This is a genomic window from uncultured Acetobacterium sp. (genome assembly GCF_927416815.1).
In the GTDB taxonomy this organism is placed as follows: domain Bacteria; phylum Bacillota; class Clostridia; order Eubacteriales; family Eubacteriaceae; genus Acetobacterium.
Window position 1 is genome coordinate 1 of the sequence record NZ_CAKMJU010000034.1, and the last position, 57671, is coordinate 57671.

Annotated in this window: 58 protein-coding genes, 1 pseudogene and 2 riboswitches (1 of these 61 running past the window's edge); of the genes and pseudogenes, 48 read left to right on the plus strand and 11 right to left on the minus strand. The window is 44.4% G+C overall.

The genetic code is table 11. The features are described from left to right. The first annotated feature begins 92 nt into the window (after positions 1–92). The 6 genes from gcvH (at position 93) to sdaAA (ending at position 7617) form a co-directional block, all read left to right on the plus strand. Positions 93–470, plus strand: coding sequence for a glycine cleavage system protein GcvH (gene gcvH / locus QZ998_RS06675; protein WP_296559203.1), 378 nt, complete (start codon positions 93–95; stop codon positions 468–470). 25 nt (positions 471–495) lie between these two features. Further along, positions 496–3138 carry a glycine cleavage system aminomethyltransferase GcvT gene (gcvT, locus tag QZ998_RS06680; RefSeq protein WP_296559096.1) on the plus strand — a complete coding sequence of 881 codons (2643 nt, stop codon included), beginning with the start codon at positions 496–498 and terminating at the stop codon, positions 3136–3138. Positions 3139–3171: 33 nt separating this feature from the next. Beyond that, positions 3172–4518, plus strand: coding sequence for an aminomethyl-transferring glycine dehydrogenase subunit GcvPA (gene gcvPA, locus QZ998_RS06685; protein ID WP_296559098.1), 1347 nt, complete (start codon positions 3172–3174; stop codon positions 4516–4518). After that, positions 4511–5968 (plus strand): aminomethyl-transferring glycine dehydrogenase subunit GcvPB, encoded by a 1458-nt coding sequence (gene gcvPB, locus QZ998_RS06690; protein ID WP_296559099.1) that lies wholly within the window; start codon positions 4511–4513, stop codon positions 5966–5968. The genes gcvPA and gcvPB overlap by 8 nt, the downstream gene beginning before the upstream one ends. Positions 5969–6070: 102 nt before the next feature. Beyond that, entirely contained in the window at positions 6071–6733 is a 663-nt protein-coding gene (sdaAB, locus tag QZ998_RS06695; protein WP_296559101.1) for an L-serine ammonia-lyase, iron-sulfur-dependent subunit beta, read from the plus strand. An 8-nt stretch (positions 6734–6741) separates the two neighbouring features. Beyond that, on the plus strand, positions 6742–7617 hold the full coding sequence (gene sdaAA / locus QZ998_RS06700) for an L-serine ammonia-lyase, iron-sulfur-dependent, subunit alpha (protein ID WP_296559103.1): 876 nt from the start codon (positions 6742–6744) through the stop codon (positions 7615–7617). A 302-nt stretch (positions 7618–7919) separates the two neighbouring features. Here the strand turns inward: sdaAA and QZ998_RS06705 are convergent. Then, positions 7920–8054: pseudogene (locus QZ998_RS06705) on the minus strand (Lrp/AsnC family transcriptional regulator); the annotation flags it as partial. Between the two features lie 217 nt (positions 8055–8271). On the opposite strand from QZ998_RS06705, the gene QZ998_RS06710 reads away from it, so the two are divergent. From QZ998_RS06710 to QZ998_RS06725, 4 genes are all read left to right on the plus strand, one after another. After that, entirely contained in the window at positions 8272–9186 is a 915-nt protein-coding gene (locus QZ998_RS06710) for a mechanosensitive ion channel domain-containing protein (protein ID WP_296559106.1), read from the plus strand. 116 nt (positions 9187–9302) lie between these two features. Next, on the plus strand, positions 9303–10589 hold the full coding sequence (locus tag QZ998_RS06715; RefSeq protein WP_296559107.1) for a DUF2254 domain-containing protein: 1287 nt from the start codon (positions 9303–9305) through the stop codon (positions 10587–10589). Between the two features lie 58 nt (positions 10590–10647). Next, positions 10648–11277, plus strand: coding sequence for a DUF3786 domain-containing protein (locus tag QZ998_RS06720; protein WP_296559109.1), 630 nt, complete (start codon positions 10648–10650; stop codon positions 11275–11277). 167 nt (positions 11278–11444) lie between these two features. After that, positions 11445–12908 (plus strand): MFS transporter, encoded by a 1464-nt coding sequence (locus QZ998_RS06725; RefSeq protein WP_296559110.1) that lies wholly within the window; start codon positions 11445–11447, stop codon positions 12906–12908. Between the two features lie 237 nt (positions 12909–13145). Here QZ998_RS06725 and QZ998_RS06730 read toward each other — a convergent pair whose 3' ends face one another. Further along, a complete protein-coding gene (locus QZ998_RS06730) occupies positions 13146–14429 on the minus strand; it encodes an ArsB/NhaD family transporter (RefSeq protein ID WP_296559112.1) in 1284 nt (427 codons plus the stop codon). A gap of 255 nt (positions 14430–14684) precedes the next feature. Between QZ998_RS06730 and QZ998_RS06735 the strand changes: the two genes are divergently transcribed. After that, positions 14685–15134: a universal stress protein gene (locus QZ998_RS06735; protein ID WP_296559114.1), complete on the plus strand. Its 450-nt coding sequence runs from the start codon at positions 14685–14687 to the stop codon at positions 15132–15134. Positions 15135–15291: 157 nt separating this feature from the next. Here the strand turns inward: QZ998_RS06735 and mutM are convergent, their stop codons facing one another. Beyond that, positions 15292–16104 carry a DNA-formamidopyrimidine glycosylase gene (gene mutM / locus QZ998_RS06740; protein ID WP_296559115.1) on the minus strand — a complete coding sequence of 271 codons (813 nt, stop codon included), beginning with the start codon at positions 16102–16104 and terminating at the stop codon, positions 15292–15294. A 375-nt stretch (positions 16105–16479) separates the two neighbouring features. Between mutM and QZ998_RS06745 the strand changes: the two genes are divergently transcribed. The 3 genes from QZ998_RS06745 to QZ998_RS06755 all read left to right on the plus strand — a co-directional run bounded on the left by QZ998_RS06745 (position 16480) and on the right by QZ998_RS06755 (position 17861). After that, positions 16480–16842, plus strand: coding sequence for a hypothetical protein (locus tag QZ998_RS06745; RefSeq protein WP_296559117.1), 363 nt, complete (start codon positions 16480–16482; stop codon positions 16840–16842). A 66-nt stretch (positions 16843–16908) separates the two neighbouring features. Then, positions 16909–17415, plus strand: a complete 507-nt coding sequence (locus QZ998_RS06750) for a GNAT family protein (protein WP_296559119.1) — start codon at positions 16909–16911, stop codon at positions 17413–17415. 29 nt (positions 17416–17444) lie between these two features. Then, positions 17445–17861: a secondary thiamine-phosphate synthase enzyme YjbQ gene (locus tag QZ998_RS06755; RefSeq protein ID WP_296559121.1), complete on the plus strand. Its 417-nt coding sequence runs from the start codon at positions 17445–17447 to the stop codon at positions 17859–17861. 101 nt (positions 17862–17962) lie between these two features. Here QZ998_RS06755 and QZ998_RS06760 read toward each other — a convergent pair whose 3' ends face one another. Continuing rightward, positions 17963–18430 carry a hemerythrin domain-containing protein gene (locus QZ998_RS06760; RefSeq protein WP_296559123.1) on the minus strand — a complete coding sequence of 156 codons (468 nt, stop codon included), beginning with the start codon at positions 18428–18430 and terminating at the stop codon, positions 17963–17965. 333 nt (positions 18431–18763) lie between these two features. Between QZ998_RS06760 and QZ998_RS06765 the strand changes: the two genes are divergently transcribed. The 4 genes from QZ998_RS06765 (at position 18764) to QZ998_RS06780 (ending at position 20424) form a co-directional block, all read left to right on the plus strand. Then, positions 18764–18943: a hypothetical protein gene (locus QZ998_RS06765; protein ID WP_296559124.1), complete on the plus strand. Its 180-nt coding sequence runs from the start codon at positions 18764–18766 to the stop codon at positions 18941–18943. Between the two features lie 96 nt (positions 18944–19039). Further along, the gene (locus QZ998_RS06770) at positions 19040–19570 is read left to right on the plus strand and encodes a cysteine hydrolase family protein (protein ID WP_296559126.1); all 531 of its coding nucleotides are present in this window, start codon (positions 19040–19042) and stop codon (positions 19568–19570) included. Between the two features lie 69 nt (positions 19571–19639). Further along, on the plus strand, positions 19640–19975 hold the full coding sequence (locus tag QZ998_RS06775; RefSeq protein WP_296559129.1) for a TfoX/Sxy family protein: 336 nt from the start codon (positions 19640–19642) through the stop codon (positions 19973–19975). Then, positions 19903–20424, plus strand: coding sequence for a hypothetical protein (locus QZ998_RS06780; protein ID WP_296559132.1), 522 nt, complete (start codon positions 19903–19905; stop codon positions 20422–20424). The genes QZ998_RS06775 and QZ998_RS06780 overlap by 73 nt, the downstream gene beginning before the upstream one ends. 62 nt (positions 20425–20486) lie before the next feature. Here the strand turns inward: QZ998_RS06780 and QZ998_RS06785 are convergent, their stop codons facing one another. Then, on the minus strand, positions 20487–21005 hold the full coding sequence (locus QZ998_RS06785) for a heme-binding protein (RefSeq protein ID WP_296559134.1): 519 nt from the start codon (positions 21003–21005) through the stop codon (positions 20487–20489). Positions 21006–21252: 247 nt separating this feature from the next. Further along, positions 21253–21417 carry a DUF6132 family protein gene (locus QZ998_RS06790; protein ID WP_296559135.1) on the minus strand — a complete coding sequence of 55 codons (165 nt, stop codon included), beginning with the start codon at positions 21415–21417 and terminating at the stop codon, positions 21253–21255. Between the two features lie 269 nt (positions 21418–21686). Here QZ998_RS06790 and QZ998_RS06795 point away from each other — a divergent pair, with 269 nt between their 5' ends. The 6 genes from QZ998_RS06795 to QZ998_RS06825 all read left to right on the plus strand — a co-directional run bounded on the left by QZ998_RS06795 (position 21687) and on the right by QZ998_RS06825 (position 27169). Then, positions 21687–22163, plus strand: a complete 477-nt coding sequence (locus tag QZ998_RS06795; RefSeq protein ID WP_296559137.1) for a YbaK/EbsC family protein — start codon at positions 21687–21689, stop codon at positions 22161–22163. A 671-nt stretch (positions 22164–22834) separates the two neighbouring features. After that, positions 22835–23224 (plus strand): hypothetical protein, encoded by a 390-nt coding sequence (locus tag QZ998_RS06805; RefSeq protein ID WP_296559138.1) that lies wholly within the window; start codon positions 22835–22837, stop codon positions 23222–23224. A gap of 406 nt (positions 23225–23630) precedes the next feature. Further along, on the plus strand, positions 23631–24527 hold the full coding sequence (locus QZ998_RS06810; protein ID WP_296559141.1) for a hypothetical protein: 897 nt from the start codon (positions 23631–23633) through the stop codon (positions 24525–24527). Between the two features lie 89 nt (positions 24528–24616). Then, entirely contained in the window at positions 24617–25024 is a 408-nt protein-coding gene (locus QZ998_RS06815) for a hypothetical protein (protein WP_296559143.1), read from the plus strand. Between the two features lie 173 nt (positions 25025–25197). Continuing rightward, positions 25198–25839, plus strand: coding sequence for a hypothetical protein (locus QZ998_RS06820; RefSeq protein ID WP_296559144.1), 642 nt, complete (start codon positions 25198–25200; stop codon positions 25837–25839). 97 nt (positions 25840–25936) lie between these two features. After that, entirely contained in the window at positions 25937–27169 is a 1233-nt protein-coding gene (locus QZ998_RS06825) for a type I restriction enzyme HsdR N-terminal domain-containing protein (protein ID WP_296559146.1), read from the plus strand. Between the two features lie 478 nt (positions 27170–27647). Here QZ998_RS06825 and QZ998_RS06830 read toward each other — a convergent pair whose 3' ends face one another. Both QZ998_RS06830 and QZ998_RS06835 read right to left on the minus strand, forming a co-directional pair. Further along, the gene (locus QZ998_RS06830; protein ID WP_296559147.1) at positions 27648–28646 is read right to left on the minus strand and encodes a GGGtGRT protein; all 999 of its coding nucleotides are present in this window, start codon (positions 28644–28646) and stop codon (positions 27648–27650) included. A gap of 11 nt (positions 28647–28657) precedes the next feature. Next, positions 28658–29350, minus strand: coding sequence for an iron-sulfur cluster assembly scaffold protein (locus QZ998_RS06835; RefSeq protein ID WP_296559149.1), 693 nt, complete (start codon positions 29348–29350; stop codon positions 28658–28660). Positions 29351–29628: 278 nt separating this feature from the next. On the opposite strand from QZ998_RS06835, the gene QZ998_RS06840 reads away from it, so the two are divergent. The 7 genes from QZ998_RS06840 (at position 29629) to QZ998_RS06870 (ending at position 37078) form a co-directional block, all read left to right on the plus strand. After that, complete coding sequence (locus QZ998_RS06840) at positions 29629–31059, plus strand: DUF2284 domain-containing protein (RefSeq protein ID WP_296559152.1); 1431 nt, start codon at positions 29629–29631, stop codon at positions 31057–31059. A 171-nt stretch (positions 31060–31230) separates the two neighbouring features. Continuing rightward, a complete protein-coding gene (gene mtnP, locus QZ998_RS06845; RefSeq protein ID WP_296559154.1) occupies positions 31231–31986 on the plus strand; it encodes an S-methyl-5'-thioadenosine phosphorylase in 756 nt (251 codons plus the stop codon). A 2-nt stretch (positions 31987–31988) separates the two neighbouring features. After that, positions 31989–33020 (plus strand): S-methyl-5-thioribose-1-phosphate isomerase, encoded by a 1032-nt coding sequence (mtnA, locus tag QZ998_RS06850; RefSeq protein WP_296559156.1) that lies wholly within the window; start codon positions 31989–31991, stop codon positions 33018–33020. A 58-nt stretch (positions 33021–33078) separates the two neighbouring features. Beyond that, positions 33079–33828, plus strand: coding sequence for a glycosyltransferase (locus tag QZ998_RS06855; RefSeq protein WP_296559158.1), 750 nt, complete (start codon positions 33079–33081; stop codon positions 33826–33828). Positions 33829–33863: 35 nt separating this feature from the next. Then, entirely contained in the window at positions 33864–34976 is a 1113-nt protein-coding gene (locus QZ998_RS06860; RefSeq protein WP_296559159.1) for a DegT/DnrJ/EryC1/StrS family aminotransferase, read from the plus strand. A gap of 1 nt (position 34977) precedes the next feature. Continuing rightward, a complete protein-coding gene (locus QZ998_RS06865) occupies positions 34978–36117 on the plus strand; it encodes an FAD-dependent oxidoreductase (RefSeq protein ID WP_296559160.1) in 1140 nt (379 codons plus the stop codon). Continuing rightward, entirely contained in the window at positions 36110–37078 is a 969-nt protein-coding gene (locus tag QZ998_RS06870) for a glycosyltransferase (RefSeq protein ID WP_296559161.1), read from the plus strand. Before QZ998_RS06865 ends, QZ998_RS06870 begins: the two co-directional genes overlap by 8 nt. Before the next feature lie 147 nt (positions 37079–37225). Here the strand turns inward: QZ998_RS06870 and QZ998_RS06875 are convergent, their stop codons facing one another. Then, positions 37226–37966, minus strand: a complete 741-nt coding sequence (locus QZ998_RS06875; protein WP_296559162.1) for a hypothetical protein — start codon at positions 37964–37966, stop codon at positions 37226–37228. Positions 37967–38131: 165 nt separating this feature from the next. Between QZ998_RS06875 and QZ998_RS06880 the strand changes: the two genes are divergently transcribed. The 11 genes from QZ998_RS06880 (at position 38132) to cbiT (ending at position 48740) form a co-directional block, all read left to right on the plus strand. Beyond that, on the plus strand, positions 38132–38926 hold the full coding sequence (locus QZ998_RS06880) for a sugar phosphate isomerase/epimerase (protein ID WP_296559163.1): 795 nt from the start codon (positions 38132–38134) through the stop codon (positions 38924–38926). Next, positions 38926–39123, plus strand: a riboswitch (cobalamin riboswitch). It overlaps the preceding gene by 1 nt. Before the next feature lie 104 nt (positions 39124–39227). Then, positions 39228–40184 (plus strand): ABC transporter substrate-binding protein, encoded by a 957-nt coding sequence (locus QZ998_RS06885; protein ID WP_296559165.1) that lies wholly within the window; start codon positions 39228–39230, stop codon positions 40182–40184. A gap of 102 nt (positions 40185–40286) precedes the next feature. Beyond that, positions 40287–41318, plus strand: coding sequence for an iron chelate uptake ABC transporter family permease subunit (locus QZ998_RS06890; protein ID WP_296559166.1), 1032 nt, complete (start codon positions 40287–40289; stop codon positions 41316–41318). Position 41319: 1 nt separating this feature from the next. Continuing rightward, positions 41320–42597 carry a heme ABC transporter ATP-binding protein gene (locus QZ998_RS06895; protein ID WP_296559167.1) on the plus strand — a complete coding sequence of 426 codons (1278 nt, stop codon included), beginning with the start codon at positions 41320–41322 and terminating at the stop codon, positions 42595–42597. 86 nt (positions 42598–42683) lie between these two features. After that, the gene (locus QZ998_RS06900) at positions 42684–44048 is read left to right on the plus strand and encodes a cobyrinate a,c-diamide synthase (RefSeq protein ID WP_296559169.1); all 1365 of its coding nucleotides are present in this window, start codon (positions 42684–42686) and stop codon (positions 44046–44048) included. Further along, positions 44045–44929 (plus strand): GHMP kinase, encoded by an 885-nt coding sequence (locus tag QZ998_RS06905; protein ID WP_296559170.1) that lies wholly within the window; start codon positions 44045–44047, stop codon positions 44927–44929. The genes QZ998_RS06900 and QZ998_RS06905 overlap by 4 nt, the downstream gene beginning before the upstream one ends. A 104-nt stretch (positions 44930–45033) precedes the next feature. Next, complete coding sequence (locus tag QZ998_RS06910) at positions 45034–45663, plus strand: precorrin-8X methylmutase (protein WP_296559172.1); 630 nt, start codon at positions 45034–45036, stop codon at positions 45661–45663. Between the two features lie 2 nt (positions 45664–45665). Further along, complete coding sequence (gene cobI, locus QZ998_RS06915) at positions 45666–46397, plus strand: precorrin-2 C(20)-methyltransferase (RefSeq protein WP_296559174.1); 732 nt, start codon at positions 45666–45668, stop codon at positions 46395–46397. A gap of 12 nt (positions 46398–46409) precedes the next feature. Beyond that, a complete protein-coding gene (cbiD, locus tag QZ998_RS06920) occupies positions 46410–47555 on the plus strand; it encodes a cobalt-precorrin-5B (C(1))-methyltransferase CbiD (protein ID WP_296559177.1) in 1146 nt (381 codons plus the stop codon). Continuing rightward, on the plus strand, positions 47543–48169 hold the full coding sequence (gene cbiE, locus QZ998_RS06925) for a precorrin-6y C5,15-methyltransferase (decarboxylating) subunit CbiE (RefSeq protein WP_296559181.1): 627 nt from the start codon (positions 47543–47545) through the stop codon (positions 48167–48169). Before cbiD ends, cbiE begins: the two co-directional genes overlap by 13 nt. Beyond that, positions 48162–48740: a precorrin-6Y C5,15-methyltransferase (decarboxylating) subunit CbiT gene (cbiT, locus tag QZ998_RS06930; RefSeq protein ID WP_296559183.1), complete on the plus strand. Its 579-nt coding sequence runs from the start codon at positions 48162–48164 to the stop codon at positions 48738–48740. Before cbiE ends, cbiT begins: the two co-directional genes overlap by 8 nt. A 147-nt stretch (positions 48741–48887) precedes the next feature. Continuing rightward, a riboswitch (cobalamin riboswitch) is annotated at positions 48888–49073 on the plus strand. Between the two features lie 451 nt (positions 49074–49524). On the opposite strand, the gene QZ998_RS06935 is transcribed toward cbiT, so the two are convergent. Beyond that, on the minus strand, positions 49525–50406 hold the full coding sequence (locus tag QZ998_RS06935) for an ADP-ribosylglycohydrolase family protein (RefSeq protein WP_296559185.1): 882 nt from the start codon (positions 50404–50406) through the stop codon (positions 49525–49527). A 154-nt stretch (positions 50407–50560) separates the two neighbouring features. Here QZ998_RS06935 and QZ998_RS06940 point away from each other — a divergent pair, with 154 nt between their 5' ends. The 6 genes from QZ998_RS06940 to QZ998_RS06965 all read left to right on the plus strand — a co-directional run bounded on the left by QZ998_RS06940 (position 50561) and on the right by QZ998_RS06965 (position 56714). Beyond that, positions 50561–51274, plus strand: a complete 714-nt coding sequence (locus QZ998_RS06940; protein ID WP_296559187.1) for a type 1 glutamine amidotransferase — start codon at positions 50561–50563, stop codon at positions 51272–51274. Positions 51275–51387: 113 nt separating this feature from the next. Then, positions 51388–52149 carry a creatininase family protein gene (locus tag QZ998_RS06945; RefSeq protein ID WP_296559188.1) on the plus strand — a complete coding sequence of 254 codons (762 nt, stop codon included), beginning with the start codon at positions 51388–51390 and terminating at the stop codon, positions 52147–52149. Beyond that, the gene (locus QZ998_RS06950; RefSeq protein WP_296559189.1) at positions 52149–52823 is read left to right on the plus strand and encodes a response regulator transcription factor; all 675 of its coding nucleotides are present in this window, start codon (positions 52149–52151) and stop codon (positions 52821–52823) included. The genes QZ998_RS06945 and QZ998_RS06950 overlap by 1 nt, the downstream gene beginning before the upstream one ends. Positions 52824–52835: 12 nt before the next feature. Further along, on the plus strand, positions 52836–53846 hold the full coding sequence (locus QZ998_RS06955) for a sensor histidine kinase (RefSeq protein WP_296559190.1): 1011 nt from the start codon (positions 52836–52838) through the stop codon (positions 53844–53846). 122 nt (positions 53847–53968) lie between these two features. Further along, positions 53969–54736, plus strand: a complete 768-nt coding sequence (locus tag QZ998_RS06960) for an ABC transporter ATP-binding protein (RefSeq protein WP_296559191.1) — start codon at positions 53969–53971, stop codon at positions 54734–54736. Then, the gene (locus tag QZ998_RS06965) at positions 54729–56714 is read left to right on the plus strand and encodes an ABC transporter permease (RefSeq protein ID WP_296559193.1); all 1986 of its coding nucleotides are present in this window, start codon (positions 54729–54731) and stop codon (positions 56712–56714) included. The genes QZ998_RS06960 and QZ998_RS06965 overlap by 8 nt, the downstream gene beginning before the upstream one ends. A 202-nt stretch (positions 56715–56916) precedes the next feature. Here the strand turns inward: QZ998_RS06965 and QZ998_RS06970 are convergent, their stop codons facing one another. Next, on the minus strand, positions 56917–57671 hold the 3' end of the coding sequence (locus QZ998_RS06970) for an EAL domain-containing protein (protein ID WP_296559194.1). It continues 1279 nt past the right edge of the window; only the last 755 of its 2034 coding nucleotides appear in the window; its start codon lies beyond the right edge, outside the window; the stop codon is at positions 56917–56919.

Sequence of the window (57671 nt, forward strand, 5' to 3'; positions counted from 1 at the left end):
CTATGGCTATAGAATAATTAGAATGATGCTTAAAGGCAAGATGTTTCACGACGTTTTGTGCCTTGAGCGAAGCGAAAGGAATGGTTATAAAGATGAAAATTGTTGAAGGTTTAAAGTATTCAAAGAATCATGAGTGGGTAAAAGTTGAGGGCAATCTGGCCACTATTGGGATTACCGATTATGCCCAGCATGCCCTGGGTGATATCGTCTTTGTCGAATTGCCAGAGATTGGTGATACAATTGGCAAGGAGGACGCCTTTGGGGTGGTGGAATCGGTAAAAGCGGCTTCAGATATCTACTTACCAGTATCCGGTACCGTTGTTAAAATAAACGAAGCTCTGGTTGATGAACCGGAACTGCTCAATGCCGATGCCTTTGAAAATTGGATGGTTTGTGTCGAAATGGATGATCCGGCGGAGCTGGATGAGCTGATGAGTGCGACAGAATACGAAACCATTTGTCAGGATTAACAGTCAGAAAACAGGAGATTAAGAAATGGGAAATTTAAAACGCACCCTCTTTTACGACAATCATGTCAAAGCCGGAGCAAGCCTGGTCGATTTTGGGGGCTGGGAAATGCCCATCCAGTATCCGGCTGGGATTGTCGATGAACACATTCATACCCGCATTAAATCAGGAATCTTTGATGTCTCCCATATGGGGCGATTCATCGTCTCCGGCAAGGAAGCGATCGCCTTTTTACAACATGTCTTAACCAACAATGTCTTAGCCCTGGATCTGCTTCAGGCTCAATACACGATGATTCAGAACAACGGCGGCGGGGCATTGGACGATGCTTATTTGTACCGCTTTTATGAAGACACCTATCTGCTGGTGGTTAATGCCGCCAATGCTGAAAAAGATTGGCAGCACCTAAATAAAGAAATTACCGCCTTTGATGCCCGAATTGTTGATCAGTCCGCTGAAATTGCGATGATCTCGCTGCAGGGACCAGACTCAAAAACGGTGCTAAAAAAACTGACTGGCAGTGAGAATCTCACCGAACCAATTAAAAATGCTTTGGCAATTTTAGATTATCAAGGTGAAGACTTATTAATTGCCCGAACCGGCTATACCGGCGAACCGCTGGGCTTCGAACTTTTTGCTAAGGCCGATCAGGGTCCGGCAATCTGGGAAAAACTGCTTGACCTGGGTGCCATGGCGATTGGCCTGGGTGCCCGCGATACCTTAAGACTGGAAGCTGGCCTACCTTTATATGGACATGAACTGGGGCTTGATAGTGACGGGAATGAAATCCCGATATTTTCCTGCCCGCTGGCCAAATTTGCAGTCAGCTTTGCGGCGGTTAAAGGCGACTATATCGGCCGGGAAGCCCTGGCGAATCAGTATATTGGCTTTAAAAAAATTATGGAACGGGAGCTTTCAGATCTGTCCCATCTGGCTCGGATTGTCAGGCCGATTGCCATTACCGGCCGCGGCATTGCCCGGGCTGGTTGTAAGGTCTTTAAAGATGGCAAAGAAGTCGGCACGATCACCAGTGCCACCATGGTGCCCTATTTAAAGGCCGAAGGATATGGGCTGGACAGTAAAATCACCGACGAGAAGGCCATGCGGGCTATTGGCCTGGCCCTGATTAACGGTGATGTGGAACTAAATGATAGGGTAGCGGTGGACATCCGCGGTAAGATGGTACCGGCAGTGATTGCCCCCTACCACATGAAAAGTGATGCACCGCCATTTGCCAGACCGATCCTTTATGGGGTTGAAGTGGAGCGTAAATTTGATAGTCCCCCAGATTATGAAACCAAGGCTCTAAACCTGCTGGAAAGAAGCTATGACAATACCATTTTGAGACAACACGAAACCATCAACCTGATCCCCTCTGAGCAGACCCATTCAGCGGCGGTACGGTTATTGTCAGTGATGGATCCTTCCTTCCGTTATGCAGAACACAAAAAAACAAAATCGTTTTATGATTATGATGTGTTTTATTATCAGGGGACTGCCTTTATTGATGAGATTGAGTATCTGTTGATGGAAGAAATGAAAAAATACCTGCGCTGCGCCGAGGTAGAAACCCGGGTGATTAGCGGGCAGATGGCCAATGTCGCGGTCTTCAGTGCGCTGATGGATTATAAAAATCGGGTCAACCGCAAGATTGATGCCAAACGATTGGGTTATGTGATGAATAACCATATTATCCGCGGCGGTCATTTAAGCGCTCAGCCGATGGGTGCCCTCCACGATTACATCGCCGTCGATCCGCTTACGGAAAAAACGGCAGTGGTCAATTTTCCGGTGGAAAAGGACAACCCCTTCAAGATTGATGTAGCAGAAACCAAAAAAGTCATTGAACAATATAAGCCCGAGCTGATTATTTTTGGTAAGAGCATGGTCCTTCACAAAGAGCCCGTCCGGGAAATCCGGGAATTTGTCGATGCACAAAAGCTCAGTTCGATCATCATGTACGATATGGCCCATGTCCTTGGTCTGGTCGGAGATCATTTCCAGGACCCCTTTGCTGAAGGAGCGGAACTGGTCACCGGTTCAACCCATAAAACCTTCTTTGGCAGCCAACGGGGCGTCATCGCTGGAAATTATGACAAGGACGATTATAAGTATGGCCTTTGGGAAACCATCGAAACCCGAGCCTTCCCCGGCAGCGTCAGCAATCACCATTTAGGAACAATGCTGGGTCTGCTCATGGCGAGCTATGAAATGAACTGTTTTAAGGATCTTTATCAGAAAAATGTCATTGACAATGCCAAGTATTTTGCCAAATGTCTGGCAGATGAAGGTTTGGAAGTGGCAGGAGACCCGGCCATTTCCTATACGGAGACCCATCAGGTGGTGGTGCGAGTGGGTTATGGCAGCGGTCCCGAAGTGGCCAATCGCCTGGAAAATAATAATATTATCATTAATTATCAGGCTACCCCGGAAGAAGAAGGTTTTACCGCTTCTGGCGCGATCCGCATCGGGGTCGCTGAAATGACCCGGTTTGGTTTTAGCAAAGAAGCCTTTGCCGAAACCGCGTCTTTGATGGCGGATGTAATTTTAAGAAATAAAGATGTCAAAGAAGATGTCAAGCGGCTCAGAGGCCAGTTTACGAGTCTTAAATATTGCTTCGATGATGAAGACATTGCAGCACAGCTGGAAAAACTAAAAAATACGTTTTAAATAAAAAAATAAGTTTATAAGGGGGAAAAAAGCGTGTCATCCTATTTATCCCATACCAAAGAAGAACAACAAGCCATGCTCAAAGCGATGGGAATCGCTTCGATAGAAGAACTTTTTGCCGACATTCCAAAACACGTGCGTTTAAACCGCGAGCTTCAATTACCACCAGCCCTATCAGAGATGGAGCTGACCAGTTATATGCAAAAGCTGTCACAGCAAAATGCCAACCTGGATGCCTATAGCTGTTTTCTGGGAGCTGGCGCCTATGATCATTACATTCCCAGCGTGGTCGGTAATCTGACTGCCCGACAGGAGTTTTACACGGCCTATACTCCCTATCAGCCAGAAATCAGCCAGGGCACCCTGCAGGCGATCTTCGAGTTTCAATCGATGATCTGCGAGCTTACCGGGATGGATATTGCCAATGCCTCAATGTATGACGGTGCCACCGCCCTGGCTGAGGCGGTCGCGATGGCCTGTAGCCATACCAGAAGAAATGAGGTGCTCATTGCCAGCACCCTTCATCCGGAGAGTCGCGAAGTCATCAAAACCTATGCCCGATACAAGGGCATTGAGGTCAAAGAGATTGACTACGACAATGGTAGTATCGATTTCGGCCGTCTGGAAGCCGCCTTATCAGATCAAACCGCGGCGGTGATTGTCCAGAATCCCAATTTTTTCGGCATCATCGAAGATCTGGGTCAGGCCGCCCAACTAGCCCACCACCATAAGGCACTGCTGATTGCCAGTGTCGACCCGATTTCGCTGGCAATCTTAAAATCGCCAGGTCAATTGGCGGCTGATATTGTCGTTGGGGATGGCCAATGTCTGGGTAATCCGATTAGTTTTGGCGGCCCCGGTCTTGGTTTTATGGCCACCTCTAAGGCATTGATGCGGAAGCTGCCGGGTCGAGTCGTTGGTCAGACCACCGATCTTGATGGCAAGCGGGCCTTTGTGCTGACCCTCCAGACCAGAGAGCAGCACATCCGTCGGGACAAGGCTACCTCTAACATTTGCTCCAACCAAGCGCTCAATGCCCTGGCTGCGACGATTTATATGACAGTTCTCGGTAAGGAGGGTTTAAAAGAAGTGGCCAAGCTATGCTTTAATAAAGCCCACTATCTCCATGACCAGCTGGTCCAATCAGGAAAATTTACGCCCGCCTTTTCGGCTCCCTTTTTCAAGGAATTTGTCGTGAGCAGCGCCTGTGAGGTAGAAGCACTGAACAATGCGTTACTCTCAGATCAGATTATCGGCGGCTATGGGCTGGAGAAATCCTACCCTGAGCTAAAAAACGGCTGGTTGCTGGCGGTGACTGAAAAACGGACCCGAACCGAGATCGATAGTTTAGTAGAAAAGGCGGTGAATTATTGTGATTAAGAGCGAAGCACTGATTTTTGAAAAATCTGTTCCAGGCCGAAAAACCAACCTCTTACCAGCCTGTGATGTTCCCGAATTGGATCTAAGTAGCACCATCCCGGCCGGCTTTTTAAGGGCCCAGTTGCCGGAACTTCCAGAGGTCAGCGAAGTCGATACGGTTCGCCATTTTACGGCCTTATCGAAGATGAATCATGGGGTCGATTCCGGCTTTTATCCACTGGGTTCCTGTACCATGAAGTATAACCCCAAAGTCAACGAGGATGTCGCCAAATATAGCGGCTTTGCCCGGATGCACCCCTACCAAGCCGAAAAAACGGCTCAGGGTTGCCTGGCGGTTTTATACCAAACCGACATCATGCTGGCAGAAATCACTGGAATGGAGCGGGTATCGCTGCAACCGGCGGCCGGTGCTCATGGCGAGATGGCCGGACTGATGATTATCAAAGCCTATCATCAGAACCGCGGTGACAGCAAACGACAAAAAATTGTCGTACCGGATTCATCCCATGGCACTAACCCGGCTTCAGCGGCGGTGGTTGGTTTTGATGTGATTGAAGTAAAATCCAATGCATTTGGTGGTGTTGATATCCCATCACTAAAGGCGGTGATGAATGATGAAATTGCCGGACTGATGCTTACCAACCCCAGTACATTGGGCTTATTTGAAGAAAATATTGCAGAGATAGCCCAGATTGTCCATCAGGCGGGCGGCCTGCTCTATTACGACGGTGCCAATATGAATGCCATCATGGGCAAGACCCGGCCTGGCGACATGGGCTTTGATGTGGTTCATCTTAATTTGCACAAAACCTTCAGCACCCCCCATGGTGGCGGCGGCCCCGGTTCAGGTCCGGTGGGCGTCAAAAAAGACTTGGTTCCATTTTTGCCTGGTCCGATGGTGGAACGGGCTGAGGATTGCTATTATCTGGATGATAACCGGCCCTTATCGATTGGCCGGGTTAAATCTTTCTATGGCAATTTTGGGGTGGTCGTCAAAGCCTTTGCCTACATCCGCTCTTTGGGGGCTACGGGTCTTCGGGAGGCATCTGAGATTGCCGTCCTTAATGCCAATTATATCCGCGCCAGACTAGAGGATGATTACGAATTGCCCTTTGGCAAAATCTGTATGCATGAGGTGGTTTTCTCGGCCCAGAAGCAAATGAAGTTTGGGGTTTCGGCCCTCGATATTGCCAAACGGCTGATTGATTTTGGCTATCATCCGCCGACGATTTATTTTCCCTTAATTGTCAAAGAAGCGATGATGATTGAACCGACCGAGACCGAAAGTAAGGAAACCCTGGATCAATTTATCGCGGCGATGCAGCAAATTGCCAGCGAAGCACAGACGAATCCCGAGCTTCTAAAGGAAGCACCTCATGATAGCATGGTAAAACGGCTCGATGAGGTCGCAGCAGTGCGAAAACCGCTGCTGCGGTATAATAAAGTCTAGTGGTGGATAATCCGATACAAATCGGGTATCAATAGCACGAGGATCAAAGCAGAATCAAATAGTGGTGCCTGAAAAAGTGGTTGCCCCAAAGTGGAGGTTGGCATGAATGTATTTGATATTATCGGACCGATTATGGTCGGCCCGTCCAGTTCCCATACCGCCGGCGCGGTGCGCATCGGTCAAATCGCCCGAGTGGTCGCAGGCGGACAACCGGTTGCGGTGACCATTGAGCTCTATGGTTCCTTTGCCCAAACTTATAAGGGGCACGGCACCGATAAAGCGATTATTGCTGGCCTGCTGGGTATGGCACCGGACGATGAGCGGATTAAAGACAGCCTGGCGCTGGCCGGCCAGGCGGGGATGAGTTTTAAATTTAGAAAGTCCAGTAATCAAGCGGTTCACCCCAACACGGCCTTGATTTCAGCGGTTGATCAATTGGGCAAAAAAACAATTGTCCAGGGCTCATCAGTCGGCGGCGGCAGAATTGTCGTTAACCGGATCAATGAGATCAATGTCAAATTTAAGGGCGACTATTATACCCTGCTGATCCCCCACACTGATACCCCTGGGGTGATTGCGGCGGTAACCAAACTGCTGGCGGATCATGGGATTAACATTGCCGAGCTCAATATGTACCGTTCCCATCGCGGCGGTGAGGCGATGATGGTGATTGAAACCGATCAGGCGGTCAAAGCTGAAGTGGTCAGTTTAATCGAAGCGGTCAAGACGGTAAAAAAGGCGGTATTAATTGAACCAATCTATTAGGAGCGAAGATGATTACTTATGATTCGATACAGGAATTGGCAGATAAGGCCAGAAAAAAGGGGAAGCGAATTTCGGAGCTGGTGCTTGAGGATCAGGCCCTGCATATGGAACAGTCAAAAGATGAACTCCTTGAGCTGATGCGTAAAAGCCTTCACGTGATGGCGGCCGCTGCCAAAAGTGGACTCGCGTCACAGAGTCTATCGGCAAGCGGTTTAAGTGGTGGCGATGCCAATAAAATGAAACAGGTGGTTGATGGCGGCAGGTCGCTGAGCGGCAAGGTGCTGAGTGAAACCCTGGCAAAGGCCTTGGCGATTGCTGAAGTCAATGCCTGTATGGGCAGAATTGTCGCAGCACCGACGGCCGGTTCCTGCGGGATTATTCCCGCCCTCTTGCTGACCCTAAAAGAAGAACACCATTTAGCTGAGGATCAGGTGGTGATGAGCCTTTTTACCGCCGCGGGACTGGGCATGGTGATTGCCAAAAAGGCCAGCATTTCCGGCGCGGAAGGCGGCTGCCAGGCAGAATGCGGCAGTGCTGCGGCGATGGCTGCGGCGGCGGCGGTTGAATTAATGGGGGGTAGCCCGCAAATGAGTGCCCATGCCTGTGCGTTCGCCTTAAAAAGTGTGCTGGGTTTGGTCTGTGATCCGGTTGCCGGTCTGGTCGAGGTGCCGTGTATCAAGCGTAATGCCAGCGGTGCAGCCAATGCCCTGGTTGCGGCTGAGATGGCTCTAGCCGGGATTGAGAGCACCATTCCGGTCGATGAGGTGATTGGCGCCATGAAAGCCATTGGCGATGCGATGCCAAAAGCATTAAAAGAAACAGCCGAAGGCGGTCTGGCCGACACCCCCACCGCAAAGAAAATTGCCCGCGAGATCTTACGTTAAATACAGGGTGGGATAATCAGGTATTAACGGACTAGCAGGCAAAGCTGCGATTAGAAAGACCGGCAGGATTGATTCTTAATAAATAACCTTTAGGAATAATTGGAAATAAATTACACTGATTTTCATCTTTCTTTAACATATGCTTAAGTATGTGTAACTTTACAGAGAAAGTTAAGCTTAACACGCTAGAATTTGTCAAGTGATAAAGTTTCGACATCTTTTTCACTTCACGACTAGAGGCAGCGGTTCATCAACCCGCTGCCTTTTCCATTTTTTGACTCATCGCTTTTACTTGAGCAGCTTTACTCTAGTGAAAACTGGATCCCCCGGTGTTCCACAGAAGTCGAGAAAACAATCAGCGTTTTAGTCCGGCCAAATCGTTGCAATTCTCCGATAAAGCTGTCCAGTTCATTGGTGCTGGATATCTTTGCTAATAGCAGCGGCGTGATTGTTTCTTGTTTTGATTGGTGCAGAATATTCAGATCTTAACCTGGAATCGCGATCAGGTAAATAAAACCTTAAAAAAGACTATGTCAGCGGTTTTTTTTCCAATTTTGAAAAGTCGAAATAAATACAGTAATTCCGCAATGATAAATGCTATAATAAAAATCATGATAGGGCAGATGAAACAGTCAAAAATTGAGGAGGATTTCCATGGAAGAATATCTCAACATTGCGATGCAAAATCCTCGCCTTCTGCAACTGATTCTGGTTGTAGTAGGCGTGATCGTAATTTTGACGGTGAAAAACTTAATTCGGTCTCGCATGAGCAGACATATCAAAGATCATAACAATTCCTATCGGAGCAGAAAGGCCATTAACCTGGTTGGGTATTTTATCATTCTACTGTTGCTCTCAATCATTTATCGAGAGAGTCTGGGATCGTTAACAATTTTTTTCGGGATAGCCGGAGCTGGGATTGCTTTTGCCCTGCAGGAAGTCATTACAAGCATCGCTGGATGGATCGCGATTTTGGCTAGTGATATTTATAAGTCAGGAGATCGGGTATTGATGGGAGGCATCAAAGGTGACGTTATTGATGTCGGCGTCTTACGAACCACCATCATGGAAATAGGCGAATGGGTGGAAGGAGACTTATATAATGGAAGAATTGTAAGAATCTCTAACAGCTTTGTCTTTAAGGAGCCCGTATATAACTACTCTGCGGATTTTCCTTTTCTATGGGATGAGATTAAGATTCCGGTTCAATACGGAAGTAATTACACCCTGGCAAGAGAAATCCTCTATGATGTTGCTCAAGAAGTTGTCAGTGACTATTCTGATGAAGCAGAGAAGCATTGGGAGATCATGGTACAAAAGTTTTTGATTGAAAACGCCTCGACCCATCCCATGGTGAATATTATTGCCAATGATAACTGGGTCGAGTTTACCCTTCGGTATGTGGTCGACTATAAAATGCGCGTGGTTATAAAGGATCAGCTGTTCACAAAAATCCTTGAGAGAGTAGAGAGCACTTCCGGTCAGGTTGAGCTGGCCTCGGCAACATTCGCGTTGACGAGAATGCCTCCCATTGAGATAAAAACCAAAAATAAGATTAATCTCCCATAGGTGGTGTTAGTTTTTGATGAGAATCAAAGCAATGGTAAAAACCTTGTTGTCGGTAGCGGCATCGTTATTACCCGTGAAAGCAGTAATGCTTTAAAAAAATGAAGGGGAATGATTAGATGAATAAAATATTTAATAGGATTCGCAATAGTATCTGGTTGTATCCAACGATTTATAGTTTTCTTGCATTAATACTCTCGATCAGTATTATAATCATTGATAAGGTCTATGCTGAGGAATCGTTATATTATGTAAATGCGATATTCTATACAACAACAGCTTTAGCGCAAGCAGTATTAGGCATTGTTGCGGGGGCGTTCATCACAATTTCGACATTTACTTTTTCAACAACAATGCTGGTATTGACAATGTATTCGTCACAATTTACGCCACGAGTTGTAGAAAATTTTTTAAACAATAAGACGACAATGAAGTCTTTTGGTATTTTTCTGAGTGGCTTTATCTATGCGATAACATCATTGCTATTTATTAATACAAACAAAGATGGCAACCTTGTCATTGCAGCCAGTGTAGGTGTTGTTTATATTATCGTCGGCCTAGTATACTTCCTAATATTTATCCATAATGTTTCAACCCATATTCAAGCCAGTGATTTAATATTTAGGCTTCATGAAGAAGCGATCAGAGAAATCGAACAGTATACTAATTTCGCAAAAGAATCAGAGATTATTTCAGAAGTCAAATTGAATGAAATAATCGCTAACAAAAATTTCATAAAAGTCTTTGCTCCGGCCGATGGTTATATTCAAGAAATAGATTATCAAAGATTAAAAAACTTTGCTCAAAAATATAAGTGCATCGTTTGCTTTGAAAAAGTTGTCGGGCAATTCGTTTCAACTGAAACAAAGATTTTAAGAATATATTTCGAAGGTTATGAAGTATTCACGGAGACAGTTTTAAATGAGCTTTATCTATGTATTTTGATAGGGAATAAAAAAACTCAGAACCAAGACTTTAGTTTTACGATTCAAAAGATAGTTGAAATAGCTTTAAAGGCACTTTCGCCAGGGATAAATGATCCAAATACAGCAATCCATTGTCTCAAGATCATTGGTGTTTTATTAAGAGACTTAGCAAATATTGAAAAGGGTTATATTTTATTAAAAGAGCACGATCAATGGGGGTTTATAATTTATGAAGCTTTTGATTTTGAAATGCTGTTGTTTGATGCGTATAATCAAATTATGTTTTATGGGCAAAAAGATGTATCAGTTGTGGTGGCAGGATTAAAATCTTTGCGATTTATAAAAGCCAGGGCAAGCCAAGATAATCTTGAAATAATTGATAATTATGCAAAACATGTATTTAATAAACCGGAAAACAAAGCTTTTGGTAATTTAGAATTTAGCAAAATTGAAAAAGAATATGTCGATTTGATTAGTTGACACTAGACACATCGCTACATTAAATTGTACAGTGTTAAGTTAAGAAAGAGAGAAGAAAATGGAAATTAATAATTACAAAAAAGTATGTGAATATTGGCGTCTGAAAGCGCTGGAGTTTGACTACCAAGAACGCTATGCAGCGCTTGGCCTACCCGGATATAATGAAAATAATTTACCGATAACTTACTTTGGCGTTGACTACGAAATTAACCGTACGGATGCCAGCATTAGCGAGGTTAAAAGGCCGGAAGAAGAGGTCGACTTTTATACCCAATCGGCCATTTACCATTTGTTTTATTTCTCAAAAGAAGCACCGAGAAATGCTAATAATTTTATTCCCCTCCATGAACTCAGAGGAGCGGCACCATTTAGTCCGGCGTTTAAAAAATCAACCTTGATTCCTTTTGCCAAAGCCTTTGAAGGTAAAACTGGCCAATTGATTGATGCCGCCGAAAAACTGGGCTTTGAACGATTGCCAAATTCTGACGCCGGATTTCAGGCGATGGCCTTTACCTGCATGCCAATCCGGTTTTTATTCTGGGATGGCGATGATGAACTTCCCGCCCAGGCAACCATCCTGTTTGATCAAAAGATTACCGAGTTTACCCATGAGGAAACTGTCATTGGCATCGGCATGGATCTGGTCAACCGCCTTTTGGATGCCGCCGGTTTCAAGCGATTGGCATAGCCAATAACAGCGATGGTCAAAAAGTTTCAAAAGTAACCAGAGGATCTCGGAGCAGTGACCAAAAAAGATGATTCAAGGGTGGTTTCTTGTTAGTGGCTCAGCTCATTATTTGGAAAAAGCGAGGCTTTCAGCTTTTGGTAGCTGCGACTTGAGGAAGAAGGACGTAAATGGAAAAAAACGATGACAAAAACAAATGGCCAATTCTACTCATTGTGGTCATGTCGACCTTTATGGCAACTCTGGATAGCAGTATCGTCAATGTCGCTCTACCTCAAATGGCTCGGGCGATGGATGTTGATACATCGCAAATCCAGCTGGTGGTAACCAGTTATCTGATTGTCATTGTGGGAATTATCCTCATTTTTGGAAAACTGGGGGATATGTTGGGTAAGGCCAAGATCTATACCATCGGCATTGCGCTGTTTACCATCGGATCGCTGCTTTGCGGCAGCACCAGTGCTTTTCCGGTACTGATCGGGGCTCGGATTGTTCAGGCGGTTGGTGCCGCTGCAACCATGGCCAACAATCAGGGGATCATCACCCAGGTTTTTCCGGCAGCTGAGCGCGGCAGGGCATTGGGTTTTGTCGGCACCGCCGTGGCATTGGGATCACTAGTTGGTCCCGGGCTGGGTGGGATCATTGTCGGAACCTCCAGTTGGGAATATATTTTTCTAATCAATGTTCCGGTGGGCGTGATGGTACTAATTTTTGCCATCAAGTTACTGCCAAGAAGCAATCAAAAAGCAAAGGGTAAGCTTGATATGCTGGGAGCGGGGCTGTTTATGCTCAGCATCGTGCCATTATTTGTGGCAGTGGGCCAGCTACAAGGTCTGGGTTTTGCCAATCCGCTGATATTGACCAGCTTTAGTCTATCAATGGTATCCTTTATCGCCTTTATCCGGGTTGAACAAAAAGGTAAAAACCCCTTGATCCCCTTGGATATTTTTAAAAATAAATTATTTTCGTTGAGTATATTTTGCGCCTTTATTACCTTTGTGGGGCTTTTCTGCAACAATATTATTCAACCATTCTACCTTCAGGATGTGATGACCTACAAACCCGAGCAGGCGGGTTTGATTATGATGATTTTTCCATTGATTTTAACCGTGGTGTCACCGGTTAGCGGCCATTTATCCGATAAAATCGGATCGGAATGGTTAACTTTTATTGGTCTGCTGCTGATCAGTTTGGGTTTGTTTTTGATGTCAACCCTTTCTGAACAGTCGACACTGATGACCATGATAATCTTTATTGTTGTCTTATCGGTAGGCATGGGCTTGTTTCAATCCCCCAACAATTCACTGGTCATGTCAACCGTGGCAAGAGATCAGCTGGGGATTGCAGGGAGCATCAATGCCCTGGCCCGAAATATGGGCATGGTTTCAGGGATTGCCTTGGCTACCACCCTGCTTTACGGCAGTATGAGCGGAGAGCTGGGCTATCGAGTGACGGATTATGTCGCCGGTCAAAACGGCGCCTTTATTAACGGGATGAGAATCGTCTATATAACGGCGGCTATGATCTGTCTGATTGGGGCGGGGCTGACATTTTTTCGGCTCTTAGGAAAAAAGTCAAAAGTGATCGATCAAGCCGTGACGAGCCAAAAGGATATAAACACCGGACCGGAATAAGCAAACCGGAAAACAGCAGCTTGCAAAAGAATAAAGCTGTCAGTACGTTAGCCAGCTTGTTTTCTAGTTAAGATCACGTGGCGGTTGGATGTGGATATAAAAATCAATCGATAAAACAATAATCACCAACCAAATCCGGGTAACCCATATTTGTGTTGGTGATTATTTTTTTTGCTTTTTTTCACCGCCTCATCGGGGTGCTGAAAATGTCTTAAAATTTGGCGGTGGTCGGCTTGATCAGAATGCCAAATAACGAAAGATCATATAGACTGTTGCGATAATAATGGTCAGGATCATAAAAGGGAAGGCGACCCTGAAAAAGTGGCCAAAGGTAATCCGGTAGCCTTGTGCCTCGGCAATCCCGATCGCGACGACGTTGGCACTGGCCCCAATAATCGTACCATTGCCACCCAGACAGGCGCCTAGCGACAGTGCCCACCACAGCGGGTAGATGTCGATGCCAGAGAGCTGCCCCATTTCCGTGATCATCGGAATCATCGTGGCGACAAAAGGGATATTATCGATAAAAGCTGAGGCAATCGCAGAAACCCATAAAATCGATAGGGTCGTCATAAAAACATCACCATGGGTGAGCAAGAGTACATCCTTGGCCAATATTTCGATCACCCCGGTAGCTTCAATGCCACCGACCAGGATAAAGAGACCAATGAAAAAAAAGATAGTTTTCCATTCGACCTCATGAAGGATTTCTTCCGAGCTGATCCCTGAGAGAAAAATGAGGATAATTGCTCCCGTCAAGGCAATCGTCGGTGATTCAATGTGAAGTACGCTGTTGAAGATAAAACCAAGAATAACAAGGCTAAAGACAATCATCGATTTGAGGAGTAGTGGCCCATCCGTAATCGCATCTTTTTCATTAACCGCTAAAACCTTAGCTTTGACTGATTCATCAGCGATTAAAACCTTTTTATATAAAAGTGCAAATAATATCGAAGTCAGTAAAAGAATCGGCAGCGCGATGATCGAATTATTGATCAAAAAGTCATTGAAAGTAAAGCCGACCTGGCTACCAATCATAATATTTGGCGGATCACCAATAAGCGTCGCCGTACCGCCGATATTTGAAGCAAATATTTCAGCAATAATAAAGGGAATTGGATCAAGCTTTAAGTCTTTGGCAACGCTGAGGGTGACTGGGATAATCAGCAAAATGGTGGTTACATTATCAAGTAGCCCCGACAATACGCCGGTAATCAGGGAAAGCAGAATAATCAGACGCTGGGGATCAGCCTTAGAAATTTTTAGCACCTTGATCGCCAGATATTCAAAAACTCCGGTGCGGCGCATGACCATGACTATCATCATCATCCCGATTAAAAGGGTCACCGTATCAAAATCGACCGCTTCAATGGCAGACTCCTGATTAAGAATTTGCAGAATAATCATCAGCATTCCGCCGCCTAGAGCGACTAGGGTTCGGTCGAACTTATCCCAGATAATCAGGATATAAACAGCTATAAAAATAACAATCGACACAAAAAAATAAGAACTTTCGGTCATTTAACTTTTCCTCAACTTTCGATGTGAAGCAGCCAACCGATCCGAACATCAATTAATCGTCTGAATGCCATTTCCTATTATGGTGTTAACGGGGTGATTTGTCAATCGAATTCTTGTTTTTTTGAAGTGTATTATAATAAGAAGAAAGTTTATCGTTTGTAGCTAGCGATGATGAAGAGCGTTTATGAAATAGTGATTGCATTTTTATCTAAAAATCGGTATCATGAAGATAATCAATAATTCAGGGAGGCTCATATGAAAAAATTACTTGTTCCCATTGATGGCTCACCCATATCGATAAAAGCGGTAATGGAAGCAAAAAAACTGGCAGAAGCGCTCGGCTCTGATGTCGTTTTGTTGACGGTTGCCAACATCACTACCCCTAGCGGAACCGATGAGTCCAATCTACTAATCCAATCCGGCCTGGAAGTTCAAGCCTATGTGTCGCAGTTTAAACTCAACGCAGAACGTCACCTTGCCGAAGCAAGGGAAATGCTAAAAGACCTGACCGTCAATGTCGAAACCGTTTTGCTGTATGGCGATCCGGCTGATCAAATCGCCGGATATCTCGATGAAAATGAGGTGGAAATGGTCATCATGGGCTCTCAGGGCGTTGGCATTTCACGCTTGCGTCAGGTGTTCATTGGTAGTGTCACCTCAAAAATAGTCCGTCATTCCAAGCAACCAGTTCTGGTCGTGAAATAAAAGACAAGAACAAAACGAAGTCGGTAATGATTGCAGATTATGATTATTGTCGATACAAAGCTGATGTGGCTAAGCATTGGCTTTGTGTTTTTTTTGGCTGGTTTTTGCTGTCATAAAAATCAGCCTAAGGTAAGCCATGAACTTAAACCAGAAAAGCTTAGCCTTTCTTTTTCTGGCAGGCCTGGCAATAATAAGTGCCTCGGCCACGAACCATTTCTTTGGTGATTGCCCCATCGCAAACCGGACAAACCTTTTGCATATGCACCTTTAACTGTACCTGAAACAAACCAGCAATGCCGTTGGCGTCAAAGGAATGAATGGTTGTTCCGCCCTGGGCAATGGCCTGCTCCAAGATTTCTTTTGAAATGGCGATTAATTCGGTTATCCGCTTTTTGCTGACCCGTTTGCCGGGGGTGGTGGGATTTATGCTCATGCTAAAACAGATTTCATTTGCATAGATATTGCCGATCCCGGTCATAATCCGTTGATCAAGCAGCAAGGTCTTAATTGGCAGACTGCTCCGATGGATTTTTTGGTAGATCGCTTCCGGATCGGCCTCCCATGGCTCTGGACCAAGTTTGGATAGCGGTAAATCATAAGGATAGGTTTCTTTACTGACCAGTTCTAAACGGCCAAACTTTCGGGTGTCCTGATAACGTAATGCGGTGCCATCACTAAAGATAAAGCTGAGGTGTTGATGCTTGTTGAGTGGCGCTGCAGCATCAACGAGATGATACTTACCTTCCATCCGTAAATGCGAAATAAAGGCATCACGATCTAAAATGAAGATTAAATACTTGCCCACCCGATCGATATCTCGGATGGTTTGTCCGGTTAAGGTTGAGACAAAACGATTGCTATCGCCAACAATGATTTTATCGTAATGAACCTGGATTGCCTTAATCTCTTTTCCAATAACAAAATTCTTTAACGTTCTGCGAACCGTTTCAACTTCTGGTAATTCTGGCATAGTTTTTCACCTGCTTAATTGAGATTGTTTTTTTAAATGTTTTAAATTTTTTAAAAAGTTTCTAAAGTGCCGAAACTAAAATATTTCTCACAGCTACCCTAGAAAGCAAATTTCAAAGGCTTATAGTGGTAGCTAGTCTGAGTATACACCAACTGAAAAAGGGCTGCAAATAAAAAAGCGATATTAAGCGGCTAAAAGATAGACCGCTTTGCAATCAACACGCTTCAAAAACAGGGATATTTCGGGCGAATAGAGACGTTTTATTTGTCATGCTTGCAACAACGTGATACAATTAAAAAATCGGATGGTCTGTCGTATGATGGCGGGCGATCACTAATAAAACCGGTGTAATATAAAAAATAAAAATTGGAGGGAATGATGAAGGATTTATTGCTGATCAGCGGGTCGATCATGATTGTTGTTGCTTTGAGCATTTTATCAAGAACAACAAAAAAACTTGAACCATCAATCAGATTGTCAAATGCCTTTGTGGCTCTGGCGAGCCTTTTAATTTGCTGCTCACATTTGAGTTATGCGAATCTTATCATTCTGCCCTGGGCAAGAATCAATCTCAATGCTGTGTTTTTCAATTTTGGATTGGTCGCTTTCCTGGTAGGGCTATTCATTATGTTTATCGAGCTGCTTAAAGATCCGATCTATAAGTATTCTCCATATGCTGCGATAATTGGGATAAGCTTATTATCAATGTATGCCAAGATTGCTATGCCAATCGGCTAAGCTTAGGCTAACGATAAAGGCGGTTAAACGCTATTAAATTCAGAAGAAAATAAGGAGGATGACTAATTGAGAACAACACTACGCAAATGGGCAGTAGCAGATGCCGATCAATTGGCAGTAGCCCTAAATAACAAGAAAATTCTGGATAATCTGCGGGATGGCTTGCCATTTCCTTATACTATAGCGGATGCAAAAGGATATATCAAGGCGATGCAAGATTCAGATGCTAACAATACCTTTGCCTACGCCATTACCGATGGGGATCGAGTCATTGGGAGTATTGGCGTATTTCGCAAGGATAATATTCACTTTCGAACCGCTGAACTGGGTTATTATATTGCTGAACCCGATTGGGGACAGGGACATGGAACGCGGGCAGTAAAACAGATCTGTGAACTGGTTTTTGAAACAACCGATATCATCCGGATTTTTGCTGAACCGTTTGCCCGGAACCTGGGATCGTGCCGGATTCTTGAAAAAGCTGGTTTCCAATTGGAAGGACTGCTAAGAAAAAATGCCATAAAAAATGGTGTAGCGGAAGACATGAAATTATATGCCTTAGTCAGAGAATAAAGAAAAAGTTCTAAAAAGGAGAAAAAACCATGATTTCTTATCGTAAAGAATTGCATTTTAATTTGCCTAAGCGAAGAGGCCTGGTCAATATTACCGCGGATGTCGAAAAAGCGCTGGCTGAAAGTGGGATCAGTGAGGGACTGATTCTAGTTAATGCCATGAACATTACCGCCAGTGTGTTTATTAATGATGATGAAGGTGGACTCCATCATGATTACGAAGTCTGGTTAGAAAAGCTGGCGCCAGAAAAACCATATAGTCAGTACCGTCACAATGGTTTTGAAGATAACGCTGATGGTCATCTTAAGCGAACCATTATGGGACGCGAAACAGTGGTAGCAGTAACCAATGGCAAGCTCGATTTTGGCAGGTGGGAACAGATCTTTTATTTTGAGTTTGATGGCAAGCGAGATAAACGGGTACTGGTTAAAATAATTGGGGAGTGAGAAAATTACGAAGGAGCTGTCCTAAGTCGAATTATCAAAACAGCCATCTCAGCAACTTTGCACTGCTGAAATGGCTGTTTATTTGTTAGTTTTGAAATGCTTCATTTTACCTGCTTTTTATTTTTGAGCTGTTTTGCAATCTTTTTGTCTTCTTCTTCAAATTGATCGCCCAGTTTATCAAGTTTCTTTTGTTTAAATTCTCCGTGAGCTTTTTTAGAAATTTCGTTTTCTTCTTCATCGGTATGTTTTTCCATAATTTCAGAAAATACTTTAAATTTGACGATCCAGGTTTCGTCGTCGACAGCAAGACTTTGAAGTTCTGCCATTAGCTTATCCAAAATACGGTGCTCTTCTATTATTTCTAAGCCCATTTTTCGGGTCGCTTTGTTTTCTTTTAAAGCAGGAACAAGTACTTCTTCCTCCGCTTGGTGATGCGCAGTCAATTCAAGCTTAAGTTTAGCAAAACTGTTCGTCCTTGTTTTTATGGCTCTTTTAGTGGTGGCATTTATTTTTTTGGCCATCTTCTTAAATTCATCATGCTCTTTTTTTATTTCCTTGAAAATATCCATTTTAACTCCTTCTAAAATTATTTTACACTATAAGTTGAATTAAAGTCTGTCATCAGCTTAAATGGATCGATTAGTTATGTGTATCTTTTGAAAGCGCAATCGAACTATTGCGACAATTAATTTATACTTATAAACTAATGTTTACCCTCAATAAAGAAATACAAACAGAATAATTAAATAAAAAAGACCGATCATTTGGCGATTCGGTGTTGTTGGTGAATATCTCAGACGTGGCAGGGTATATTTTTAGTAGTAATTATTAACGGCAATTCAATGATCATTTGATATAACGAATAACTTAAGGCTAATCTCAGTACGATTGATTAATTAGCGATGGTCAGATTTCAGATTAAAATTAGGATTTACACCGGTACCCACATTACCGACACCCTGATGATTGATAATACCGAATCACCGTGGCAGGAACCGATTTCTGAAAACCCGTTACTACCGCCGGTGACCGAATGCAATCTGCTGGGTACTATTCAGCCGATAAGGGCAAGTGGCACATAAGTATTTGCGCTTATCATGTTTAAAGTCTTTTTTGAGACGGACGAAATGTTTCCGCAACTAGCCGTGCCTTAAAGAAAAAAGAGGGAGAGTAAATAGGTGAAAAGTATCCTATTAGTAATAGATTACCAGAAAGATTTCGTCGATGGCGTCCTTGGCTTTCCGCAGTCGGTTCGTCTTGAGGATCCGATTGCGGAAAAAATCTGCGCATATCGGTCAAATGGCCACGAAATTGTGTTTACTTATGATACGCATACGGCCGATTATCTAAACACGCAGGAAGGTAGAAATTTACCGGTGGTTCATTGTATCAAAGGAACAGCCGGATGGGAACTTTATGGAAAGGTGGCCCAGCTGCGGCGGGATACCGATATCTGTATTGAAAAGATCGCATTTGGATCAATGGAGCTTGCCGAGTTTCTGGCTGAGAACCAGTATGACCGGGTCGAGCTGGTGGGGGTTGTTTCAAATATTTGTCTTATCTCGGATGCGGTACTGGCAAAGGCGGCGCTGCCGGAAGCGGAAATTATTGTTGATGCCAGCTGCGTCGCCAGCAATGAAGACCGTCTTAATGAAGCTGCATTGGATGTGATGGAAAGTATGCAGATTCGCATTATCAACCGAAGATAAAACTGGCAAAATTTCAATTCCCCGGCTGAACTTTCTGAGCTATAATAAACAAAACACAAGGAGGCAACAATGGGAACCAGTAAGGAATTTGCAGACTATGTCTGTGATCAGTTAATAGCAGCGGGAAACATCACTTGCAAAAAAATGTTTGGCGAATATGGCGTCTATCTTGACGAAAAGATTGTCGGACTGATCTGCGATAATCAGTTTTTTCTCAAGAAAACAGAAGCAGGACGAGTCATGATTGAAGAACGCTTGACAACTTTTGAAGAAGGTCTGCCATACCCGGGTGCCAAGCCGCAGTTTTTGATTGATTCGCTGGATGACCGGGAATGGTTGGCCGAATTGCTGCGGGCCAGCTATCAGGAATTGCCAATGCCCAAGCCCAAGAAAAAGAAAAAATGATGGATCAACAAGAGTATAAGAAAACGTATAAACCATTGATCCTGTGGATGATCTTATTCATAGTAGGGAGTACCTTAATACCAGTATTTATCAATAGAACGCTTGATCAGCTATTCCAGATAACCTGGGGCGAGGGTGCCGAGGTTAGGATGGTGCTGATGTTTATGGTGATCGCCATTGATGGTTTATTGGTTATGATTTATGCTGGAGAATATGTCTATTGGATTAATGGCGGACCCGGCTTTGAGGAAGCTAAAGCAGCCGGCAGTGAAAGAAGAAAAGCCTATGCAGCTGCACATTTAAGCGTGTTTCTAAAAATGACACTGGTATGTTGTGTCTATCTCTTGTTCAGTTTGCTTTTCCATTTTCCAATCGGGATTGATATTGCCGTGATATCATCAGCTGTTGTTGTCGCGTCGATCATGACCATTCCGATTCGCTTTAACTAAAAAATTGCTGCATCGTGAGTAGCAGGGGACTTAGCTTTATTCAGTTTTAATTTGAGCACTCTTTAAATAGAGACTGTCTTTTCGACATCAATCAACAGTTCATTGTGCCTTAAAAATGAAGGGGTAAAGGGCGAATTGTAACGTGCCAGACGGAAACCACCATGAGTCTTCAGGTTCTTTCCCTCAAGCCATTTGAGTAATTTCGTTTTAAGTGCATCAAGCTTTTCTTTTTTAATCGAACCAGAAAAAGCAATTGACGCACTGACCTTTTCCTCGATTTTTTTAATTTTTATTCTTGAGTTACCAGGTTCAGGGGGTGATTCACTGGCATATTTAGCGGGCAGAACAAAGCTCGTTATTGATATGCCGGGGCCTAAGTCATTGAATACCGGGACAGTCATGGCAATTTTTTCTCGTCTGGAATTATTCCCGCTGATATAATCAAAAATCTGATTAAATCCGCTTGTGTGCTCACTTTTAAGATCTTCAATAGAAGCCGTTAGATAACTTTTATAGGCTCGAAGTTCAAGTTCACCGTCTTTTTCAACAATTGCGTATTCAGGGGTTTCATAATTTGACATGATAGATCCTCCTAATCATTTATAAGCTATGACTACCCCAAAATTTGCTTTCGTAACATCCCTTCGTCTTTCTAGATTAGTATTCATGATCCGCTTCGCGCATCATGACAAATTCCGGAACCTTGATTAAGATCTCAGTGAGCTCAAGTGCTTTGAGTTTGCCTTGATGGTTTCAGTATATCCTAATTTCAAGGTCGATGAGGCCGGATTTATGAACACAACTTGGCATGCCTTAAGCACCTTTATTTTAAAACGAAGAACTGATCATAAAACCAAGAATGGCTCCATAAATCGCAGTTCGATGGGGTTTGGCAGTAATGGGGCAACTACCGTTGGGGCAGCCGACCAGTTTATAATAGAGCAGTCCCAATGCGCCCCCGACAAGTGTGCCAATTATTATTTTGATATACATTTGATACCTCCGAATAAAAAAATTGATAGATCAGTTGAATGATTCCCATTATATCAAAGGCTTTTTTTGAAATCTGTGATTAAATCACAGTAACCATATCACCAACCTTCCCCGCATTGTTAGGTCGAAGGAATTTGCACAAAAGAACTGTCACCTTGTGCTTACGAAGCATATTTTGAAGCCTTTATTCCTTTGAATCAAAAAATATCTATGATAGAATTGGAAGGACAATAAACGAATCCCATTTTATCAGAACAGGAGTAAATTAAATGGCAATCGAAAAAGTAAAAGATTATTTCAAACAATGGAATATTGAAAGCCGCATCCTGGAATTCCAGACCTCATCGGCAACGGTGGAACTGGCGGCGCAAGCGGTCGGTTGTGCCCCGGAACGAATCGCCAAAACCTTGTCCTTTAAACTGGCGGAAAAATGTGTGCTCGTCGTGGTGGCCGGTGATGCCAGAATCGACAATTCAAAATTTAAAGCGCATTTTAAAAGCAAGGCAAAAATGCTTTCTCCGGAAGAGGTTGAGCACCTTGTTGGTCATGGTATTGGCGGCGTCTGTCCCTTTGCCGTCAACGGCAATGTGGATGTCTATCTCGATGATTCACTGAAACGATTTGATACCGTCTTTCCGGCCTGCGGTAGCAGTAATAGTGCCATTGAACTGACAATCGCGGAACTGGAAAAATATTCCAACAGTGTCGGCTGGTTTGATCTGTGTAAGGACTGGCAGCCGGTCTGATAAGTAGCCACTGGTTCTGGTATTGGGTATCGAAGAAGCCGATGTTTGTTGGAGAATCATATTTTTAGCGGGGGGAGGGGGATGCGACAAATAAACGTCCCCATTGTCTTCGGTATATTTCAAAACATTTACGGGCATTGATTCTGCCAGAACTTACCCCAGGTCAGATCAGCTATACCTATGCCAGCGAAGCCGATCTACTGAATGTGGCTTTGTTTGGGATGACAGCCAAATAATGGAGACAGACTAACGCAGAGATAAAAGGTAACATTCGCGACGAGGCAAACTTAAAGCAGCTACTGGTTTTAGCAAATATGGAGAGTTACAATGCGATTTTAATTGCGCAGGGAGTGAGCCTAGTCGGATCGGTTAATTGAATTACGGAAACTTGTATCGAGACAACTGCGGTCGCTTGAAGAATTGGGAACACCTTTTATCAATGCATTAGAATAAGTGACGGTTCACGTTTCGATTTGACTATGCATTAACCCACGCCCCCGGCAAATTTAGAAATCAAAGAATTGCCCGGGGCTTTATAATTAAGGGACGGTTCTTTTGAGAAAAACAGAATAAAAAATCGACCTCACTGGGTCTAATGGCATCTTCATTGGGGTTGATGATGAATAAGGGCGGGACGGATGAGACTATTCCGAAAGCAAGGGAGCATTCTTATGAATAAGTATACCAACGAAGAATTAAATGAAGCGCTTCGGGAAGTATCTTCAACGATTAGCAAATGTGAAAAAATGCAAGGTAAATTTGCCGAAGGGACCTCCCAATGCTCACTGCTCAGAAATAGAATTAAAGCGATGGTTATTTCAAAGCTTTTGATAGAAAGTGAACTATCCCAAAAGAAACAAATGTCTAATGTTCTGGGGCAGCATACAAAAAAAGGATTAACAGAATCGCTCAGACCAGTGGTTTCAGTTATCAGCAAGTGTGAAAAAGCACAGGTGAAATTCGATGAAGGAAGCTTTCATCATCGGCGATTTGAGAATTTAATCAAGGCAATGGTTATATCTAAAGTTTTGATAGAGGATCAGCTTGATCTGATGGAATAAGCGTCGGTTTGTGATAAACCAAAATGGATGAAATGAAAAAACGGCTCCTTTATATAGCCTGGATATGACGAACGAAACGTCCCCACGTCATTCCCGCGTCATTACAGATCCTAAAACATCCCCACGTCTTGGGGAACTGCTGATGAAAAACCTCACTAGAAAGATCATAAAAAGATTTCAAGAAGAAACGAAATAAGAACTAAGAAATCTACCGGAACTACCAGACTACAAAGAAATCAGCGATCATAAACAGGTAAAAAAAGAAAATGATAAATAATAAGAAAGCACAAGAAAGAATAAGAAAGCATAAGAAAGCATAAGTTAATATTTTAACTTATGTTTTCTTATTGACAAAACGAACAGAAAATGTTATTATCTGTTCATAGTAATACGGGAGGTAATACAAATGAATGGAAATGCATGGATGTTCCGGCCCAATATTGACGAGAAAAAGATTGAAGAATTAGAATCGAAAGATCTGATTGCTTGTGGCTGGCCACATTTGGGTGATCTAAGTGGGTTATCAAAAGAAGAGATAAAAATGCTTCTTCAGAAGCCACCATATGAGTATTCAAAAATAAAACTGGGTAATGCAAGTTCAGCACTTGATATATTTGTAAATCAGATGAAAAAATATGATTTTGTATTAATGCCGAAAGGGAAATTTGTTTTGATTGGTAATGTTCAAGGCGATTATACCTATGATCCAACAGTGGATAACGATATCGAGGGGTATCCCCATCAGCGTTTAATTGAATGGAAAATCAGAGTCGAGCGGGTAAATCTTCCCATTGAATTGCGACAATCGCTTAAAGCCCATCAGGTGGCAACGTCATTGACAAAATTTTACGATATCATTGATTTACTAGTGCGCGTTGATAATAATGAATTTTTAGGAGACGATGATAAGATGGAATTAGTTCCGGTCAGTTACCCACTGCGACCGGATTATGCGGTTAGTTTTGCTGTACCGATTGATATTTCCGAAAGAGAAGCGGAGCGACTTGGAGATTTTTGTTCGACCTTATATTTTGGAAAACATGAGCTTGATTATCTCTCAACAGGCATTAGAAAGCTTTCTTCAGCAGAAGGAGTAGCTGCTGTACTTGCTTCTAAAAATGAAAGTTCCGAAAAAAAAGAGGAGCGATCAAAACGACTAGAAATATTAGATAAAATAATGCTTGAGTTTGAAGAATTAGAGACTATTGTTGAAAATAAAGAATCCCTATCAACAAAAGAAAGGAAAGAACTAAAAGAACGAATTAAAAGGCTTGAATCTGATTATAAAAGTATAAAACGGTAAAGAAATATTAAGTATTTAGGTATTCTCTGTTAACGATGAAAATTAATCCGTAAAATATGGAGTGTTTAAATTCAAAGGAGGGTTTATAAATGAGTTTTGATATGCATAATCAAGTATTTATGAAGGAAAGACTGGAAAAGCGGACTATTTGCAAAATGATCACGATGGGGCTAGACCCGTTGCATCAAACATTTTTAAACGAAAACGCAACAGCGATCGTTGATGATTTAATGAATTTATTGTATGACTGGGGATTTGTTGAGATCACTGAGGAAAAACCCTTTGCAAACAGTGATGATACTGAAGAATATAAATGGTTTAAGGTCAATAAAGGCTTATTCGATAGTAACAATCAGATGAAAAAACAGATCAGGCGGATGGACTGGCAAAGCAAGGATGGGAAAATTATCAGTGCTTTTTCTAAAAGATTTCTTGAATTAGGAGTTGGGTCGGAATTATCGATCGAAAACTGTTTTGATGAATTTATGACGGTGTAACATAGTTGGCAACATCCAGTGAAGATCTATGTTTTAGATGTGCGGCTATTTTAAAGCTAATAACCTCTGGTTTGCGGAAGAAGCTGGAGAAAATGTTTGAAAATCTAAAATAAAAAAACGGATGAGCTTGGAAAAAAGCTATAATTGGTTAAAGAGTATCGAGGGAGATAATGATGAAAGAACTTTTAAACAAAGATGTTGAACATAAAAAATTTGGTGTTGGCAAAGTGATTCAAATAGAAGGGGATTTCTTTTCGGTTTCTTTTAAAGACATGGAAAGAAAGTTCAGTTTTCCTGAAGTTTTTCAAAAGCATTTAAGCTTAAGCGATAAGGAACTTGCCAAAAAGATTAAAGATTTGATTGAGATAAAAGAACAAGATAAACGTGAGATCAAATTATTGGAAGACGAAAAACGGACGACAAATGTAAGACGGAATGAAATCCTTGATCTGGTTGAAACTTATGAAGATGTTGTTAAAAATGCGAGAGTTTTCTGTGATCATGTAAACGATTGCGAGGAGCTAAGGAAAAAGCTGAGTAATTTTCAGCATTGGTATTATATTGAGGAAATCGGTAAATTCGCTCCAAGTAAGTTTATCGGTTATCAGGATATTACAGTCGAAGATTATATTTTTGGCACAAGTACAGAAGGGTACATGGATGGGCGCGAAACAGAGAAACAATTAAATAAGTGGTTTAAGCAGACGCCAGAGGAAGTAAAGAATTACTATTATCAAAAACTACTGGGTGATTTGTCCTGGTATAGTAAAGAACCAAACAAAAGGGCATGCGTGCACATCAAGAAAGACTCTTAAAGGCATTTCTGTTCGATGGTCCAATAAATAAGCAAGTTAATTAAAAAATAATGAAGGGAGTGTCTTGATCCATTTGATTGGGGTCAGACAAGAAAAAATGAAACTATCAAAAATATGTTTGGATGTGGATTTGCAGGATTTTGAAATAGGAAAAATTTATCAGCGTAATGACAAGCCCTGCATTTTCGATCCCATTCGTGAAATTCTTGTAGTGATTACACCAGAAGAGATCATTCGTCAGAAATTTGTGCAGTACCTGATCCACCGGATGATGGTGCCCAAAGAAATGGTTTTCGTGGAAGTCCCGATGACAATTTTTAAAAAAGGAGCCAGAGATCGGGCTGATATTATTATTGTCGGCAGAGATGATGAGGGCCATAGCTATCCCATGATGGTGGTGGAATGTAAGGCGGCTGAAGTTCCTTTGGTTGATGATGTCTGGGATCAGGTGCTTAGATACGACAAGGTGGTTCAATCGGGTTTAGTGGTCATCACTAACGGAGAACTGACATTTTCAGCGGCTCTGAACCAGTCGGTGGGTCACTATGCGCCACTTGAGAAAATGCTAACCTATCCGGAAATGCTTGAAAAAAAGGATTATCCCTTTTATCAGGATAGTGGTGAGAAATGGACACGTCCAGATTTTGAAATGCTGATGTTACCGGAAACAATTGATAATTTCAAGAATTGGGGAAACATCGGTGATGATACGCCGGAACGGCTCTATCCTTTTATTATCAATCTGGCCGGTTTTCTTTTAGATCAAACTCTGAAGTTTTCGCCGTATCAATGGGATGACCTGAAGGTTGTCGATGATGGCATTCGCTTTACAACCTTTGGAAATGCTGCTGGGGGAGACTGGACAAATGAATTTCATTATTTTATGATCGAGGATGAAAGTGGTGAAAATCAGATTGTCAGCATCACCGTCCAGGGAAGCATGCATTTTGAGAATGATCCCCGTTTTGGCAACCGCAAAGGGGTGACAACCCTGGTGGTGGCTGTGGATGATTACGATAAACGCCATAATTCACTGCAGCTCTGCATGGATCGCTATACCATTTGCCAAAAAGATCGCTATCTGCTCTGGCATGATGGTACCCTGACAGTGGGGAAAAAAGGGTCAGCCAAAAAAGATGAAGTGATTCGTTTTATCAAAACTCAAGAGCCGTCTTTAATTGATCAGCAGGGACGGGTTTTTCTGGGTAGCTTTGATGCCAATGCTCCCATTTCATTTGAACAACCGGAAACCCGGCTATTTATCAGAAATGTGATCCGTTATGCCGTGGTTCGTGATCAATTCAGACGATTGAAAAACGAAAGCGCTTGAAGAGGGAAGACTGATAGAAGCGCAGACGCGGGGTGGCTTCTATTCTCAAACACCTTAGATACACGGGGGTGAAGAAAAGCAAGAGAAAAAAGACAAACGTATTTTTCGCAGGTCCCGAAACGTTCCATGAAATACGGTTGTTTTCAAAGGTTGTGATGGAGTGGTGAAGCCAAGAAATACACAAAATGACTTGTGATCATGTAATGGAAACTGCTGATTCAGAATCAAGGTGACTAACTATATAAGTTGAATTAAAAATTTTGAATATCGAACTGGCAATTGTGTAGTGTGCGGGCGATCATCGATCGCCCCTTTAAATTTTTAATACGATATAATATATAATAAATAAATAAATAACCCAGGTTTTTAAGCCTGGGTTTTCTAATAAATTTGTGCGATAACAGAGATATGCGACTCAAAAGTATCTCAAATAAATCGCCCCGAAATCGCATGATACCGTAACAAATGAGGATATACCCTACTTGCTCGCTTCCTCAATCGCCACCGCAACCGAAACCGTGGCGCCAACCATTGGGTTGTTACCCATTCCAATTAGTCCCATCATTTCAACATGGGCGGGAACAGATGAAGAACCAGCAAACTGAGCATCAGAGTGCATTCGTCCCATGGTGTCGGTCATCCCGTAGGAAGCAGGACCGGCGGCCATGTTGTCAGGATGGAGGGTACGGCCAGTACCGCCGCCGGAAGCAACCGAGAAATATTTTTTGCCTTGTTCCAGGGCTTCCTTTTTATAGGTGCCGGCAACCGGGTGTTGGAAACGGGTCGGGTTGGTCGAGTTTCCGGTGATTGAAACATGAACCCCTTCATAATGCATGATGGCAACGCCTTCTTGGACATCGTTGGAGCCGTAGCAGTTAACCGCAGCCCGTTCGCCGTCTGAATAAGGTGTTCGTGAAACGATGTTAAGCTCGCCGGTGGCAAAATCATAATCAGTTTTGACATAGGTAAAGCCATTGACACGTGAAATAATCAGCGCAGCGTCTTTTCCTAAACCGTTTAAGATAACCCGCAGTGGTTTGACCCGAACCTTATTAGCAGAGCGGGCGATGCCGATGGCACCTTCAGCTGCAGCAAAGGATTCATGGCCGGCCAGGAAGGCAAAACATTCGGTTTCTTCGCGCAGCAGCATCGCGCCTAAGTTACCGTGACCTAAACCAACCTTGCGTTGTTCGGCAACCGAACCGGGAATACAGAAAGCCTGTAAGCCTTCACCGATCACTTCAGATGCATCGGCAGCATTGGTAATACCCCTTTTAATGGCCAGAGCAGCACCTAAGGTGTAAGCCCAGCAGGCGTTGTCAAAACAGATGGGTTGAATGCTTCTAACAATTTCAGCCACATCAATGCCTTTTTCATCACAGATAGCCTTTGCTTCTTCTAAAGAGGCAATGCCGTTGGCAGCTAAAGTTTCTTCAATTTTAGCGATTCTTCTTTCATAACTTTCAAATAATGCCATGTGATTTCCTCCTATTCTTTTCTTGGATCGATGTATTTGACAGCATCGTCGAATTGTCCGTATTTACCAGAGGCTTTTTCCAAAGCGGCTGCTGGCTCAACGCCGTTATTGATACTTTCCATCATTTTTCCAAGGTGGACGAAGGAGTAACCAACAATCTCGTCGTTTTTGTTTAAGGCCAATTTCTGAATATAACCTTCGGCAATTTCAAGGTAGCGCGGTCCTTTGGCAAGGGTGCCGTAGGTGGTTCCAACCTGGCTTCGTAAACCTTTGCCCAAATCTTCAAGTCCGGCGCCAATCGGCAGTCCGCCTTCGGAGAATGCCGTTTGGGTACGGCCATATACGATCTGTAAAAACAATTCCCGCATCGCGGTGTTAATTGCATCACAAACTAAATCGGTGTTAAGTGCTTCTAAAATCGTTTTGCCGGGCATGATTTCAGATGCCATTGAAGCGGAATGCGTCATTCCTGAACATCCAATCGTTTCAATCAGACATTCCTCGATGATGCCATCCTTTACATTAAGCGTCAGTTTACAGGCGCCTTGTTGTGGGGCACACCAGCCAATACCATGGGTTAATCCTGAGATGTCGGTGACGTCTTTTGCCTGAACCCATTTGCCCTCCTCGGGGATTGGTGCACAGCCATGATTTGCGTTGTTTCCAACGGTACACATATTTTTAATTTCGTGTGAATATTCCATTCATTAAGCTCCCTTCAAAATATTACTCCTTTAATTATAAACTTTAAAATTAAAAAAAAACAGGTAATATTTTGTTATTTTCGAAATGCGGAGAAAAATACCCGAATTGGACAAAAAGTTTAATTGAAGAAATGGCTAAATCGATGTAGAATAGGGCATGAACCTAAAATAGGTGAATTTTATCTTTGGTTCGGTAACTTATCTTAATAATAAATTAAATATAATGATACAGAATTGGTTGATTGATCACACGATTGATTGAGAAGGGATGTAAACGAATGGAATTAAAAAACAAACTTAGCCTGGGAGCAAAACGAGTGGAGTACTTAATGGAAGAGTATTTCGATCGCGAAAAAACACTGGGTTATTGTAAGGCTTGTCCCAATTTTTCCAAGTACTGGTCCTGTCCCACCTACGCATTTGATGAAGCAATCTTTTTAAAGCAGTTTAAATATATCCATATTATTGGCAGACAGTTCGAGGTACCCCGGGAAGATTTAAGAAATGTGCGTGATCCGGAAGCGGTTAAAAAATATAGCACCGATAAACTCCAGGAGATTAAGGTGATGACCTGGAAAACGCTGTTAGAAATTGAAAACGAGGTTGATGGTGCCATCGGTCTGATTCCCGGTAATTGCCCGATCTGTGAAACCCAGGGGATGGCGTGCGCCAGAAAAACAAATGAACCCTGCCGGCATCCGGATATGATGCGTTTTTCGTTGGAGTCTTTAGGCTTTAATGTCGTCGATCTGCTAAAATATGAGGTCGGCATGACCATGAAATGGGGCGATACCTACCGCTTGCCGGAGGTACTTACTTCGGTATCGGCGATCCTCTGCAATGAAGAAATTCCCAAAGCGGTACTCAAAAAATATTTTCCCGATAAAAAGAAAAGCTGGGAGCGGGATGTTCGCAGAACGCCAGAGAATGAATTCCATGTTTCAAAAGTTATTAAACCAGAAGAAACCGTCCACGGTGGAAGTGCTGCAGTTTTGGCCAAGTCAAAGATCATCGATGATGAGATTCCCGCTTATCGACCACAGAAAAGCTGGGTCGGTTATAAGGCTGATAAGAACCCCGAAGAAGCGGCCATAAAAATGGGTTACACGGTTACCATGCAAGGTCAGGAAGAATCGATTCCGGAAAAGGCAGAAGTGGAAACTCAAAAAATCGCTGAGTCAGAAGCTGCCCCGGAAGTTAAAGCGGAAGAAGCAGAAGCCGTCACGGTAAAGGAAAGTCCTGAGCCAGAAGCAGTGGAAATCGCTGCGGAAGAGGATGATAGCAAATATCAATGGTTGGGCTATAAGGCGTCTCTTGACGACGACGAAATAGTCAAACGGCCGATTCCAAAAATGACCGAACTGATTCTAGATGGTGAAGAAGTTCCGGCGATTGAAGAAGAACAGCAAGTAGCCGAAAGTGTCGAAGTTGCGCCAGAAGAAGATTGCACCCCCTATTATGATCAAACCGAAGCGGAACTGGCAGACAATAATGAGGCGGCTTTTGAAGCGGCCGAAAGTTTGGCGGCCCTTGAAGAAAAAGTTGAAGAAGTCGATCAAGCACCGGTCGAAGAAAAGCCAGTCGAAGCAGAGCCAGTTGAAGCAGATGACGACTCCAAATATCAATGGTTAGGTTATAAAGCGTCGCTGGATGAGGATGAACCAATCGTTAAAAAGTCCACCCTGTCGACCATCAAGATTCCCGAATAAAGTTCATTAATTAAACAATACTGACGATCTAGATTGTGTTTGGGATGGGATTTTGCCGTTTCGGACACAATCTAATTTGCGCTAAGGCAGTTATCGTATCGATCAACAGATAATAAAGCTGACGCGGGTCATGTAGAGATACTTAATAAAACAATTAGAAGGAGAAAAATCATGTATTATTCAGCAGATATTGGCGTTATTGGCGGTTCAGGTCTCTATGAATTAAGTACCGACGTGAAGAGAATTGAAGTGGATACCCCTTACGGCAAGCCATCCGATGATATCAGCCTGGTCAAGGTGGGCGAAAAAACGGTGGCATTTTTGCCGCGCCACGGAAAAGAACATACCCTCAACCCTTCAGAAATTAATTACCGGGCCAATATTTTTGCCTTGAAAAGCCTGGGTGTAAAAGCGATTATCTCGCCCTGCTGTGTCGGCAGCCTTAAGTTTGAGATGAAACCCGGCGATTTTGTGGTAACCGATCAGTTTATCAATATGACCTCTGGCCGTAAGGATACTTTCTTTGAAAAACCAAAGGTCAATCACATCAGTTCTGCCCATCCCTATGACCAGAAGCTAAGAGTAATGGCCATGGAAGCAGCCAAAGAATGTGGGATTACCGCCCACTTTGGCGGGACTGTGGTGGTTATCAACGGCCCCCGTTTCTCAACCGTGGCCGAAAGCCGGATGTTTGCGATGATGGGTGCCGATGTCGTCAACATGACCCAGTATCCGGAAGGCTATCTCTGTCTGGAACAGGAAATCCCGGTGGTCAACATCGCCCTGATCACCGATTATGATGCCGGTCTCGAAGATCATCCGGATATTAAACCGGTAACCAATGAGGATGTCATCCGGGTTTTAAATGAAAATACTGAAAAAGTAAAAGCGCTGATCTTTAAGCTGATCGATAAATTAGAGGTGTAGGCTTGAAACCTCTTTATTTTGAAGATGGGGAGCTTAAGCTGATTGATCAGACCAAGCTGCCCACCCAGTTTATTATTCATGCTTATAGTGATTATCGGGAAATTGCCAAAGCGATTGTCGATATGATTGTTCGAGGAGCACCGGCCATCGGGGTAACCGCTGGCTACGGTGTTTATTTTGGTGCGTTGGAATATGAAAATGAGCCAAAAGACGTTTTTTATGATAAAATGAAGGAAGTTTGCGAATTACTGGCGTCGACCCGTCCCACCGCCGTGAATTTATTCTGGGCGATCAAGCGGATGGAAGATGTGATGGCGGCCAATGCCGATAAAGAACCGGCGCAATTGGTTGAAATATTAAAGGATGAAGCCCAGGCCATCTGTGCCGAAGACATTCAGATGTGTCGGGACATGGGCAAGCATGGCGCCGAGCTGATCCATCAAAACGATACCCTTTTGACCCACTGTAACGCCGGAGCCTTGGCAACCGCCGATTACGGCACCGCCCTGGGGGTAATTCGGGCGGCTCATGAAGCCGGCAAAAATATTTCTGTCTATGCCGACGAAACCCGGCCTTTTTTACAGGGTGCCCGACTGACCGCTTACGAACTTCATGCCGACGGCATTCCGGTAACGTTAATTACTGATAACATGGCTGGCTGGATGATGAAACTGGGCAAGATTGACGGCGTTATTGTGGGCGCCGATCGGATTGCTGCTAATGGTGATGTGGCCAATAAAATCGGTACCTATTCGGTGTCGGTACTGGCCAAAGCCCATGGCATTCCGATGTATGTGGCGGCACCGACCTCGACCATTGATTTTGCCATGCAATCCGGGGATGAGATTGTCATTGAACAACGGGACTGCCGTGAGATCAGCCACATCGGTGGCATTCAGGTGGCGCCGGACGGGGTCGCCATGGAAAACCCGGCCTTTGACGTCACCCCCCACCAGAATGTCACCGCCATCATCACTGAAAAAGGGGTGGTTTATCCCCCCTATGATATTAATATTCCCAAGCTAAAAGAATAGCAAGATAATAGCAAAAGAATAGCAAAAATAAAGCAAAAATAAAGCTAAAGGATAAAGCATGAAAGTAAATATACTATTTCCCGTTCTCAATGAAGAGCGGCGACTGGAAAAAGGGATTTTAAAAACCCTGCTTTTCCTCAAAAAAAACAAGCTCTTTGATTATCAATTGACGATCATTGATAATGGGTCGACCGACGCCACCGCGGCGATCAGCCGACGGCTGTGCGAAAAGCATCCCGAGGTTCATTATCTAAAAACCCCTGAGCGGGGCGTCGGGGTCGCCCTGCGAACTGGCGCGGCGGACAATCGCTGTGAAGTGATTGGCTATATGGATATTGACCTTTCCACCAATATTGAGCATCTCAGACAGGTCAAGGATATTTTTGAAAACCTGCCCGATGTAAGAATTATCAAGGGCTCGCGGCTGATGAAAAATTCGACGGTGATGGGGCGCAAGCCGGCTAGAGAATTTACCTCCCGGGGACTCAATCGGCTCTTGCATGTGGTCTTTAAAAATCAGTTCACCGATGCTCTCTGCGGCTTTGATTTTTATCGAAAAGAGACCTTTGACGACTTGATTGCTGCTGCCAGCCAGGACAATGGCTGGTTTTATTGCGTTGAGCTGCTGCTGCGCGCCGAGCGTCAGGGCATCGCAGTCCACGATATTCCGGTGATCTGGGAAGATGATTATGATACTAAGGTAAAGGTTGTTAAAACTGTGGTATCCTATCTCAAGCAGATCAAATTTTTAAAGTCAGAATTTATTAAAGAAGATCGTCAAAAAAATAAATTGAAAAATTTGAATTAAGATCACCAGACAAATCCTGACAGCAAGGAGACAAGATGAAGGTACCAGCAAATAATTTACTACGGCATTTTGAAGAGCACCAGCAAGAATACGAAGATAAAGCATTAGAAATTCTAAGAAGCGGCAGCTATATTCTCGGGAATGAAGTAGACCGCTTTGAAAAAGATTTTGCCAGCTATATCGGCACCAATTACTGCGTCGGCCTGGGCAACTGTTTAGATGCCCTGTGGCTTTCTTTTCGTGTTTTGGGGATTGGCGCCGGCGACGAGGTGATCGTTCAGGCCAACACCTACATTGCCAGCGTGATGGGGATCACCATCAATGATGCCACCCCGGTTTTTGTCGAACCGGACGCTTTTCATGGTATCGATGCCGATAAAATCGAAGCGAAGATTACCAAAAAGACCAAGGCCATTCTGGTAGTCCACCTTTACGGCACCAGCTGCGAAATGGATAAGATCGTGGCGATTGCCAGAAAACACAATCTCCGGCTGGTCGAGGATTGCGCCCAAAGCCATGGCGCCACCTATCAGGGTCAGGTGACCGGTTCCTTTGGCGATATCGGCTGTTTCAGCTTTTATCCGTCCAAAAATCTCGGCGCATTTGGTGATGGCGGTGCCATTACTACCAACAGCCCAGAACTGGATCGGGCCTTTCGGATGTATCGCTTTTACGGTAGTGAAAAGCGCTATTACAATAAGGTCGTCGGCACCAATTCCCGCTTGGATGAGCTTCAGGCGGGGCTGCTTAATGTCAAGCTTGCTTATCTGGATGAGCTCAATGCTGACCGCAACCGGGTTTGCACCGCCTATCTTGACAAGATCAGCAATCCGGTGATCGCTTTGCCTAAACTGCGGGACCAGGCAACCACGGTCTGGCATCAGTTTGTCATCACCACCCCCTATCGGGATCAGCTTAAGGATTATCTGGAAGCTGCAGGCATCGGCAGCATCATTCATTATCCAATTCCCCCACATTTGTCAGAAGCCTATGCCTATCTGAAGATTGGCCGGGGTAGTCTGCCGATTACTGAAAAACTGGCGGATCAGGTTTTATCACTGCCCTTGTTTTATGGGATGACCGAAACCGAAATCGACACCGTTATTACCGCTATCAATACCTTTGTGCCACCGGCGCCGGAGCAATAAGATGACCGTAAACAAAACCCGTTGGGACAAAATCATTATCGGTGCCGGACTTTACGGACTCTATGCCGCCAAAAGCTGTGGTGACCGGGGTCAGCGGGTATTGGTGCTGGAATGGGAAGCGTCGCCTTTTCAGCGGGCTACCTATATCAATCAGGCGCGCGTCCATATGGGTTATCATTACCCGCGGTCCTATGCCACAGCGATTAAGTCGGCCCATTATTTTAACCGCTTCGTGAAGGATTATCAGTTTTGTATTCACAGTGAATTTGACCAGGTTTACGCCACCAGCGACAGCTTCAGCTGGACCAACCGCGACCAGTTTACCCAGTTTTGTCAGGCGGCAGAGATTCCCTGCGAAGAGCTTATTCCCCATAAGTATTTTAAAAAGGGGCTTTGTGATGGTGCCTATCTAACCCGTGAATATACCTATGATGCCGGCATTCTGGGACATTATTTTGTCGATCAGCTGGAAAAACGGAAAAATGTTGAAATTCGCTATGGGGTGCGGATTCAGCGGATTGAAAAAGGGGAAACGAGCTATGCCATTACCTTGGAAAATGGGAAGGTCGAAGAAACCGGCTTTCTCCTCAACGCCACCTACGGGTCAACCAATCAGATCCTTGATCTGGCTGGTTATGAGCCCTTTAAAATTAAGTATGAGCTTTGCGAAATCATTCTCTGCCAGCCGGAAAAAAAGCTGCTTGAGGTGGGGATCACGGTGATGGACGGGCCTTTTTTTTCGCTGATGCCCTTTGGAAAAAGCGGCTACCATTCGCTGACGTCGGTGACCTTTACTCCTCATCGGTCGTCTTTTGACAGCCTGCCCCAGTTTAACTGCCAGAAAAAAAGCGATGGTTATTGCAGCCCCAAACAACTGGGGAACTGCAATGATTGTCTCGCTAAACCGGCATCGGCCTGGCCCTATATGTCTAATATGGCCGAGAAATATCTAAAGGAAGATTACGGCTTTTCTTATGCGGGCTCGCTTTTTTCGATGAAGCCGATTTTAAAGGCTTCTGAAGTCGATGACTCCCGGCCGACGGTGGTCCGTAAGGCCAGTGAAAAACCGACCTTTGTTTCGGTGTTGTCGGGAAAAATAAATACCGTTTATGATTTGGATGAGGTGCTCAAAGATGACTAAAAAACAGGTCAATAAAGTGGACGTAGGGGATAAAGAAAAAAACTTTGTTTCAGCGGTGATCTATATCTATAATGATGAAGAGCGGATCAGGGATTTTCTGGGGAAGATTAATGCGGTTTTAAGTGCCAATTTTGACAACTATCAGATTATCTGCGTCAATGACGCTTCGGACGATAACAGTCTGGCGGTTATTCGCGAGATCGGCAAAAGCATTGCCGGGACGGTCATCAACGTCGTTAATATGAGTTTTTACCAGGGCGTTGAGCTGGCCATGAATGCCGGCATTGATCTGTCGATCGGCGATTTTGTTTTTGAATTTGACAATATGGTGATGGATTATGATGCTGAATTGATGATGGCGGTATATAATCACAGCCTGACTGGTTTTGATATCGTCAATGCCGCCCCGAAAAAATGTGGCCGCAAGACATCACGGCTTTTTTACACAGTCTTTAACCGTTATTCACACAGTCCCCATCAGCTGCGAACAGAAAACTTCCGGGTGTTGTCAAGACGGGCGATTAACCGGGTCCATTCGATGAGCAAGACGATCCCCTACCGCAAGGCGGTTTACGCCAACTGTGGATTAAAAATTGACACCATTGAGTACGACAATGATCTGTCCTGCACCAAGGCCTACGATGCCGAAACAAAAAATCAGCGAAAAGAAATGGCCGCTGATTCGCTGATTTTATTTACCAACGTGGCCTATAAGATGACCCTGTTGGCGGCAGTCTTTATGATGGTGGCGACCTTTGGCATCGGTATCTATACCCTGGTCAGCTATGTCTATGAAGATGTTGTTTCCGGCTATACCTCGATGATGCTGGTGATCGTCTTTGGCTTCTTCGGCGTCTTTGTGATTCTGGCGGTAATCATCAAATACTTATCAATGCTGATCGAACTGGTCTTCAGCAAACAAAAGTACACCATCGAGTCGGTCGAAACCATTAGCGAGTAGGAACTACCGTACCGACCAATTGTTAATCTGTTGTTTGCTGCGGGATCGGACAGGCTACCGCCTGTTCGCCCCGATGCAAACAACATGATGTAACAATTGTCGGTACTAGGTTATCACGGATAAAAAACAAAGGCTGCCTAGCCGATTTTACTTAATCTCGACTTCGGCGTGGGGATCGAAGGGGTTGGTGCGCAGCGAAAAGGAGTATAGAAAAGGGTAGGACTTTCGCAGATGGTTCATATAGATCAGCCATTCTAAGAGCAGCAGCTTCTGAACCCGCTCAATATCGACCATCAGGTGGGCGTGGTCTTTTTCAGGGAGCTGGTTAAGATCCTTGCGATTGGCCAATTCCTGCTCAGCATGAGCTAGCGACATAATCAGATCGGAAAAGGTTTCGTGTTCAATCAGGATCGGGTTTTCTAACAGGGTCAGAAAGAGTTCCCGTTTAGCGGTGAGAAAGCTACTGAGATTTAACAAACAGGGACCCTGAAAGTTTACAGAGGAGTCAATTTTCTTAATTTGTCTAATGGCATTTTTGTAATCCCGGCTATCCCATTGGGGATCGATTAATAAAACGGCTTGCAGGTCTTTTAAATGGGCATCTTCTTTACAGAAAAAGCCCATCAATTCGACCCCGGCCTCAGAAAAGAAGACACTGACGACCATGTTCACCTTCTTGAGCCGTTCAGCCTTATCTTTGTCACTAATGATCTTGTGAAAAATAATTGAAACCAGTAACACATCCACCGGTAAAAAAGCGATATCACCAAGCAGATAAATAAAGATATGGTGAGTGTCTTTGAATATCAAAAAGTGGATAAAGTAAAGGATCACCGACAGGGCGATAAAGCTCGATGCCATAAGCAGAGCCTTGTAGTTTTTTTTCATAGATTGTCTCCAGTGTTCAAATTTATAGGACTTTTGTTTAATTATAACGCAATTTTTAAAAGAAGACTAGCGAATAGTCCGATTAGCAGAGCAAAATTGCTTGATCGATTATGAAGGTGTTTTCTGGCCAATATTTTAAATGATCTAAGAGAAGGTAGGACACCGATGAAATTTAGTATGTTTTCCTGGTTTGGTTACTTTATGCCTTTTGAAGAGCGGATAAAAATTATTGCCGATGCCGGTTTTGATGAGGCGATGATTTCCTGGGAGGATGAGCTTGAGCCCTGGGCACTAAAGAAAGAAGCATTCCCGGAGCTGGTCAGAAAGAATGGTTTGGCGATTACCAATATGCATGCTCCATTTATCGGTTACAGTGATATCTGGACGGCCTCGCGCATGGAGATTTCGCCCAAGCTTAAGATGTTCAAGGATTATTTAAAAGATTGCCAGGCTTTTGAGATTCCGGCGATGGTGATGCATACCAATGATCTCGATGCATTTACGCCGGATTTGGATAAGGGTTTGGCTTTTTTCTCCGAGCTGGCCGATGCCGCCGAGAAGTACAACGTCGATTTGGCGGTCGAAAATGTCTCGCGCCAGCATCTGTTGGTTTATCTATTAGATCAGATTGATGCCCCGCGGTTTGGGATGTGCTATGACAGCTCCCACGATTTTCTGGAAGAACAGAATTGCGGCCGGATTTTAAAGGCATATAAGCATCGGATTAAGGCGCTACATCTTTCAGATAATGACTTTTTGCAAGATCGCCACTGGATTCCCGGCGAAGGCAGCATCCCGCTGGATGCGGTGATGGCTGAGATTCAGACGGTGCCAACCATCAAAACGATTTCTTATGAGGTGCTGGCTAATGCAGTCTGGCAGGAGAAAGATCCGCTCGATTTCGCTGTGGCGGTTAAGCAGAGTCTGGCAACCAAGGATCCAGAATCACGGCAAAAATAATCAATTGAAAAGTTGCCTATTCTGTGATACACTGCCACTAATATAATAGAAAATTGATGAGGAAAGGGGTGCAAAACCCCTGCAGCCCCCGCTACTGTAATTGCTAATAAGGTTTTTGTGCCACTGTCTTATGGATGGGAAGGGAGAACCAAGGATAGGCAAGAGTCAGGACACTCATAATCATTGATATTCTTCGGTGGGAAGAACAGGATTAAACCTTTTGTTTAGTATCCAGCCTCCACAGGAAGCTGGATTTATTTTTGCAAAAAATGCAAAAAAATAAAGAAAAAGAAGGAAGAAAATGAAAAAGAAGAAGCTCAGAAGGCTATCGGCTAGTTTAATTATTTTAGCCTTGATGGTATCCTTTACTGGATGTCAACAAAGCGGCACAACAACGGATGCTAAGGGAGTTGAGACGAAAAGTGGTTCGACCAGTTATCCGGTAACAGTAACAGATAATGCCGGCAACGCCGTGACCATTGATAAAGAACCACAAAAGATTGTCTCGTTATCACCGGCAACAACCGAAATTCTGTTTGCCCTGGATCAGGGTGATAAGGTGGTAGGACGGACAAAATATTGCAACTATCCCGAAGCTGCCTTAGCAGTCACCGATGTGGGCAGCTTTAACTCACCGACCCTTGAAAAAATCATTGAGTTGTCACCAGATCTGGTGGTTGCATCTGATTTTATTTCTGATGATATCAAACAACAGCTGGAGGCGACTGGCGCTAAAGTGATAACCTTTAATGCTGCCAATATTGACGGGATTCTAAGCAATATTGTTGATACTGGGGAAGTGACCAATGCCAATGATCAGGCCAAAGCGGTCGTCGAAAAAATGGCAGCTGAGCGAGAAGCCTTAAGTGAGAAAGCACAAACAGCCAAAACCCAGAAAGTAGTATTTTTTGATATCGGAAAGTTTTACTCGGCAGGTCCCGGTTCCACCCTTGATTCCATGCTGACCGATCTAAATGCAGTGAATATTGCTGCCGATAAAACCGACCAATGGCCACAGCTCAGCACTGAAGAAATCATTGCTGACAACCCCGATGTTTATATTTCACTGTACACCACACCAGAGGAAATCAAGGCGACCCCAGGCTTTGACAAAATCAATGCGATTATCAATGATCAAGTAATCTATTTCGAATTTCTCACTTTGGAAAGTGATATGATCCAGCGGCCAGGGCCACGTATTATTGAAGGAATGGCCTTGATTGCCGAAAGTATTTATCCGGAAATTTTCACTAAATAAGAGTAAGTAAGTCTTTCTAATGGGGTGAATGCTGTTCGCCCCCTAGTTTTCTCTAGGAGAGACCCAGGGGGCGAACAGAAAAAAGGATCAATTGGAGAAATCATGAAAAACAGAGTCAAGAAATATAGTATTATCATATCCATTGCTATTTGTATCATCATTATTTATGTCTGTACTTTGTTGGGAGTGGCGTCGATTTCTTTTTGGGATGCTAATAAAATCCTGCTGAATCAGATTTTTCGGATCGATTTGGGGATGGAAAATATTAGCGCGGGAGCCATTGCCATTATTTGGAATGTGCGATTGCCGCGGATTATTCTGGCCTTTATTACCGGTGGGGTGCTGGCCATCTGTGGCGCCGCCTACCAGGGAATCTTTAAAAATCCCATGGCTGATCCTTATATTTTAGGGGTATCATCGGGGGCGGCTCTGGGAGCGACGATTGGCATTGTGATGAATTTTTCCAGCAGTTTATTTGGGATGAACGGCACCGCTATTTTAGCTTTTGTCGGATCATTTGCATCGATTTTAGTGGTTTATAATATCTCCCGAGTCGGTCGCAAGGTTCCGGTGGCGACACTGCTACTTAGCGGCATTGCCATCGGGCAAACCATTAGTGCGATCATGTATTTGCTGATGATTTTTAATCAGGAAGAAATGACCCGGATTATGTTCTGGATCATGGGCAGTTTAAACGGTAAGGGCTGGGGTCAGGTTTTAACGGTGCTACCTTATGTTATTATCGGATGTATCGTTATGCTGACCTCAGTTCGAGAATTGGATATCATGCTGTTGGGCGAGGAAACCGCGACTCAGTTGGGGGTGGATACCGAGCGTTTAAAAAAGAAAATTTTAATTACCTCATCGCTGCTGACCGCAGCAGTGGTCTCGGTTACCGGGATCATCGGGTTTGTGGGATTGGTAATACCCCATATTGTCCGCCTGGTAACTGGTCCTAAACATCGGGTTTTGATTCCTTTTTCGCTACTCTTTGGTGGAGCGTTTTTAATTCTGTGTGATACGCTGGCCCGAACGGTGGCTGGTCAGGAAATTCCCGTCGGGATTATTACCGCCGCCTTCGGCGGACCCTTTTTTGTCTATCTCTTGAGAAAACGAAAGCAGGGGGGTGTCTAAGATGAAGCGGTTAATGCCAAGAATCATGCTCGATTTTAAGGATCTGGTATCCGGTTATGGTGAAAAAGATATCTTACAAGGGTTTAACGCGACCATCTGTCAGGGTGAGTTTGTCGGATTGATCGGTCCCAACGGCACCGGGAAGTCAACCCTGTTAAAATGTTTGTCGGGACTGTTACCAGTTAAATCCGGGGTGATTACTCTGGAAGAAAAGGACAATACCAGCTATAGCCAGCGGCAGCGGGCTCAAATGATTGCGGTGGTGCCGCAGTCCTTTGATATCGACTATGATTTCACCGTTGAGGACATCGTCTTGATGGGACGCAACCCCTATCTGAGTTATCGCACCAAGGAAAGTCAGCATGATTATACGATTGTCGCCGAGGCGATGCGGGCGACCAAGACCCTCCCGTTTAGAAAGCGGCTTTATAATAATCTCAGCGGCGGCGAAAAACAGCGGGTGATTATTGCCCGGGCGATTGCCCAGGAACCCGATATCATTTTGTTGGATGAACCGACATCGGCGCTGGATATCCACCACCAGATTGAAGTGATGGAGTTAATTCGCAATCTGAATGTAAAAAAATCGATGACGGTGGTGGCTGTCCTTCATGATATTAATCTGGCGGCGCGATACTGCAACCGGCTTATTTTAATGAAGGATGGCAGGGTGGTTGTCGACGGTACCCCCAAAGAAGTGATCACTGAAAAAAATCTTAAAAAAGTCTATGAGATGAAAATGTTTATTCAGGAGAATAAACTGTTTGGAAAACCGGAGATTATTCCACTCCGGGTGATTAAAGAATCAGAAGACTACCGCAGTTTGCGGATTCATGTCATCTGCGGCGGCAACAAGGCGTCCCAGGTACTAGAAGAACTGGAGGCCATGGGTCATCAGGTCACTGCCGGGGTGGTCAACCAGGGCAGTGATGACTGGACCATCTGTGATGTGCTGGCGATTCCGATGATTGAAGAAAGTCCTTTTACCGCCATCAGTCGGGAAAAACAGGAAGAAAACCTGGCGGTGATGGCAAAAAGTGACCTGATTCTAATTTCGGATCTGCCTTTTGGCCACGGCAATATCAATAACCTGATCGGTTTGGAAAAGCTTACGGGTGAGCTTTATTTTCACCGCAATTGTCTAAACAATGACTTTACCGAAGGCCAGCTGAAAAAGCGGCTTGAAGCGATTAAAAAGGAAAAGACGATCAACGAAATTAATGATCATCAGGAATTTATAAAAATGGTTAAAGCATTAACCTTGATTGAAGAAAAATAGTTTCGTAATGGTCTATCTGCTGGCAGCGGCCGTCTTTTTGCGAAATTTAGAATAGTGATAGCAGTCATTAAGAAGGAGACGAAATTATGAATTACTTTATGCTGGCCGGAGCCAGCAGCAACGTCGGAAAGACCACTGTCACCATGGGCATCATGGCGGCATTTAAAAAACGGGGACTGCGGGTAAAACCCTTTAAAACCGGACCAGACTACATTGACCCGATGTTTCATCGCTTTGTCACTGGTCAACCGTCGATTAATCTGGATACCTGGATGTTAAATGAGGAAACGGTCCGGGGTCTCTTTTTTAGACGGCTGGATGAAAATGATCTGGGGATTGCCGAAGGGGTTATGGGTCTCTATGATGGCCATAGCCTGGAATCGGACGTCGGTAGCAGTGCCTATCTGGCCAAAAGCATCGGTGCTCCGGTGATTTTGATCATCGATGGTCGAGGAATGGCCAAAAGTGCCGCAGCGCTGGTTAAAGGTTATGTCGATTTTGATCCCGATGCCAATATTGTCGGGGTGATTATTAATCGGATTTCGTCAGAATCCCATTATCTCTTGTTAAAAGAAATGATTGAAGCCTATAATGATGTGACCTGTCTGGGTTACTTTCCTAATAATCCCGACATTGTGATGGACAGCCGTCATCTGGGATTGGTACCGGTCGAAGAGATTGCTGATTTTCGGGAAAAGGTTGATAAGGCCGGCGAGATGGCCGAAGCCTATATTGATCTGGATAAATTATTGGAAATTAGCAAGCATGACCAAGCGGTGAGTCCCTTTGTCGATCCCTTCTTAGCTGATGCGGATAAATATCAGGGCCTGCGGATCGGCGTTCCTAAAGATCGGGCCTTTAATTTTTACTATGAAGACAATTTTAAAGCGCTGGCAAACGCTGGGGTGGAAGTGGTCGAATTTAGTCCCTTAAATGATGCCAGTCTGCCGGCGCATCTCGATGGTTTATATATCGGCGGCGGCTTTCCGGAAATATTCGGTGCTGAGCTGGCCGCCAACACGACGATGATCGCCGATATCAAAAACAAACTCGAAGCTGGGCTGCCCTGTTATGCCGAGTGTGGCGGGCTGATGTATCTGACCAACTCGATGACCCTAAACAGTGGCGAAAGCAATCCCGGCGTAGGCTTTTTGGCTGCCGATTCGACAATGACCAAACGGCTGCAGCGGTTTGGCTATGTCAATATTGCCGCTTATCTTGGCGGAAAGACCATTGAAGTGCGCGGGCATGAGTTTCATCACAGTCTGGTTTCTAGCGAAGAAGCCTTGCCGACGGCTTATGTGATCACTAAAAAAGGAAAAACCTGGACCTGCGGCTACCGCCAGAAGAATGTCCTGGCCGGCTATCCACATATTCATTTTTACAGCAACCCGATGTTTTTAAGCAGCCTTTTAAATGCCGTCCTGGACCATAAGGCGGGGCAGGCATGAGGCGGGTTAAGGTTGAAACACCGGGCACCTGCGGTGAATATATTCAGGGCTGGTATGATGGCAATCCCTGCCTGGTATCCAGCCCGATTGACCGCTATTCGCGGATTATCATTGAAGAAGGTCCGGGCAATCTGGGGCTGTTAAAACCCAAAACCCAAAAACTGGTGGCAGAAGTTTTTCGGCGCTATGCGATTCCAACACAAGAAAAAAAGCATCTGCATGTTACCATGGACAGTGACATTCCCCTGGAAAAGGGGATGGCCAGTAGCACCGCCGACATTGCCGGAATGGCCGCCGGGCTTTCTGCTTATTTTGGCCTGGATCTGAAACAAAAGGAAATTGGTTGGCTTTGCACCGTCATTGAACCGTCAGATAATTTGATGTTTGAGAGCTTGAACCTTTTTAATCACCTCAGCGGCTCGGTACTAAAGGAATTTGATGGCACCGTGGCAGCGGATATCATCGTTATTGATTTTCACGGCGGCATTGACACGATGACCTTTAATGAAAGTCAGGATGACTATTCCCCCGATGACTTAGAAAGCTTTGCCGAAATTGTCGCCCAATTTGAAAAAGGGGTGCGCACCAAAAGCCTCAAGGATATTGGCGCGGCCTGCACCCGAAGCGCGATCCTTAACCAAAAACGCTTAAGAAAAAATTATCTCGATGATCTAATTGGACTATCCCAGGATTTTGGTGGTTTGGGAACGGTCATTGGTCACAGCGGGACGGTGATTGGGGTCATGTATGACAATGGTGATTTTCAGGAGGAAGCCTTTTTAAGGGCATTCAAGCAGGTTGTTCCTGAATCGGCCTACGCCGCGGTATACCGAAATCACCTGATACCGGGAGGAATAAAAATTACCACCGAAGCGGTGTGATCATAAAGTTTTGCTTTATAAGGAAATAAAGTCAGAAATAAAAACAGAAATAAAAACAGAAACAAAAACAGAAACAAAAAATGCATGCATGAAAGTGAGAAAAAATGGAATATATTAACAACCCCCAAGAAATTGAAGAACGTAGTTTTGAGATTATTACCGCCGAAATGGGCGACAAGGTTTTCCCGGAAGCGATTGCCCCGATGGTCAAACGGATCATCCATACCACTGCCGATTTTGAATATGCCGATTTACTGGAAATTTTAAACAACGGCTATGAGAGTGGCATGGAAGCCCTGAAACAGGGCAAGAAAATCTATGCCGACACCCGGATGATTCAAGTCGCCGTTAATAAAAAAGCGCTGGCTGATCACGGCATTGAAATTGTCAATTTTGTCCACGACGCCGATGTCGCCGCAGAAGCCAAGAAGCGGGGAGTGACCCGGTCGACCGTCAGCATGGAAAAAGCCTTGCAGGACGACAGCGTCGGCATCTTTGCCATTGGTAATGCCCCAACCGCTTTATATACCCTGATTGAACAGGTTAAGCTGGGCACATCCAAACCAGCCCTGATCATCGGTGCTCCGATTGGTTTTGTCGGCGCTGCTGAATCCAAGGAAGCCTTGGATCAGATCGACAGCCCAGCCATTCGGATTAACGGCCGAAAAGGCGGCAGCCCGGTGGTAGCAGCGATTCTTAACGCCATGCTTTATCAACTGGGAAGGGAATGGTAAGGATGATGACTGTAGCAAAAAAAGGAATCTTTTATGGCATCGGGGTTGGTCCCGGCGATCCCGATCTGCTTACCGTTAAAGCCGCTAAGGTTTTAGATGCCTGCGATATGGTAATTACCCCCGTCAAAAAAATGGGCAGCACCAGTGTCGCCTTTGAAATTGTCAAAAGTCATATTGCTGATCTATCAAAGGTTATCGAAATGAATTTTCCGATGATTTCGCTGTCGCAGGAACGGGAAGCCTTGCAAAAACAATGGAAGATCAATGCCGATGAAATTGAAGTGCTGCTGAACCAAGGTAAGGACGTTGCCTTTATTACCCTGGGTGATCCAATGGTCTTTAGTACCTACTCTTATGTAATGGAATATTTATTAAAACGCGATATCGAAGTGATCACCCTGTCCGGAGTGCCGTCATTTTGTAATCTCGGGGCACAACTCAATATTCCCCTGACTCAGGGAGAAGAATCTCTGGGGATTGTCGCGATGACCCAGCCAGTAGAAGAAATCCGGGCGATTCTGGATGCTCACAAAAATATCGTGGTGATGAAAATTTCGGCCAACAATGCCTGGATGGCCGAAGAGCTGGAAGCCCGCGGCTTGGAAAAAAGCTTTGTACTGGTCTCCAATATCGGCATGGAAAGCCAGCAGGTAGTCCGGGATATTGATGTTTTAAAAGGCAAGATCCCATATTTATCGACCTTATTAATCAAAAAAAATTATCCCCTTCAGTAAGGGAGGTAAACGATGTTAAATAAAACCATTGAAAAAAATGGCAAAAGCTTGCGCTATGGTTATACCACTGGTTCTTGTGCTACCGCGGCAACTAAAGCGGCGCTGTTAATGTTTTTAAATCAAAAAAAGTGGGAAACCATTGAAATCAATACCCCCAAGGGCTGGACCCTGGAGCTGCTGCTCCACGATCAGATTTTTTCAGAAAAGGAAGCCTCCTGTTCCGTGATTAAAGACTCCGGGGATGACCCGGATGTGACCAATGGGGTCAAGGTCTTTTCCAAAATCACCCCATCAGATCAGGAAGGGATCACTTTTGCCGCCGGCATGGGGGTCGGAACCGTGACCTCAGTGGGACTCAGTATCCCACCCGGCCAACCGGCGATTAATCCGATTCCAAGGGAAATGATTAGCCAGGAGATTAAAGCGGTTTTGGCTGCTGAGGCCGTCAAAGAGCGCCCTGATTTACCCAAAGGCTGGCGGGTCGAGCTGTCGATTCCCCAGGGTGTCGAGCTGGCCAAGCGTACTTTTAATCCCAAGCTGGGGATTGCAGGGGGGCTGTCGATTATCGGTACTTCGGGGATTGTCGAGCCGATGAGTGAAGATGCCCTGAAGGCGTCGCTAAAACTGGAACTCTCGGTACTCCATGCCAGGGGCTTTAAAGAAATCATCTTTGTCCCCGGTAATTACGGGAAAGATTTTTCAGAAGAACTGGGACTTTCTGAAAATGTCCTGGTAAAAACCAGTAATTACATCGGCTTTATGCTCGATGAGGCTGAACGGATTGGCTTTGATAAGATTCTCTTGATTGGCCATCTGGGAAAACTGGTCAAGCTGGCTGGCGGGATTTTTAATACCCATAGCAGCGTTGCCGACGGCCGGATGGAAATTTTGACCGCCCACGCCGGTTTGCTTGGGGCAAGCCGGGAAACGATGGCAAAAATTATGACCGCCAAAACCACCGACGAAGCTACTGATTTAATTCTGGCCGAAAATTTGCCGGACTATTTTAATCATCTGGCCGAGGTTGTCAAGAAAAAGGTCAGCGATCGGGTTTATCGAACCATTGAAATCGAAGTAGTACTGTTTTCCAAGATCCATGGCTTTTTAGGACAAAGCAAAGACGCAGAAGAGTTGAGGAAAGAATTATGTACCCATTAAAAATAATTGGACTGGGACCGGGACATCCGGATTATATATTACCGAAGGCATTAAAAGAAATTGCCGCGGCGGAAGTGATTCTCTGTGGGACGCGCCATGCGGAAAGCTTTGATAGCACCGGAAAGAAAATGCTATTTATCGGAAAGGGGAGGCCCCTGAGCGAGCTGATGAATGAAGTTGCCCAGGTGTATCGAAGCCGAAAGACTGCCCTGGTTGTTTCCGGCGACTGCGGCTTTTATAGTCTGCTGACCTATGCCAAAAAAGTGGTGCCGGACAAGGACATTGTTTGTATCCCCGGGATCAGCTCGCTGCAGTATTTTTTTGCCAAACTGGCAATCAGCTGGGAAGATGCCAAGCTGATCAGCCTTCATGGCCGGGATCAGGATTTGGCGGCAGCCTTGGCTGAAAATAAAAAGCTGGGTATTTTGACCGATAAAAATAATAATACCGCCTTTATTGCCGGGATCCTCCAGTCATCAGGATGTCAAAACAGCATGCTATATGTCGGTGAAGAGTTATCCTATCCCAATGAAAAGATAACCCGCTTAACGGTAGCAGAAGCCCTGACCTATCAGGAGGAAGGACTGGCAGTCGTGGTGGTCATCAATGAGTAAGATTGCAGGATACAAGGACGAGGCCTATCTTCGCGGCAAGGCTCCGATGACCAAACGCGAAATCCGGATTCTGACCATTTCGCTGCTGGCAATCAATGCTGGCGATGTGGTGGTAGATATCGGTGCCGGTACCGGCGGTCTGACCATGGAAGCCGCCTATGCCGCTGAAAATGGCAAGGTCTATGCCGTCGAAGCCAAGGCAACGGCACTGGAGCTGGTGCAAAAAAACAAAGCCCATTTTGGTGCCGACAACGTCGTGATTATTCCCGGTAAAGCACCAGAAGTACTGGCTGAGATTAAAGAGCCCGTCGATCGGGTGATCATTGGTGGCTCTGGTGGTAATATCGAAGGACTGTTTCAGTGGTGTAAGGCCAATATCCGAGCCGGTGGCCGGGTGATCGCCAATTTTGTTACCCTGGAGAACGCCGCCCAGGCGACCACCCTGATGAACCACTACTTTGACAATGTCGAACTGATTCAGGTAGGGATCAGCCGGGGCGAAGGGATTGGCGGCTTAACCATGCTCAAGGCGTCTAACCCGATTTTTATTATCACCGGTGATGTGAAGTAAAACAAGCAAAGGATATAAGTTGAATAAAATAACGCCATGAAGGGGCGATTATCAATCGCCCGCAAAACTGCTGTGCCAGTTCAATTTATGACATGTTTTAATTCGGTTTTTATAACAAACGGCTATTGACAAGCACAGCTTGTTAGTGTAGAATGAATTTAATTAAATAGTGAACTTGTCCTATATTCAAGGGAAAAAGGTGTAAATCCTTTGCTGTAATCGCAGCTGTAAAACATGATGACCGTCTCATAACCACTGTTAAGAAATTAGCGGGAAGGGAGATGGAAAGTTGATTGTTGAGCCAGAAGACCTGTTTGTAGTGATTTCTTAACAACCTCCGATTTAGAGGACTGTGAGAGCATTATATTTAAATTTGTAAGTATGATTCTTTTATCCTTCTCCATTGGAGAAGGATTTTTTTCGTATTGCAATAACCAATGACACGCCAGCTTGTCGTTGGTCACTGCTTACGAACCCAGGAAGTGTGTGATTCTTGGGAGTTGGTTAATTTCTCCTAGCCAATCATAGAATCTCTTCGAATAGCAGGACATCTCCAAGTCAGTATTTAATGCCCTTCCTCGGGGATGGTGTGTGACATCCCCGGATTTACCTTGCTTTCATTAATTTACATTTTTGATAGAGTTTATTATTCCTCGACTCAGATTTTTCTGGCCAAAAATCTGAGCATGAAAAAGCGTATCTGGATTCGATACGCTTTTTTCATGTTCAAAAACTGCCAAAAAGAAAGCCCGATCCAGAAAGAGGTAAAATACCGTAAACCGAGTTACAATAAAGCGGCGTAACGGTTAATTTCTGGCAGATGGTTTAGCTCATTGAGCCACTCTTTGGGAAGGGCATCATAACCGAGATAGGCGCCCAAAATCATCCCAATGATCATCCCTCTAGCAGCGGAATCGCCACCGCCCATAACGTTATCGGTCAGTGCTGCTTTGAAGTGATCCTGATTTTTGAGGATCACAAAAAGCGAGCTGGGAAAGGCGTGCTTACCATGGCAGGATTGGCCATTTTTAGTGATAAATTCAACAGCGGAAGCATTGATATTTTTAACGGCTGCTTGAAAAGACTGATTAATCAGCTTGCCGGCACGGGGTGCCAAGGCTTCGATGGCATCATAAGGGCGAGCGCCGGCTAAAATTTTTAAAATAACATTGGTATAAAAAATTGCCATCTCGATGACCAGATCATTGTTATGGGTCAGGCGGATGGTCGCTTCAATATATTCCTTTAAACGCGGATCCTGATGGTACTTAACAATAATTGGCGCAAGGATGGCAAAACCGCCAAGCTCATCAGATGGTGAACCGAGATTATTCTCGACTGAAAGAAGCTCGAGACTCTCCTTTGAGGCCTTATCAAGATAACCATCATAATCAGACATATAAGCGAGCCAGTCCTGTTTTAATTTTTCCAGATAGAAACCATCCATTTCTGAGACAGATTTTAAGACGACTAAACTCTGATCGCCGTAATGCGTAAAATCGCCTTTTTTCTTTGTTTTGTGATAAGTAGACGATAGTGGTGCAACGATCGATGCAATTTCCCCGAATTCATTTGCAATAAGACTTGTATCATAAATCCAATGTGAACCTAAAGCAAAGCCATCGCCTAAAAATGCCCCATACAGTAATCCTGTTAATTGATTCATAAAGACGTCTCCTAAATTAATTTATTTTTATTTGTATACCCAGATGTTATGCTAATATAGACAAATTATCAATAAACAATGTCTTTATCAGCATTGAAGTCTGTCGCAAAATCGGTTAAACTGACAAAAACTAAGATAACGAAGGAGGTAGCGAATGAGAATCCACTATTTACAACATGTTCCCTTTGAAAATCCAGGCTCTATTCTGCAATGGGCAAAAGCCAATCGCTGTGTTGTCTCTTCGACCCAATTGTATAAGGATGAAGCTTTGCCGGAGGTAAATAAATTTGACTGGCTGGTGGTGATGGGCGGACCGATGAACATTTATCAGGATGATCAATACCGCTGGCTGAAAGCCGAAAAAGAATTGATCAAAGCGGCCATAGAAAGAGACAAGGTGGTGATTGGCATCTGTTTGGGCAGCCAGTTAATTGCCGATATCATCGGTGCAAAAGTGGTTCAAAACAAACAAAAAGAAATCGGCTGGTTCCCGATATCCTTTTCTGAAACAGCCAAAGCATCGCCGCTGTTTGGATTTTTCCCAGAGAATCCGATGGTTTTTCATTGGCACGGCGATACCTTTGTTAACCTGCCTGCGGCCGCAACTGTTATTGCTGCAAGTGCGGCCTGTGAAAACCAGGCCTTCGTCTACAAAAAAAGAGTTTTTGGATTTCAGTTTCATCTCGAAAACACCCTGCCGATTATCAAAGATCTGATTGCAAATTGCGGCGATGAAATGATCCCAGATGATTTTGTTCAGTTACCAGAAGAGGTGTTGTCCCACCCAGAGTATATTGCTGATGATAATCGCTGGATGGCGGCATTTCTAAGTCAACTTAAACAGCTGATTGAAAGTGAGCGGATTTAATAAAACTAGCCTTCCTTCAAATGACTGGCGAAAAATTGGGTAGATATAGATTAGCGAGAAAGATTTAGCGAAAATTGATTCAAAGAAATATTTTATTTGAAAGGAATTGCAGGATGAAAAAGGTAATGCTTAACGAAATGACCGCGCGGGAAGTTCAGGAGATCTTAAAAAATGCCGAGCAGGTAACCGCGATTGTGAGCTTTGGCTCTTGCGAGAGCCATGGTTGGCACTGTTGTCTGGGGCCGGATTTTTTCGTGCCATCGGAGGTCGCCAAACGCGTGGCTCAGAAGCTTGACAATGTCGTGGTACTGCCCTGTGTCCCCTTTGGCACATCGATTCATTATAACCGTTACCCGATCTCGATTACGCTACGGTATGAAACAGAAATTGCCATCGCTGAGGATATTTTTGAGAGTCTTATTAATAATGGCATCAAACGGATTTATATCTTAAATGGCCACGACGGCAATATTCCGGCGCTAGAAATTGCCGCCCATAAGGTCAAGGATCGCCATCGGGAAGCTAAATTTCTCTATTTGCCGGATTGGTGGACCAAGGTTGGACCAATTATGGGTGACCGTTTTGAGGTCTGGAATGGACTAGGACATGGTGGCGAAGGTGAAACCTCGATCATGATGGCCTTGCGGCCGGAGCTGGTCAATCTCGAAGAGGCAGTCTCGCAGGTGCCGGAAAACATCATCAGCCTTAACGAAAAAGCTGACATTATCTGGGATATCAAGGAACTCACGGCCACCGGTGCCACCGGCGACCCCACTAAAGCCAGCATTGAAAAAGGTCAACTGATGCTGGAGATCTTTGTCGATCTGGTTGTCAGTACCATTGAAGAGATGAATCAGCGGAACTGGGAGTATTGATGTATAAAATACTAATTATCGAAGACGACCAGATTATTGCCAAGGCGCTCAAAAATCATTTGGAGAAATGGGCGCTAAAAACCCAAATGGTTACGGATTTTCATCATATTCTGGATCAGTTTGTGGCTTATGATCCGCAGCTGATTCTTTTGGATATCGCGCTGCCATTTTTTAATGGCTACCATTGGTGCAGTGAAATCCGCAAGCTTTCCAAGGTGCCAATTATTTTTATTTCGTCTACCAGCGACAACATGAATATCGTGATGGCCATGAATATGGGCGGCGATGACTTTATTGCCAAGCCCTTTGATCTGGCGGTAGTGGTGGCAAAAATTCAGGCGCTGCTGCGGCGAACCTACTCCTTTCAGGGACAGGTCAATCTGCTTGAACACAAGGGTGCGATGCTAAATCTCGGCGATGCCAGTATTAGCTATGCCGATCAAAAAGTGGAGCTGAGTAAAAATGAGTTTAAGATGCTTCAGATTTTGATGGAGAACACCGGCAAGGTGGTATCACGCGATGTGATCATGAAACGACTCTGGGATAGCGATTGTTTTATCGACGACAACACCTTGTCAGTAAATATTGCCAGGCTGCGCAAAAAACTGGAGATGGCCGGACTGGCCGATTTTATTGCCACCAAAAAGGGCGTTGGCTATCTAATTGGGGATTAATCGAGGTTTATAATGAACATATCATTTATAATTAGAGCTTATCTAAAAAGTCGGATTAAGGTAATGGTGGCTTTTATTTTATTTATGCTGGTGTTTGCGCTGGTCTATGCCCTGTATCATTTGCCGTTCGAGCCGATTGTTTACAGTGCTGAACTGGTAACCGCGCTGGCGATGATTTTTGCCGGTCTGGATTTTATGCATTTTTATCAGAAGCATCAGAGCCTGGCAGCGGCGATCAAGGCGGCAACTGCTGGGGTGGGAGAATTGCCCAAGCCTCGCGACCTGTTAGAAGAGGACTATCAAAGCCTGATCCGGGTGCTGGCCGAGAATCGCGCCGACCTGATCTCCCAGTTTGATAACCGTCAAACCGATATGATTGACTACTACACCTTATGGGCCCATCAGATTAAAACCCCGATCTCGGCGATGGGGTTGCTGCTTCAGACCGAAGCGGGCGACCGCGAACACACCAGCGCTTATATGCAGGAGCTTTTTAAGATCGAACAATATGTTGAGATGGTGCTACAGTATTTAAGGCTGGAAAGCATGTCCTCAGACTTACTGCTGGTTGAGTGCGATTTGGCGGATCTGGTCAGACAGGCTGTCAAAAAATATGGCATTATTTTTATCAATAAAAAAATAGCCCTGGACTTGGAAGAACTGAATTGCCGGGTTCTAACCGACGAAAAATGGCTGGTCTTTGTTCTGGAGCAGCTTATTTCCAACGCCCTGAAGTATACCAGTCAGGGAAAAATTTCCATTTATCTGGATGAATGGTCAGAAAAAACCCTGATCATTGAAGATACTGGTGTCGGAATCAGAGCTGAAGACATTGGACGGATTTTTGACCGGGGTTTTACCGGCTACAACGGCAGAATGGATAAAAAATCGACCGGCATCGGTCTTTATCTGTGTCAGCAGGTCTTAAATAAGCTCTCCCATTCAATTATGGTAAGCTCCCAGGTGGGTCAGGGCACCCGGGTCAGGATTGATCTCTCGACCAAACGGTTTGAAGCCTTATAAGCCAAGCTTACAAAAGTGTAAGCTTAGCAGCCCCAATGTAAGCCAAAACGATGGCTGGTTATTTTCTTTTTCGTTATACTTTAGTTGTCGATAAAACAAAATTTCAGATCAGGGAGAAAAACATGCGATTACTTGAAGTAAAGAATTTAAAAAAGATTTATACCACCCGGTTTGGCGGGAATCAGATACAGGCCCTGTCTAATGTCAGCTTCTCGGTCGAGCAGGGCGAATACGTGGCGATCATGGGAGAATCCGGTTCGGGAAAAACAACCCTGCTCAATATTCTGGCCTCTCTTGATAAACCCACCAGCGGCGAAGTGTATCTAGATGGTAAAAATATGGTCACCATTAAGGATAGTGAGATCTCAGCCTTTCGCCGCGATAATCTCGGTTTTGTTTTTCAGGACTTTAATCTGCTGGACACTTTCTCGATTCAGGACAATATCTTTTTGCCGCTGGTGCTGGCGCAGAAAAATTATCAGGAAATGAGCAGTCGTCTGCAGCCCCTTTCGGAGCGATTGAAAATTGAGGATATTCTGAAGAAATTCCCCTATGAGGTCTCTGGCGGGCAAAAACAACGGGCTGCGGTGGCGCGGGCACTGATTACCAAGCCCAAACTGGTGCTGGCCGATGAGCCTACCGGCGCTTTGGATTCCAAGGCGGCCATGAATCTGCTGAAAATCTTTTCATCCATCAATAACCTCGGTCAGACGATCCTGATGGTAACCCACTCGGTGGCCGCAGCTAGTCATGCCAACCGGGTCTTGTTTATCAAGGATGGCGAAATTTATAATCAGATCTATCGGGGTTCGATGAGCAATGACGATATGTATCAAAAGATATCCTTTACCCTATCGGTGTTGGCTTCCGGAGGTGAAGAGCTTGAATAAGTTTTTTTATCCCAAGCTGGCACTGGTCAATTTAAAGAAAAACGGAAACACCTATATTCCCTATATTCTGACCTGTATCGGATCGATCATGGCTTTTTATACGATGGTTTCGATTCACAGCAACAAGGGCCTGGATCAAATGCCCGGATCGATGAATTTGAAGACAATTCTTTTTCTGGGCATCATCGTAATTGGTATTTTTGCAGTTATCTTTCTTTTTTACACCAATAGTTTTTTGATCAAGCGGCGCAAAAAGGAATTGGGTTTATACAGTATCTTGGGTCTGGAAAAAAAGCATATCGCCTGGGTGCTTTTTTATGAAACCGTATTTGTGACCGTCATCAGCTTGAGTCTGGGGCTGATCGGCGGCGTTCTGATTGGCAAGCTGCTGTTTTTGTTGCTGCTAAATATGGTTCGCTTCAAGAGTCCCTTAATCTTTCATGTTGACTATTGGGGGCTGCTAATCACCACCGCGGTTTTTCTGGTCATTTTTGGCCTGACCCTACTGACGAATTTCTTACAGGTTAAACTGGCAAACCCGATCGATCTCTTAAAAGGTGGGCAACATGGTGAGAAGGAGCCAAAATCTTCCTGGCTTGTCACCTTAATCGGGATTATTTCTTTGGGCACTGGCTATGTGATTGCCCTTTCGGTTGAAACCCCGCTTGAGGCCTTGCTACTTTTCTTTGTGGCGGTGGTGTTTGTTATTATCGGCACCTATGCCTTGTTTATCTCCGGGAGCATTACCCTGCTAAAACAACTGAAAAAGAATAAGACGTTTTATTATCAGTCGCGAAATTTCATTTCCGTATCGGGGATGATTTATCGGATGAAGCAAAACGCCGTCGGGTTGGCCAATATCTGTATCCTCAGTACCATGGTGCTGGTCACCCTTTCCACCACTGTGTCTTTGTATATTGGTCAGGAAGGGATGCGTCGGGATTTTTATCCGCTGGATGTGAGCATAATTGGAGCAGCGGCCAATACCGATTTTGCTGAAGTAATAACGATGATTGAATCTGAAAAAGATAAGTCAAATGTCAGGAGTAAGGATGAAATTTCTTTTGATCTGGCTCGTTTTCGAGCTTTTCAGGAAGGTAGTCATTTTCTAAGAGATATGGTCGAGAACCAAGCTACCGATGCCCTGTATTACCAAAGGATCTCGAATATCACGTTGATCCCACTAGACGACTATAACCGCTTAACCGGTGGCAATAAAAGATTGGCCGAAAATGAAATGCTGATATTTTCGGTTGGTGATAACTATGGCGAAGCGACCATTGTTTTTGGTGATGAGCAGTATCTGATTACCGAGCAGCTCGAATCCATTCCAATGGATTTTAAAAAGACCCAGGATATGGGTCACACCTACTACTTGATTGTTAAAGATGTGGGCGTTATGGATGCCATCTATCAGACCATGAAAAATGACGATGATCCCCAGACGACACTGCATGCGCTGATGTTTAATCTGGATGGGAATGAGGATGCACTCAACGCATTTTCAGCCAAGCTGCGGGCAGCGGTGACCCAGAGTTATCCCGATATCAATATCCAAAACCTCTATGAAGCATTGACTGAACTTTATTTTTTCTTTGGTGGCTTCTTATTTCTGGGGGTGTTTTTAGGATCGCTCTTTATGATGGCCACGGTCTTGATTATTTACTTTAAACAGATTTCTGAAGGTTATGAAGACAGCGAACGGTTTGTCATCATGCAGAAGGTCGGAATGGATAAAGGCGAAGTTAAAAAAACCATTGGCAAGCAGATTCTGATGGTATTCTTTCTGCCCCTGGCCGGCGCGATCATCCACGTCGCCTTTGCCTTCCCGGTGATTACCAAAATGCTGGCCGCCTTCCGGCTGACCAACATAACCCTAATCTTTTTATGCACACTAGTCGGTGTTGTCATTTATGCGCTAGTCTATACCGGCGTTTATCTACTCACCGCCAGATCATACTATAAGATGATTCATTAACAATCACTGCGGCAAACAAAAAATCCCCTATTTTAGGGGATTGTTGACTTTGGACATCGTACTAACTTAGTACCGACAATTATTACATCATGTTGTGACCTAGGGGTCAGACCCTACGCATCGGGGCGGACATGGCAGCGCCTGTCCGATCCCGCGGCGAACAATAGATTAAAATTGGTCGGTACGTTAGTTTGTGCGTCTTCTATTTCAGGGGATTTTTTTCCAATAAAGCTTCTACGTCTTTGAAACACATTGGCCTACCGAACATAAAGCCTTGAATGCAATCGCAGTTGTTGGCTTTTAAATAGTCCAGTTGGACGGTGTTTTCAATGCCTTCGGCAACAATATGAGCATCCAGGTTATGGCCGAGCGAAATGATATCGCCGACGATGCGGATCGAAGCGTCCTGATCGGAGAGATCATCGATAAAGGACTTGTCAATTTTTAAGGTGTCAATGGGGAGCCGTCTTAGATAGCTCAGAGATGAAAATCCGGTGCCGAAATCATCCAGGGAAATTCTGACGTTTAAGGCCTTGATATCATTAAGCATTTCAATCGTTTCTTCAATATTGTCAATAAAAAGTGATTCAGTTATTTCCAATTCCAATTGATTGGGATCCATGTTGGTTTCATCAAGAACGTTTTTAACAATCGCCACAAAATTTTTGTCCCGGATCTGAACGGCCGAGACATTAACAGAAATGCAAAGATTTTGAGCAAAACGATTATCCAGCTCTTTAAATTTATGGCAGGCAGTCAGCAATACCCACTGGCCGATACCGATGATCAATCCCATTTCTTCGGCCAGTGGGATAAAGTCCATCGGTGAAACCCGGCCATAGTGGGGGGAATTCCAGCGAATCAGGGCTTCAAAGCCGCGGATACGATGATCTTCGGCATTGAATTGGGGCTGATACTCGATGAAAAATTCCTTGTTTTCATAAGCCTTTAAGAGCA

Excerpts from the sequence above, each read along its gene's own strand:
- QZ998_RS06880 (WP_296559163.1), top strand. The coding sequence starts at position 38,132 with ATGAAATTTAGTATGTTTTCCTGGTTTGGTTACTTTATGCCTTTTGAA.
- sdaAB (WP_296559101.1), top strand. The coding sequence starts at position 6,071 with ATGAATGTATTTGATATTATCGGACCGATTATGGTCGGCCCGTCCAGT.
- QZ998_RS06950 (WP_296559189.1), top strand. The coding sequence starts at position 52,149 with ATGTATAAAATACTAATTATCGAAGACGACCAGATTATTGCCAAGGCG.
- mutM (WP_296559115.1), bottom strand. The coding sequence starts at position 16,104 with ATGCCAGAATTACCAGAAGTTGAAACGGTTCGCAGAACGTTAAAGAAT.
- QZ998_RS06720 (WP_296559109.1), top strand. The coding sequence starts at position 10,648 with ATGGAAATTAATAATTACAAAAAAGTATGTGAATATTGGCGTCTGAAA.
- QZ998_RS06960 (WP_296559191.1), top strand. The coding sequence starts at position 53,969 with ATGCGATTACTTGAAGTAAAGAATTTAAAAAAGATTTATACCACCCGG.
- QZ998_RS06840 (WP_296559152.1), top strand. The coding sequence starts at position 29,629 with ATGGAATTAAAAAACAAACTTAGCCTGGGAGCAAAACGAGTGGAGTAC.
- QZ998_RS06795 (WP_296559137.1), top strand. The coding sequence starts at position 21,687 with ATGGCAATCGAAAAAGTAAAAGATTATTTCAAACAATGGAATATTGAA.
- sdaAA (WP_296559103.1), top strand. The coding sequence starts at position 6,742 with ATGATTACTTATGATTCGATACAGGAATTGGCAGATAAGGCCAGAAAA.
- QZ998_RS06900 (WP_296559169.1), top strand. The coding sequence starts at position 42,684 with ATGAATTACTTTATGCTGGCCGGAGCCAGCAGCAACGTCGGAAAGACC.
- QZ998_RS06725 (WP_296559110.1), top strand. The coding sequence starts at position 11,445 with ATGGAAAAAAACGATGACAAAAACAAATGGCCAATTCTACTCATTGTG.
- QZ998_RS06755 (WP_296559121.1), top strand. The coding sequence starts at position 17,445 with ATGATTTCTTATCGTAAAGAATTGCATTTTAATTTGCCTAAGCGAAGA.
- QZ998_RS06805 (WP_296559138.1), top strand. The coding sequence starts at position 22,835 with ATGAATAAGTATACCAACGAAGAATTAAATGAAGCGCTTCGGGAAGTA.
- QZ998_RS06715 (WP_296559107.1), top strand. The coding sequence starts at position 9,303 with ATGAATAAAATATTTAATAGGATTCGCAATAGTATCTGGTTGTATCCA.
- QZ998_RS06890 (WP_296559166.1), top strand. The coding sequence starts at position 40,287 with ATGAAAAACAGAGTCAAGAAATATAGTATTATCATATCCATTGCTATT.
- cobI (WP_296559174.1), top strand. The coding sequence starts at position 45,666 with ATGATGACTGTAGCAAAAAAAGGAATCTTTTATGGCATCGGGGTTGGT.
- cbiD (WP_296559177.1), top strand. The coding sequence starts at position 46,410 with ATGTTAAATAAAACCATTGAAAAAAATGGCAAAAGCTTGCGCTATGGT.
- QZ998_RS06835 (WP_296559149.1), bottom strand. The coding sequence starts at position 29,350 with ATGGAATATTCACACGAAATTAAAAATATGTGTACCGTTGGAAACAAC.
- QZ998_RS06895 (WP_296559167.1), top strand. The coding sequence starts at position 41,320 with ATGAAGCGGTTAATGCCAAGAATCATGCTCGATTTTAAGGATCTGGTA.
- QZ998_RS06745 (WP_296559117.1), top strand. The coding sequence starts at position 16,480 with ATGATGAAGGATTTATTGCTGATCAGCGGGTCGATCATGATTGTTGTT.
- QZ998_RS06815 (WP_296559143.1), top strand. The coding sequence starts at position 24,617 with ATGAGTTTTGATATGCATAATCAAGTATTTATGAAGGAAAGACTGGAA.
- QZ998_RS06820 (WP_296559144.1), top strand. The coding sequence starts at position 25,198 with ATGAAAGAACTTTTAAACAAAGATGTTGAACATAAAAAATTTGGTGTT.
- QZ998_RS06790 (WP_296559135.1), bottom strand. The coding sequence starts at position 21,417 with ATGTATATCAAAATAATAATTGGCACACTTGTCGGGGGCGCATTGGGA.
- QZ998_RS06855 (WP_296559158.1), top strand. The coding sequence starts at position 33,079 with ATGAAAGTAAATATACTATTTCCCGTTCTCAATGAAGAGCGGCGACTG.
- QZ998_RS06810 (WP_296559141.1), top strand. The coding sequence starts at position 23,631 with ATGAATGGAAATGCATGGATGTTCCGGCCCAATATTGACGAGAAAAAG.
- QZ998_RS06905 (WP_296559170.1), top strand. The coding sequence starts at position 44,045 with ATGAGGCGGGTTAAGGTTGAAACACCGGGCACCTGCGGTGAATATATT.
- QZ998_RS06955 (WP_296559190.1), top strand. The coding sequence starts at position 52,836 with ATGAACATATCATTTATAATTAGAGCTTATCTAAAAAGTCGGATTAAG.
- QZ998_RS06865 (WP_296559160.1), top strand. The coding sequence starts at position 34,978 with ATGACCGTAAACAAAACCCGTTGGGACAAAATCATTATCGGTGCCGGA.
- QZ998_RS06760 (WP_296559123.1), bottom strand. The coding sequence starts at position 18,430 with ATGGATATTTTCAAGGAAATAAAAAAAGAGCATGATGAATTTAAGAAG.
- QZ998_RS06860 (WP_296559159.1), top strand. The coding sequence starts at position 33,864 with ATGAAGGTACCAGCAAATAATTTACTACGGCATTTTGAAGAGCACCAG.
- QZ998_RS06940 (WP_296559187.1), top strand. The coding sequence starts at position 50,561 with ATGAGAATCCACTATTTACAACATGTTCCCTTTGAAAATCCAGGCTCT.
- gcvH (WP_296559203.1), top strand. The coding sequence starts at position 93 with ATGAAAATTGTTGAAGGTTTAAAGTATTCAAAGAATCATGAGTGGGTA.
- QZ998_RS06775 (WP_296559129.1), top strand. The coding sequence starts at position 19,640 with ATGGGAACCAGTAAGGAATTTGCAGACTATGTCTGTGATCAGTTAATA.
- QZ998_RS06945 (WP_296559188.1), top strand. The coding sequence starts at position 51,388 with ATGAAAAAGGTAATGCTTAACGAAATGACCGCGCGGGAAGTTCAGGAG.
- QZ998_RS06765 (WP_296559124.1), top strand. The coding sequence starts at position 18,764 with ATGGTCAGATTTCAGATTAAAATTAGGATTTACACCGGTACCCACATT.
- QZ998_RS06875 (WP_296559162.1), bottom strand. The coding sequence starts at position 37,966 with ATGAAAAAAAACTACAAGGCTCTGCTTATGGCATCGAGCTTTATCGCC.
- QZ998_RS06785 (WP_296559134.1), bottom strand. The coding sequence starts at position 21,005 with ATGTCAAATTATGAAACCCCTGAATACGCAATTGTTGAAAAAGACGGT.
- QZ998_RS06830 (WP_296559147.1), bottom strand. The coding sequence starts at position 28,646 with ATGGCATTATTTGAAAGTTATGAAAGAAGAATCGCTAAAATTGAAGAA.
- QZ998_RS06710 (WP_296559106.1), top strand. The coding sequence starts at position 8,272 with ATGGAAGAATATCTCAACATTGCGATGCAAAATCCTCGCCTTCTGCAA.
- QZ998_RS06780 (WP_296559132.1), top strand. The coding sequence starts at position 19,903 with ATGGTTGGCCGAATTGCTGCGGGCCAGCTATCAGGAATTGCCAATGCC.
- QZ998_RS06870 (WP_296559161.1), top strand. The coding sequence starts at position 36,110 with ATGACTAAAAAACAGGTCAATAAAGTGGACGTAGGGGATAAAGAAAAA.
- QZ998_RS06910 (WP_296559172.1), top strand. The coding sequence starts at position 45,034 with ATGGAATATATTAACAACCCCCAAGAAATTGAAGAACGTAGTTTTGAG.
- gcvT (WP_296559096.1), top strand. The coding sequence starts at position 496 with ATGGGAAATTTAAAACGCACCCTCTTTTACGACAATCATGTCAAAGCC.
- QZ998_RS06735 (WP_296559114.1), top strand. The coding sequence starts at position 14,685 with ATGAAAAAATTACTTGTTCCCATTGATGGCTCACCCATATCGATAAAA.
- QZ998_RS06935 (WP_296559185.1), bottom strand. The coding sequence starts at position 50,406 with ATGAATCAATTAACAGGATTACTGTATGGGGCATTTTTAGGCGATGGC.
- QZ998_RS06825 (WP_296559146.1), top strand. The coding sequence starts at position 25,937 with ATGAAACTATCAAAAATATGTTTGGATGTGGATTTGCAGGATTTTGAA.
- QZ998_RS06885 (WP_296559165.1), top strand. The coding sequence starts at position 39,228 with ATGAAAAAGAAGAAGCTCAGAAGGCTATCGGCTAGTTTAATTATTTTA.
- cbiE (WP_296559181.1), top strand. The coding sequence starts at position 47,543 with ATGTACCCATTAAAAATAATTGGACTGGGACCGGGACATCCGGATTAT.
- QZ998_RS06730 (WP_296559112.1), bottom strand. The coding sequence starts at position 14,429 with ATGACCGAAAGTTCTTATTTTTTTGTGTCGATTGTTATTTTTATAGCT.
- mtnP (WP_296559154.1), top strand. The coding sequence starts at position 31,231 with ATGTATTATTCAGCAGATATTGGCGTTATTGGCGGTTCAGGTCTCTAT.
- cbiT (WP_296559183.1), top strand. The coding sequence starts at position 48,162 with ATGAGTAAGATTGCAGGATACAAGGACGAGGCCTATCTTCGCGGCAAG.